Annotated in this window: 50 protein-coding genes and 1 other RNA gene (2 of these 51 cut by a window edge); 27 read left to right on the top strand and 24 right to left on the bottom strand. The window is 44.2% G+C overall.

The genetic code is table 11. The features are described from left to right. Positions 1-410, bottom strand: the 5' portion of a protein-coding gene (locus tag V7R35_RS08925) for a hypothetical protein (RefSeq protein ID WP_334014393.1). Its footprint begins 7 nt before the window's first position; the window shows 410 of its 417 coding nt (coding positions 1-410); its start codon is at positions 408-410; its stop codon lies beyond the left edge, outside the window. Positions 411-564: 154 nt separating this feature from the next. On the opposite strand from V7R35_RS08925, the gene V7R35_RS08920 reads away from it, so the two are divergent. The 12 genes from V7R35_RS08920 (at position 565) to V7R35_RS08865 (ending at position 16,247) form a co-directional block, all read left to right on the top strand. Beyond that, positions 565-2,904 carry a TonB-dependent receptor gene (locus V7R35_RS08920; RefSeq protein ID WP_334014392.1) on the top strand — a complete coding sequence of 780 codons (2,340 nt, stop codon included), beginning with the start codon at positions 565-567 and terminating at the stop codon, positions 2,902-2,904. Positions 2,905-2,922: 18 nt separating this feature from the next. After that, on the top strand, positions 2,923-5,076 hold the full coding sequence (locus tag V7R35_RS08915) for an FAD-dependent oxidoreductase (RefSeq protein WP_334014391.1): 2,154 nt from the start codon (positions 2,923-2,925) through the stop codon (positions 5,074-5,076). Between the two features lie 80 nt (positions 5,077-5,156). Next, entirely contained in the window at positions 5,157-6,317 is a 1,161-nt protein-coding gene (locus V7R35_RS08910; RefSeq protein ID WP_438823458.1) for an ABC transporter substrate-binding protein, read from the top strand. Next, the gene (locus V7R35_RS08905) at positions 6,317-8,107 is read left to right on the top strand and encodes an ABC transporter permease (RefSeq protein ID WP_334014389.1); all 1,791 of its coding nucleotides are present in this window, start codon (positions 6,317-6,319) and stop codon (positions 8,105-8,107) included. The genes V7R35_RS08910 and V7R35_RS08905 overlap by 1 nt, the downstream gene beginning before the upstream one ends. Then, positions 8,097-8,765, top strand: a complete 669-nt coding sequence (locus tag V7R35_RS08900; protein ID WP_334014388.1) for an ATP-binding cassette domain-containing protein — start codon at positions 8,097-8,099, stop codon at positions 8,763-8,765. The genes V7R35_RS08905 and V7R35_RS08900 overlap by 11 nt, the downstream gene beginning before the upstream one ends. Further along, the gene (locus tag V7R35_RS08895) at positions 8,759-9,403 is read left to right on the top strand and encodes a CDP-alcohol phosphatidyltransferase family protein (protein WP_334014387.1); all 645 of its coding nucleotides are present in this window, start codon (positions 8,759-8,761) and stop codon (positions 9,401-9,403) included. The genes V7R35_RS08900 and V7R35_RS08895 overlap by 7 nt, the downstream gene beginning before the upstream one ends. A gap of 4 nt (positions 9,404-9,407) precedes the next feature. Then, a complete protein-coding gene (locus V7R35_RS08890) occupies positions 9,408-10,217 on the top strand; it encodes a sterol desaturase family protein (protein ID WP_334014386.1) in 810 nt (269 codons plus the stop codon). A 93-nt stretch (positions 10,218-10,310) separates the two neighbouring features. Further along, positions 10,311-11,765, top strand: coding sequence for a sensor domain-containing diguanylate cyclase (locus tag V7R35_RS08885; protein WP_334014385.1), 1,455 nt, complete (start codon positions 10,311-10,313; stop codon positions 11,763-11,765). Between the two features lie 162 nt (positions 11,766-11,927). Continuing rightward, positions 11,928-12,593, top strand: coding sequence for a hypothetical protein (locus V7R35_RS08880; protein ID WP_334014384.1), 666 nt, complete (start codon positions 11,928-11,930; stop codon positions 12,591-12,593). 29 nt (positions 12,594-12,622) lie between these two features. Next, positions 12,623-13,438, top strand: coding sequence for a DUF3307 domain-containing protein (locus V7R35_RS08875; protein ID WP_334014383.1), 816 nt, complete (start codon positions 12,623-12,625; stop codon positions 13,436-13,438). A gap of 169 nt (positions 13,439-13,607) precedes the next feature. Beyond that, positions 13,608-14,759 carry a GGDEF domain-containing protein gene (locus tag V7R35_RS08870; RefSeq protein ID WP_334014382.1) on the top strand — a complete coding sequence of 384 codons (1,152 nt, stop codon included), beginning with the start codon at positions 13,608-13,610 and terminating at the stop codon, positions 14,757-14,759. Between the two features lie 255 nt (positions 14,760-15,014). Further along, positions 15,015-16,247, top strand: coding sequence for a hypothetical protein (locus V7R35_RS08865; protein WP_334014381.1), 1,233 nt, complete (start codon positions 15,015-15,017; stop codon positions 16,245-16,247). A gap of 369 nt (positions 16,248-16,616) precedes the next feature. Here V7R35_RS08865 and V7R35_RS08860 read toward each other — a convergent pair whose 3' ends face one another. Beyond that, entirely contained in the window at positions 16,617-18,647 is a 2,031-nt protein-coding gene (locus tag V7R35_RS08860; protein ID WP_334014380.1) for an alkyl/aryl-sulfatase, read from the bottom strand. Between the two features lie 96 nt (positions 18,648-18,743). On the opposite strand from V7R35_RS08860, the gene V7R35_RS08855 reads away from it, so the two are divergent. Next, positions 18,744-19,646, top strand: coding sequence for a LysR substrate-binding domain-containing protein (locus V7R35_RS08855; protein WP_334014379.1), 903 nt, complete (start codon positions 18,744-18,746; stop codon positions 19,644-19,646). Between the two features lie 533 nt (positions 19,647-20,179). On the opposite strand, the gene V7R35_RS08850 is transcribed toward V7R35_RS08855, so the two are convergent. Together V7R35_RS08850 and V7R35_RS08845 are read right to left on the bottom strand one after the other, a co-directional pair. Continuing rightward, positions 20,180-20,548 carry a helix-turn-helix domain-containing protein gene (locus V7R35_RS08850; RefSeq protein WP_008284401.1) on the bottom strand — a complete coding sequence of 123 codons (369 nt, stop codon included), beginning with the start codon at positions 20,546-20,548 and terminating at the stop codon, positions 20,180-20,182. A gap of 32 nt (positions 20,549-20,580) precedes the next feature. Next, positions 20,581-20,883, bottom strand: a complete 303-nt coding sequence (locus V7R35_RS08845; protein WP_008284255.1) for a type II toxin-antitoxin system HigB family toxin — start codon at positions 20,881-20,883, stop codon at positions 20,581-20,583. A gap of 59 nt (positions 20,884-20,942) precedes the next feature. Between V7R35_RS08845 and V7R35_RS08840 the strand changes: the two genes are divergently transcribed. Beyond that, entirely contained in the window at positions 20,943-21,143 is a 201-nt protein-coding gene (locus tag V7R35_RS08840; protein ID WP_156784356.1) for a helix-turn-helix transcriptional regulator, read from the top strand. A gap of 112 nt (positions 21,144-21,255) precedes the next feature. On the opposite strand, the gene ssrA is transcribed toward V7R35_RS08840, so the two are convergent. After that, positions 21,256-21,615: a transfer-messenger RNA gene (gene ssrA, locus V7R35_RS08835) on the bottom strand. Positions 21,616-21,746: 131 nt separating this feature from the next. On the opposite strand from ssrA, the gene V7R35_RS08830 reads away from it, so the two are divergent. Beyond that, entirely contained in the window at positions 21,747-22,991 is a 1,245-nt protein-coding gene (locus V7R35_RS08830; protein WP_334014377.1) for an NADH:flavin oxidoreductase/NADH oxidase family protein, read from the top strand. A 12-nt stretch (positions 22,992-23,003) separates the two neighbouring features. Here V7R35_RS08830 and smpB read toward each other — a convergent pair whose 3' ends face one another. Next, on the bottom strand, positions 23,004-23,483 hold the full coding sequence (gene smpB, locus V7R35_RS08825; RefSeq protein ID WP_012518302.1) for an SsrA-binding protein SmpB: 480 nt from the start codon (positions 23,481-23,483) through the stop codon (positions 23,004-23,006). 200 nt (positions 23,484-23,683) lie between these two features. Between smpB and V7R35_RS08820 the strand changes: the two genes are divergently transcribed. Both V7R35_RS08820 and V7R35_RS08815 read left to right on the top strand, forming a co-directional pair. Next, complete coding sequence (locus V7R35_RS08820) at positions 23,684-24,115, top strand: type II toxin-antitoxin system RatA family toxin (RefSeq protein WP_334014376.1); 432 nt, start codon at positions 23,684-23,686, stop codon at positions 24,113-24,115. After that, positions 24,112-24,459 carry an RnfH family protein gene (locus V7R35_RS08815; protein WP_334014375.1) on the top strand — a complete coding sequence of 116 codons (348 nt, stop codon included), beginning with the start codon at positions 24,112-24,114 and terminating at the stop codon, positions 24,457-24,459. Before V7R35_RS08820 ends, V7R35_RS08815 begins: the two co-directional genes overlap by 4 nt. Before the next feature lie 89 nt (positions 24,460-24,548). On the opposite strand, the gene V7R35_RS08810 is transcribed toward V7R35_RS08815, so the two are convergent. Both V7R35_RS08810 and V7R35_RS08805 read right to left on the bottom strand, forming a co-directional pair. Next, positions 24,549-25,028 (bottom strand): MarR family winged helix-turn-helix transcriptional regulator, encoded by a 480-nt coding sequence (locus V7R35_RS08810; protein ID WP_334014374.1) that lies wholly within the window; start codon positions 25,026-25,028, stop codon positions 24,549-24,551. A gap of 30 nt (positions 25,029-25,058) precedes the next feature. Further along, entirely contained in the window at positions 25,059-27,029 is a 1,971-nt protein-coding gene (locus V7R35_RS08805) for a BCCT family transporter (protein ID WP_334014373.1), read from the bottom strand. A gap of 325 nt (positions 27,030-27,354) precedes the next feature. Here V7R35_RS08805 and V7R35_RS08800 point away from each other — a divergent pair, with 325 nt between their 5' ends. The 3 genes from V7R35_RS08800 (at position 27,355) to V7R35_RS08790 (ending at position 33,202) form a co-directional block, all read left to right on the top strand. Beyond that, entirely contained in the window at positions 27,355-30,057 is a 2,703-nt protein-coding gene (locus V7R35_RS08800; protein ID WP_334014372.1) for a TonB-dependent receptor, read from the top strand. A gap of 160 nt (positions 30,058-30,217) precedes the next feature. Then, on the top strand, positions 30,218-32,191 hold the full coding sequence (locus V7R35_RS08795) for a tetratricopeptide repeat-containing sulfotransferase family protein (RefSeq protein WP_334014371.1): 1,974 nt from the start codon (positions 30,218-30,220) through the stop codon (positions 32,189-32,191). 111 nt (positions 32,192-32,302) lie between these two features. Continuing rightward, entirely contained in the window at positions 32,303-33,202 is a 900-nt protein-coding gene (locus tag V7R35_RS08790; RefSeq protein ID WP_334014370.1) for a hypothetical protein, read from the top strand. 90 nt (positions 33,203-33,292) lie between these two features. Here the strand turns inward: V7R35_RS08790 and ppsR are convergent, their stop codons facing one another. Next, the gene (ppsR, locus tag V7R35_RS08785; RefSeq protein ID WP_334014369.1) at positions 33,293-34,105 is read right to left on the bottom strand and encodes a posphoenolpyruvate synthetase regulatory kinase/phosphorylase PpsR; all 813 of its coding nucleotides are present in this window, start codon (positions 34,103-34,105) and stop codon (positions 33,293-33,295) included. Positions 34,106-34,375: 270 nt separating this feature from the next. Between ppsR and ppsA the strand changes: the two genes are divergently transcribed. Both ppsA and V7R35_RS08775 read left to right on the top strand, forming a co-directional pair. Further along, positions 34,376-36,748 carry a phosphoenolpyruvate synthase gene (gene ppsA, locus V7R35_RS08780; protein ID WP_334014368.1) on the top strand — a complete coding sequence of 791 codons (2,373 nt, stop codon included), beginning with the start codon at positions 34,376-34,378 and terminating at the stop codon, positions 36,746-36,748. 323 nt (positions 36,749-37,071) lie between these two features. Beyond that, the gene (locus tag V7R35_RS08775; RefSeq protein ID WP_334014367.1) at positions 37,072-37,221 is read left to right on the top strand and encodes a hypothetical protein; all 150 of its coding nucleotides are present in this window, start codon (positions 37,072-37,074) and stop codon (positions 37,219-37,221) included. A gap of 55 nt (positions 37,222-37,276) precedes the next feature. On the opposite strand, the gene V7R35_RS08770 is transcribed toward V7R35_RS08775, so the two are convergent. The 3 genes from V7R35_RS08770 to V7R35_RS08760 form a co-directional block, all read right to left on the bottom strand. Beyond that, on the bottom strand, positions 37,277-39,538 hold the full coding sequence (locus V7R35_RS08770) for a molybdopterin cofactor-binding domain-containing protein (protein WP_334014366.1): 2,262 nt from the start codon (positions 39,536-39,538) through the stop codon (positions 37,277-37,279). Continuing rightward, on the bottom strand, positions 39,535-40,041 hold the full coding sequence (locus V7R35_RS08765) for a (2Fe-2S)-binding protein (protein ID WP_334014365.1): 507 nt from the start codon (positions 40,039-40,041) through the stop codon (positions 39,535-39,537). Before V7R35_RS08765 ends, V7R35_RS08770 begins: the two co-directional genes overlap by 4 nt. Positions 40,042-40,473: 432 nt before the next feature. Next, entirely contained in the window at positions 40,474-40,689 is a 216-nt protein-coding gene (locus V7R35_RS08760) for a PGPGW domain-containing protein (protein WP_334014364.1), read from the bottom strand. Between the two features lie 304 nt (positions 40,690-40,993). Between V7R35_RS08760 and V7R35_RS08755 the strand changes: the two genes are divergently transcribed. Beyond that, positions 40,994-41,404: a DUF4826 family protein gene (locus tag V7R35_RS08755; protein WP_334014363.1), complete on the top strand. Its 411-nt coding sequence runs from the start codon at positions 40,994-40,996 to the stop codon at positions 41,402-41,404. Positions 41,405-41,457: 53 nt separating this feature from the next. Here V7R35_RS08755 and V7R35_RS08750 read toward each other — a convergent pair whose 3' ends face one another. From V7R35_RS08750 to V7R35_RS08720, 7 genes are all read right to left on the bottom strand, one after another. After that, the gene (locus V7R35_RS08750; RefSeq protein ID WP_334014362.1) at positions 41,458-41,916 is read right to left on the bottom strand and encodes a GNAT family N-acetyltransferase; all 459 of its coding nucleotides are present in this window, start codon (positions 41,914-41,916) and stop codon (positions 41,458-41,460) included. Between the two features lie 9 nt (positions 41,917-41,925). Next, positions 41,926-43,065 (bottom strand): cupin domain-containing protein, encoded by a 1,140-nt coding sequence (locus V7R35_RS08745; protein ID WP_334014361.1) that lies wholly within the window; start codon positions 43,063-43,065, stop codon positions 41,926-41,928. A 43-nt stretch (positions 43,066-43,108) separates the two neighbouring features. Next, the gene (locus V7R35_RS08740) at positions 43,109-43,840 is read right to left on the bottom strand and encodes an adenylate/guanylate cyclase domain-containing protein (RefSeq protein WP_334014360.1); all 732 of its coding nucleotides are present in this window, start codon (positions 43,838-43,840) and stop codon (positions 43,109-43,111) included. A 74-nt stretch (positions 43,841-43,914) separates the two neighbouring features. Next, the gene (gene purB, locus V7R35_RS08735) at positions 43,915-45,282 is read right to left on the bottom strand and encodes an adenylosuccinate lyase (RefSeq protein WP_334014359.1); all 1,368 of its coding nucleotides are present in this window, start codon (positions 45,280-45,282) and stop codon (positions 43,915-43,917) included. A 13-nt stretch (positions 45,283-45,295) separates the two neighbouring features. Further along, positions 45,296-45,922 (bottom strand): high frequency lysogenization protein HflD, encoded by a 627-nt coding sequence (gene hflD / locus V7R35_RS08730; RefSeq protein WP_334014358.1) that lies wholly within the window; start codon positions 45,920-45,922, stop codon positions 45,296-45,298. Continuing rightward, complete coding sequence (gene mnmA / locus V7R35_RS08725) at positions 45,922-47,031, bottom strand: tRNA 2-thiouridine(34) synthase MnmA (protein ID WP_334014357.1); 1,110 nt, start codon at positions 47,029-47,031, stop codon at positions 45,922-45,924. The genes hflD and mnmA overlap by 1 nt, the downstream gene beginning before the upstream one ends. 324 nt (positions 47,032-47,355) lie before the next feature. Next, positions 47,356-47,898 carry an rRNA large subunit pseudouridine synthase E gene (locus V7R35_RS08720; RefSeq protein WP_334014356.1) on the bottom strand — a complete coding sequence of 181 codons (543 nt, stop codon included), beginning with the start codon at positions 47,896-47,898 and terminating at the stop codon, positions 47,356-47,358. A 485-nt stretch (positions 47,899-48,383) separates the two neighbouring features. Between V7R35_RS08720 and V7R35_RS08715 the strand changes: the two genes are divergently transcribed. Beyond that, positions 48,384-50,603 carry an NADP-dependent isocitrate dehydrogenase gene (locus V7R35_RS08715; protein ID WP_334014355.1) on the top strand — a complete coding sequence of 740 codons (2,220 nt, stop codon included), beginning with the start codon at positions 48,384-48,386 and terminating at the stop codon, positions 50,601-50,603. Between the two features lie 408 nt (positions 50,604-51,011). On the opposite strand, the gene cspD is transcribed toward V7R35_RS08715, so the two are convergent. Continuing rightward, positions 51,012-51,230: a cold shock domain-containing protein CspD gene (cspD, locus tag V7R35_RS08710; RefSeq protein WP_334014354.1), complete on the bottom strand. Its 219-nt coding sequence runs from the start codon at positions 51,228-51,230 to the stop codon at positions 51,012-51,014. A 241-nt stretch (positions 51,231-51,471) separates the two neighbouring features. On the opposite strand from cspD, the gene clpS reads away from it, so the two are divergent. Beyond that, positions 51,472-51,792 (top strand): ATP-dependent Clp protease adapter ClpS, encoded by a 321-nt coding sequence (clpS, locus tag V7R35_RS08705; protein WP_334014353.1) that lies wholly within the window; start codon positions 51,472-51,474, stop codon positions 51,790-51,792. A gap of 24 nt (positions 51,793-51,816) precedes the next feature. Continuing rightward, a complete protein-coding gene (gene clpA, locus V7R35_RS08700; RefSeq protein WP_334014352.1) occupies positions 51,817-54,093 on the top strand; it encodes an ATP-dependent Clp protease ATP-binding subunit ClpA in 2,277 nt (758 codons plus the stop codon). 152 nt (positions 54,094-54,245) lie between these two features. On the opposite strand, the gene infA is transcribed toward clpA, so the two are convergent. The 4 genes from infA to trxB form a co-directional block, all read right to left on the bottom strand. Further along, positions 54,246-54,464 (bottom strand): translation initiation factor IF-1, encoded by a 219-nt coding sequence (gene infA, locus V7R35_RS08695; RefSeq protein ID WP_014949333.1) that lies wholly within the window; start codon positions 54,462-54,464, stop codon positions 54,246-54,248. Positions 54,465-54,539: 75 nt separating this feature from the next. Beyond that, positions 54,540-55,253 carry an arginyltransferase gene (locus V7R35_RS08690; protein ID WP_334014351.1) on the bottom strand — a complete coding sequence of 238 codons (714 nt, stop codon included), beginning with the start codon at positions 55,251-55,253 and terminating at the stop codon, positions 54,540-54,542. After that, positions 55,250-55,996, bottom strand: coding sequence for a leucyl/phenylalanyl-tRNA--protein transferase (aat, locus tag V7R35_RS08685; protein WP_334014350.1), 747 nt, complete (start codon positions 55,994-55,996; stop codon positions 55,250-55,252). Before aat ends, V7R35_RS08690 begins: the two co-directional genes overlap by 4 nt. A 47-nt stretch (positions 55,997-56,043) precedes the next feature. Beyond that, the gene (gene trxB / locus V7R35_RS08680; RefSeq protein ID WP_334014349.1) at positions 56,044-57,003 is read right to left on the bottom strand and encodes a thioredoxin-disulfide reductase; all 960 of its coding nucleotides are present in this window, start codon (positions 57,001-57,003) and stop codon (positions 56,044-56,046) included. Positions 57,004-57,506: 503 nt separating this feature from the next. Here trxB and yfbV point away from each other — a divergent pair. Continuing rightward, a protein-coding gene (gene yfbV / locus V7R35_RS08675) for a terminus macrodomain insulation protein YfbV (protein ID WP_334014348.1) crosses the window boundary here: on the top strand, positions 57,507-57,671 show its start. The gene runs 285 nt beyond the window's last position; the window shows 165 of its 450 coding nt (coding positions 1-165); it begins with the start codon at positions 57,507-57,509; the stop codon falls past the right edge of the window.

The following is a 57,671-nucleotide window of genomic DNA, read 5'->3' as shown; positions in this document are numbered from 1 at the left end:
TTAGAAAGCGTAAAACGCGTATCTGCGTCGCGCAGTAGATACAGTGCGAAGCACGCGCCCCACATTGGCCATGCTGCAAAAAACAGTAAGTTATTAAATGCGTCAATGTACTGTGGGAACGACGATAAAGTAGAACCACCGTGAAGTAAGAAAATAAGGCCATAAGTGTAACGCTTGGCGATACCAGCGACAAAAGCAAGTACCAAGGCCAGTTGGAATGCGCCCATTATATAAACCGCGCTTTCGGCAAGCCCGCCAATACCGTAGAAGTGTTCAAAAATCTTCATACCGTGGGCAGGGTTTACGAATTTATCCATGGTCCAAGCGAACATTACGATAAAAACGGTTACGCGCAGCGAAAGTAGCGCCCAGCTAAGTCGGTTGTTAATGTCTGAAGTTGAGTTTTGCATGTGTACTCCGATGTTGATACATGTGAACCCAATAGAACGGTCGTTCAAAAGAAAAATTTCAAAAAAGTTTTTATTTTTAAAATAATTATGTTCTGAAATTTTTTGGTATGCGTATCGGTCTTGTCGAACAAGAAATAAAAATACGGATCTTTTAATGAAAAAAGTAATTAGCTTAGCCATTAGCACACTCGCCCTTGCAGTCAGCCAAGGAATTGCCGCACAGCAGCTTTCAGAGATAGAAGTGGTAGAGGTGACAGGCAATAAGCAATCTCTTGATACGCTAAACCCAGGCGACAACACGCTAAAAGGCATATTCGGTGAAGGTTTAAGCGCTGCAGAAACGCCACGCGCGGTAACGTCATTGTCGGCCGAAGCCATGCAAGCTCTTAATATTGATGACCTACATGATATCGTGAAAGCAGCGCCTAATGCCTATGCTTCAAGCGGCTTTGGCACGCCAAGTTTGCCAAGCATTCGCGGGCAGTTAGGTGAATTATTCCAAGATGGTGTTCGTCGACAAGCGGGTAATAACGGATTCGGATTACCGCTATCGTTTAACAGTGTAGAACAAGTTGATGTTGTGAAAGGGCCTTCGCCAGTATTATTTGGCAGTACTCAGCGAAATGGTGGTTTTGTAAATCTACAAACAAAAGTAGCGCCTACCACAGACAGTAACGGTCGCGTTACGTTGCGCGCCGGTCGTTGGGACCAGTACTCAGCACAAGTTGATTACGGCACCGCAATTGAGGAAGGCAAAAGCGGTATTCGATTTAGTGCGGAATACTTAGATCATGGAAGTTTTTATGATTTTGCAGAGCGTGACAGCACAAACTTGTTTATTGCTTACCGCTATACACCGTCGACTGCACTAACTTGGGACATAAGCGCCGAGTACTACGACACAGATTACCCAGATAACGCAGGTATCAACCGTCCAACCCAAGATTTGATAGACAACGGTGTTTATATTACCGGACAAGGCGTGCAGCCAAACGGGAGCACTGTTGCTGGCGCTGGCGCTATAATTTCTCCTACTGGGGAAGTTGTTATTCCTCGAAATCGCGTCTTTACCAATCCTGATGACATAAACGGCGCACAAACTACGGTTTTGCGTAGTAATGTTGAATATAAATACGCTGAAAATATTACGCTTCGAAACGTCACTTATTATCAATACCTAGAGCGCGAAGAAATTGCACAAAATAGTTTCGTTGAAATTATTGACGGTGCCGATACGTTTGAAAACCGCACTGAGCTTGATTACAAGTGGAGCGACAAGCAGCTAACTACCGTTGGCCTAGCGCTGCGCTATAACGACGTATTAGGCTACAGCCAATTTACTACAGAAGCTGATAACCCTATTGATTTAACGGGCCCTATTTCAAATCGCGTCATTCCATTAACCGACGCGCAAAAGGCGCGTTTAATAGAACTTCGTCCAGGGGTATTTGTATCACCAGGTGCGCAATACGATATAGATGGTGATGGCGCGGGTGACTTTAATTTATCTGACACCACAGACTCAACTACATGGCAAACAGGGTTGGCTCTTCAGCAACGCTCGAACTGGACTGATAAATTTTCAACCATAGCGGGTGTACGTATAGATTATTACGATGTGGAAGCGCGCGACCCGCTTGCGCCAGAAGGTGTACAGGCAGCGTCAGACACCTACAGCGATACACTAAGCAGCTACCAGCTTAGTGCAGTGTATAAATTAACGTCTGATATCAATTTGTATGCTGCGTATGCTGAAAACGATGCTACATCTAACAGCATGGGCGGAGGCACTGTGTTAGGTGGCGGTAATGAAATTAACCCATTGAACTTTGCCACTGAAAATACCTTGTATGAGCTTGGTGTAAAATACGCGCCAAGCAGCAATTGGTATGCCGAAGCATCGGTATTTGACCAAACACGTAGCTTACGAAACCGCGACGGTAGCAACAGTGGTGTTAAAACACAGGGCGCCGAGCTGCAGCTGTTTTATCAAAACGACGATGTGTGGGTAAATGGTGCGTATAGTTATCTTGATGCACGCTTTGATGATTCAGCCGCGTTCCAAGGTACCTCTCAAGTGGTTGACGCTTTTGACAATAGCCGCCCTGATATTATTGAGGGTACAGGCGTTGGTTCGCCGTCTTTTACTGCATTTGCACCGTCAGATTCACGTGTACAAGGCATTCCACCACAAATTGTATCGATCAATGCAGGGTGGCAAGTAACTGACGATGTTCAAGTGGGCGCAAGTGCACTTTATACCAAGTCGTTCCCGCTTGATTTTCTTCAAACGGTAATGATACGAGACCAGTACACAATTGATTTAAACGCGGATTACTATGTGAATGAAGGCCTGCGCCTACGTTTAGATATCATTAATGTTACTGACCAAGACAACTGGCAGCCGCTTTTCGAAGGTGGTTTCTTTGGTGCAACTTTGGTAATGCCTAATGTACCAAGACATGCGCAAGTAACCATGCAATACGCGTTTTAAAGGCTAGGAGATAACAACATGTTCAAAAAAATAGCGCTTCTGGCAGTAATTGGCGCCGCCATATTTGGCTTTTTTCACTTTGGGTTAAACAGCTATCTTACCCTTGAAGGCATGAAAAGCTCGTTGGATACATTTCAAAGTCAAATAGAGGCAAACCCGTTTGTTAGTTTAGGGGTGTTCTTTGCCACTTATGTTGCAGTAACGGCGCTGTCACTGCCTGGTGCAGCCATTTTAACTTTGGCGGCCGGAGCGCTATTTGGACTTGTTCAAGGTTTAATTATTGTTTCGTTTGCCTCAAGCATTGGGGCAACGCTAGCCTTTTTGGTATCGCGTTTTATTCTGCGCGATACCATACGCAATAAATTTAAAGAAAAGCTTAAAAAGATTGATGAGGGCGTTGAAAAGCAAGGTGCATTTTATCTATTTACCCTGCGCTTGGTGCCGGTATTTCCGTTCTTTTTAATTAACCTGTTGATGGGGCTTACCGCATTAAGGACCTGGACGTTCTACTGGGTTAGTCAGGTGGGCATGTTGGCGGGTACCGCTGTTTATGTAAACGCTGGAACCCAGCTAGCTCAAATCGACAGCTTATCGGGTATTGTTTCACCTAGCCTAATTCTTTCATTTGCGCTGTTAGGTATATTCCCTTGGATTGCCAAAGGCATAGTGGCAGTAGTAAACAGACGTCGTGTGTATAAGGGCTATAAAAAGCCTAAGCGTTTCGATAGAAATTTAGTGGTAATTGGTGCCGGTGCCGGTGGATTGGTAACAAGCTACATAGCCGCGGCAGTAAAAGCAAAGGTGACTTTGGTTGAAGCGAGCGAAATGGGTGGCGACTGCTTAAATTATGGTTGTGTACCAAGCAAGGCAATTATTAAAACCGCCAAAGTTGCAAACCAAATGCGAAACGCAGAAAACTATGGTTTACATGCGGTTGAACCTACTATGTCTTTTAAGAAAGTGATGGCTCGTGTGCACGAAGTAATTGCCGCTATTGCGCCTAACGACAGCGTAGAGCGTTACACCAGTTTGGGCGTGGATGTTGTAAAAGGGTACGCCAAAATTGTTGACCCTTGGACTGTTGAAATTAAGACAGAGTCGGGCGATGTACAAACACTGACTACCAAGAACATTGTGGTTGCTACTGGTGCTGCCCCGTTCGTGCCTGAGTTACCTGGCATAGAAGACAGCGGTTATGTGACGTCAGATACACTGTGGGAAAAGTTTGCCACGTTTGAAGATGCGCCGAAAAAGCTGATAGTGCTTGGCGGCGGTCCAATTGGCTGTGAGTTGGCGCAGGCGTTTTCGCGATTAGGCAGCAGCGTAACACAAGTTGAATTAGCCCCTCGCTTAATGGGCAGGGAAGATGCGGATGTGGCTGAATACGCTGAATCTGTGTTGCGAGACAGCGGTGTAAATGTGATGACATCGCACAAAGCGCTTCGTTTTGAAAAAACACAAGAAGGCCGTGTGCTTATTGTTGAAAAAGAAGGGCAAGAACACGCCATTGCATACGATGAAGTAATTGTAGCGGTAGGAAGAAAGGCACGTTTAAACGGATTTGGTCTTGAAGAGCTTGGTATTCAGTTCGACCGCACTATTGAAACCGATGAGTACTTACAAACGCTTATGCCAAACATCTACGCTGCAGGTGACGTAGTAGGGCCGTATCAATTTACTCATGTTGCTGCACACCAGGCGTGGTACGCTGCGGTTAACGCCTTGTTTGGTACGTTTAAGAAGTTCAAAGTGGACTATCGCGTCATTCCGTGGACTACCTTTATCGACCCTGAAGTAGCACGTGTAGGCTTAAACGAACGTGAGGCTAAAGAACAAGATATCGACGTTGAAGTTACCCGCTATGATTTTGCTGAGCTTGATCGCGCAGTAGCAGAAAGTGCTCGCAAGGGTTTTATTAAAGTACTTACTCCACCAGGCAAAGACACCATTCTAGGCGTTACTGTGGTGTCGGAACATGCGGGCGATTTGCTAGCCGAGTTTGTCATTGCTATGAAGCATGGCTTGGGCTTAAACAAAATCTTAGGCACCATTCACGCTTATCCGACGTGGGCTGAGGGGGCTAAGTACGCAGCAGGAAACTGGAAGCGCGCGAATGCGCCAGAGAAGCTGCTAGAATACGTCGAAAAATTCCACACATGGCGCAGAGGGTAGTGTTGCTGCGCCGCCTTTTAACGTGGAGTATTTGGGCGTTTATTTGCTTAACGGTGAATGCAGAGGTGTTGTCTACGCCTATGCCGTCACAAAATAACGTTTCAAACGTAGATACAACAGTTTCGCCCACCGTGCGCTTTCATGCGTGGGGCGGAAGCGCTCAGGTTAACGGTTATATTCGATGGCTGGCAAAACAGCTGGCACAGAAACACAATATAGCACTGCAGCATGTGAAGCTTGCCGATACGAGCGATGCCGTATCAAGAGTATTAGCTGAAAAAGCGGCCGGCAACAGCAGTGAAGGGTCTGTCGATCTTATTTGGATAAACGGTGAAAACTTCGCCACAATGAAAAAACATGGGCTTTTAACGCCCAATTGGGTAGGCGAGTTACCATCATTTGCGTTAACCAGCCCAAATGAAAACCCCGCAATGACAACCGATTTTGGCGAATCAACCTTAGGTATGGAAGCCCCTTGGGGAAAAGCCTCAATGGTGTTTTACATTCGCCAATCTCACTTTCACCAAGCAGCATTAACGCCCCCATCAAACCTTGAAGAAATTTTAGCATTTACGCAGCAATCACCTGGCCGATTTACTTACCCCACGCCCAGCGATTATTTAGGTATCTCCTTTCTAAAATATGCGCTTCTACAACTTAACCCGCAGCATCGCGATTTGTTTTATCAACCTGTCACTGAGCAAGCGCTATCTAAAACGCTACCGTCTTTATGGGCATTTTTAGATGCATTGCATCCAAATATGTGGCGACAGGGTAAGATGATGGTTAGGCAGGCGTCGCAGTTACAGCGGTTAATGAGCAGCGGTGAGCTATCAATGGCGTTTTCCTTCACGGCTGCCGAAATTCCAAGTGCGGTAGAACGGTTTGACTTACCTACCGACATCAGAACCTATGCTATGAAAGATGGTAGTTTGGCGAATGTGCATTTTATTGGGCTTACTTTTAATTCACCTAATAAGCAGGCTGCCAAGGATGTAGTGAATTTTATGTTGTCTCCACAAGCTCAGGCTGAAAAGCAGAAATTAACGGTGTGGGGGGATGACACCGTACTTGATATGCGCAGATTAAGTGAGGCGCAAAAACGTATGTTCGATGAGCCATTGTCGCATCCCTCTGCGCTAGATAAGTCGGTTGCTGTGCCGCTGCTTGGTGAACCGCATTCAAGCTGGACAGATGCATTGCGTGATGCATGGTATAGCCAGTATGGAGCACGCTACTGATGTTTTCGCAGATTACGGTTTACGCAAGATATGCATTGCTACTATTACTTTTAGTACCGGTAACCGTAGGCGTTATTGGCGTAGTATTTCCTGCTTTGGGGTATTTTCCCGCGCTGGGTGAACATTCATTTTCGTTTCGCATTTTTGTTGAGCTTTTAAATGTACAACACATTGGGCAGATGATTTGGCTCTCGCTGTTCAGCGGTGTTGGCTCAACAATACTGGCGTCATTTATCACATTTTTGCTACTAGCACATTGTTATCAATCATCATTACTTAATAAGGTACAGGCGCTACTAAGCCCTCTGTTAGTGTTGCCTCACGCGGCGGCGGCTATTGCACTTCTATTCGTGCTAAGCCCGTCGGGGTTAGTTGCACGGTTTATCGGAACGATCACAGATAGCGCAATGCCCTCAACAGCGGTAGAGCTATTCCCCTATGATGAATGGGGGCTTAGTGTATTGTTAGTGTTAGTGATTAAAGAAGTCCCCTTTATTCTTCTTATGGCACTAAGTGTTATGGCACAGCCAAACAACAAACAAAAGCTAGAAGGCTATCAACGGGCGGGCACAGCGCTTGGCTACAGTGCTCCAAGCACCTTCTTCAAACTTATTCTGCCGTCAATTTATACCCAAATAAAGTTTCCTATTCTAGCCGTGTTGGTGTTCGCCACCTCTAATGTGGAAATACCGTTACTTATTGGTTTGAACAATCCAAGCACGCTTTCTGTGGCCATTTTGCATTGGTTTAATCATGTCGACCTCTCAATGCGTTTACTTGGCTCGGCGGCATCCATTTTACAGGGTGTAGTGTGCGTGCTTGCTATCGTGGTTTTTTTTACTGTAGAGAGAATGATTTCGTGGTGGGGGCGCAGACAGCTTTCAACAGGTCGTCGTAATTTCTTCAACCGCACTGTTGCGTTGTTAGGAACGTGTACGGTTGGCATATATGCGTTTTTAATTGCAGGGGTTGTGTATACGGTAGTTTCTTATTCACTTGCTGAGCATTGGGTGTTTCCTCGCTTGTTTCCAGAAGCGCTAACGCTGCTGCACTGGAAAACCGCATTTAGTGCAATTGGCCAGCCTTTGCTTAACACTTTATTACTCGGACTAGCGACAAGCGTTTCATCAGTGGTGCTGGTTTTACTAACGCTTGAAAGTGAAGTGCTCGTGCCAGCAACGCGAAAAGCGGCTGCGTTATTTTCATTTTCACTGTTCTTACCGCTGTTGGTACCAGGTGTTGCTTTTTTGTATGGGTTGGTATGGTTTCAGCAACTCTTATCAGTGCACTCGTTGGGGTTTCACACCTATATAGCGCATATGGTGTATGTATTGCCTTACGTATACCTGTCGCTTGCGGTGTCCTATCAGCGTTTCGATAATCGCTATGTAATGGTGGCACAAAGCTTAGGAAAGTCACCGTTTCAGGTGTTTTGGTATGTGAAACTGCCTGCGCTACTAAATTCTGTACTGGTGGCCTGGGCACTTGGGTTAGCAATTAGCTTTAGTCAATACTTACCAACCATGTTGGCGTCTGGCGGGGCAATTCCAACGGTTACAACAGAAGCAGTGGCTTCAGTTTCGGGCTCTAGTGTTCGGCTAACTGCAGTTTATGCGGTTATTCAAGCATTAATGCCTTTGTTGGGGTTTGTAATTGCTTGGACACTACCTAAGTTAATTACACTTAACCGAGAGCGTAGGCGAACACATAATCGTAGAAGTAAGCGAATAAGCAGTCATATGAGTAGAAAAGAACGCTTAGAAAAAAAGGTAGTACATCATGGCCGTTGATACTGGCGCGAAAGAACAACGAATCCTGAGCCTACAACACCTGCAAGTAGAAAAAGAGGGTAAGCCTTTGGTTAAGGTAAGCACTCAAGTACAAGGGCAAAGTGTATTAACTATTATGGGCCCAAGCGGGTGTGGTAAGACAACGTTGCTTAACGCTATATCTGGTCAGTTAGCTGCGCCTTTTACGTTTACAGGTGATATCAGCATTAACGGGCGCTCTGTTACTGCACTTGAACCTTACAAGCGAAATATTGGCATTATGTTCCAAGATGCATTGTTGTTTGAACATATGTCGGTAAAGGAAAATATTGCCTTTGCGATGCCGCCAAAGTTATACAGTACAAAGCAAGCGCAATCACAGGCTATCGACACAATGTTGCAGGAAGTGTCGCTAGAGGGCTTTGGTGACAGAGGTATTGAGGCGTTGTCTGGAGGGCAGCAGGCGAGGGTGTCACTGCTTCGTACATTGGCCGCAGAGCCTGATGTCGTGTTGCTTGATGAGCCGTTCAGCAAATTGGATGCGTCGCTTCGATCGCAAATTCGTACGTGGACGTTCGAGCAAATAAAACAAAGAAATATACCCGCGGTACTGGTGACGCATGATATTGAAGACGCCAACGCCGCAGGTGGTGAAATAATAGAGTTGATGCCATGCTAGACGCCAAAGTAACCCCATTTATAAAGCCATTACTGCTACCTTTTATAAAAGTGTTGAGCAGGGCAGGCATAACACCAAATCAAGTAACGGTATTTGGTTTTTTGATAGGGATAACGGCAGTTCCCTTTATTATTCTTAATTGGTGGAGCGCCGCGCTAGGTTGCATTATTGCCAACAGAATTTGTGATGGAATAGACGGAGAGTTGGCGCGATTTCAACAAAACAGCAGCAGTGCAGGTGGCTTTTTAGATATCTGCCTAGATTTTTTGTTCTATGCGTCTATTCCGTTGGCATTTGGAATCGCAAATCCTCATGAATGGGGGGCACCCGCACTGGTGTTATTGGCCACATTTATTGGAACAGGCAGTAGTTTTCTAGCGTTTGCTATTTCAGCTGAGCGCTATCAAATAGACCGACCACAATTTGCCCATAAAAGTTTTTACTATATGCAGGGGCTTACAGAAGGGAGTGAAACCATTTTAGTGTTTCTCGCGTTTTGTATTTGGCCAGCGAATTTCCCTATTATTGCGTACGTATTTGCAGCTGCTTGCGCTATTACAATAGCAACCCGAGTTGTGGGAGGCTTCAATACACTGAAGCATGTTGAGAGTTTGCAGAAAACCAAAGGTGATGAGTAACACAATGGATAACGCTTCAGCTCTTCGATTAACCATATTTTTAAGCGTATTCGCTGTTATGGCGTTGCTTGAGGCTTACAAGCCTGCGCGAAAAGCTGTGTTGAACCGAAAACAGCGCTGGGTGGGTAATTTGTCTATGGTAGTAATTGGTGCCGTGGTGGCTCGTTTACTTCTTCCTGCAACACTTCTGGGTGTATCAAGCTGGGCGGCGAGCGAAGGTTTCGGCCTGTTCAACAGTATTGGTAGTGCATTACCGTTTGCGCTAGTGGTCATTCTTTGTGTTTTAATTCAGGACGTAGTGATCTATTGGCAACACAGATTGTTTCATACCGTTCCTATATTGTGGCGCGTTCATAAAATGCATCATGCTGACAGCCATGTTGATACCACTACAGGGCTTCGATTTCATCCAATAGAAATTGCGCTTAGCCTGTGTATAAAAGCTGCCGTAGTAGTGCTTTTGGGGGTGCCGGCGTTAGCTATTGTTATTTTCGAAGTTGCACTTAATGCGTTTTCTTTATTTAACCACGCCAACATTCGATTACCGAAGAAGTGGGACAAGCGCGTAAGCACTATCTTGGTCACACAGCGTCTGCATCGTATTCATCACAGTCAGGCGAAACAGTACTCGAATACGAATTACGGTTTTAGCGTAACGTGGTGGGATAAACTCTTTAACAGTTTTACATCTCAGTCGCGTGTCGATGATGCAACCTTTGAGATTGGGCAGAAAGACATACCTGCTGAAAAAGAGAATGCCGGTGTTTTAGCTTTGCTTAAACAGCCTTTTAACCACAAACCTGAAGGCCAATAAGTAAATTAAGGTACGGGATGAGCTGTGCAGTTAAATTTGTCAGTAGCATTAACGCTGCTACGCTTAGAAAGAGCGCATAGTAAAGGAGCTGTTTTGGAAACGTTAGACGTACCTTCGGTGTTAAGGCAATTACCCGTCAATTTACTGTTTAAAAAATGTGGTGAGGATCGCATTTATTCCAGCGATGGCTTTCAGCAGTTTTTTGGTGCCAATGCGTCGTCACGGTTAGATGATAGCAGTATTGCGTTTTACGACCCTATTTCCAAAGCCCCTTTAGAAGCCGACGCCAACCCCTTTGTTTTGGGAGAGACAGGTGGTGCACTGTGTTTATGGGTGAGACTAAAAACCAACTTGTTTACCTTTAACTGTTTAGTTGAAAGCAAAGTTGTAAATCTAGAAGACGGTAACTGGATAGTGCTGTATGTGCGCAATAACGCGGACGAACTATCTGGTGGTTCTAATCTATCGTCGGTAGGAAAGCATTTGTCTTTTCACCAGTTACTGACTAATTGCTCTTCTAAGTTAATTAATGCCAGTGAATGCGAAGTTAAGACTATTATCGACCAAACCCTAGCTGCTTTTGGCGAATTCGGTAATATCGATCGGTGTTATATGTTTGAGTTTTCAAACGATCGTACTTTTATGACAAATACTCATGAATGGGTTGCAGCTGGTGTAACGCCCTATATAAGTGAACTACAAAATATGCCCACAAGCGATATGCCATACTTTATGGACCATATTCAAGAGGGCATGTTTAAAGTAGATGATGTAAGTAAAATACCTGATTGCGCTGCGGCTGAACGCGAAGAATTTATGAGAGAACACATTTGCTCGATACTTTGCGTGCGAATAATGGTGGGCGGCACTCTATATGGCTTCGTGGGATGCGATATAATAGGAAGTCCATACAAATGGCAGTCTTATGACGTTGAGTATTTAGAGAGAATTGGCGAAATACTGGGTAATACCTTACAGAATTTAGTCAATAGAAAGGCCATTGCCAACATGCAAGACGCCTTGCTTGATGCAAACAAACGTCTGGAACATTTGGCTAATATCGACGGCTTAACGGAAATTCCTAACCGGCGCGTTTTCGATACAACGCTTTCAAAGCAAATTGAGCTTAGTAGAGCGAAGTCTACACCTTTGGCATTATTGCTTGTCGATGCAGACGCCTTCAAATTGTACAACGACAATTACGGCCATGTAGCTGGGGACGACGCTTTAAAACAAATAGCTAAAAGTTTATCAAATAGCTGCATTGGTAAAGATGATCTTGCAGCACGCTACGGCGGTGAAGAGTTTGCGGTTATTCTTCCTGGCGTATCGAAAGACGAGGTACATAAAATAGCGACTCGAATTTTACGAAACATCCGTCGCCTTGGCATTTTTCATGAATATTCAGCACATCAAAGTGTGCTTACCGTAAGTATAGGAATGGCCTGCTTATTAGATGGCAAAGATAGCCCAACGCAATTAGTTCAGCGCGCAGACGAGGCGTTGTATAGAGCAAAAAGTGCCGGAAAAAATTGCGCTCATTTTTAGTTTCATTAAAAACTGCCTTAGCATTTCATCTCATCTCAAGTATCTAATTGTGATTGAATTTAGTCACATTTTTAATTGTGATTAAATTTGGTGTTATTCTGATTTGTGTGTATATTCTTGTAATATGAATTGGGAAATTAACGCAGATGAATGCGAGCGCCAATGACCAAAACAGCTTTGAATACATACAATAAACAGTCTGCTGCGGTATTGACTGGCGATATCGTTAATTCGCAAGGTTTGTCTGACAGCGAGTTTAGTAGCGTTATACAGTTACTTAAGACAGAGCTTGTGCAATATGCCTCTAAATACGATGGCCATTTCGACCTCTTTCGCGGCGATGCATTTCAGTTTGTCACAAACCACGCCCACTTTATTATGAATATTTTAGTTGGCCTTCGCTTAGCGCTTAAAGCACATTCGCCTAGTGTAGATATTCGAGTAAGTGCTGCAGTAGGGGATGTATCTTATAGAAATACAGAAGTTAAAACGGGTACGGGGCAAGCATTTGTATTATCTGGTCGCGCCTTAGATGAGTTAAAGTCACAGCACATCGCTTTTACATGCTCTAGTCCGTCGCTTATGCGCAGTACTAGTCTTCTTACACAATTTGCAGACAACCACTTATCCGGGCTTACACAAACACAATCTGAAACCGTACTTGCCTATTTAATGTGTGAAGAAAAAAACCATGATAATGTGGCTGTATTATTGGGAAAAAATCGAAGCAACGTAACGCGTATCTTAAATGCAAGTCGCTATAAACTGATTGCCGACTATCTGCATTTTATGGAGCAAGAGATAAACGCCTCGGTGCAAGAAATGTAAGTTGTAGTTAACATTGTTTAGGGAAGGGCATGCAGGAAATAGTATTTGATAATACGGTACTTCTTACAGGTTTATTACTTGTACATCTGATAGCCGATTTCTATCTTCAGCCTTTTTCGTGGGTAGAAAGTAGAAATACAAAACATGCGGTATCACCTTACCTTTATATACATTCACTGCTGCACGGGCTGTTAGCGGCAGTTGTAACCCTATTGTTAGGCGATGAAATTAGCGTAGTTAACACTTTTTATATCAGCGTTTCCATTGCACTCACCCATTTTATTATCGATTTAATTAAGTCTTACAGTAAACCCAGCACTACCTCATTTTTAATTGATCAGTTGGCGCATGTACTGGTTATATTTATTGCCTTCCTTTCGGTTACTAAGCAGTGGGGAGAATCAGTGGCATTGTTAAAAGCACTTAACAGTAGCCAATTAGCAGTTTTGTTAGCGTACTTAGCAGTGCTTAAACCAAGTTCGATTATTATTAAGCAACTGTTGTCTCCCTGGACTGATGAAGTTATGTCTAAGCCTGCTAAACGACACAATATAAAAGATACGTTATCGCTTAATTTAGAAGCACAACAAACTTTAGCCTTGGCAGGCCAGCGCATTGGCTACCTTGAACGTACGTTAATGCTCACGTTTGTTCTACTTAATCAATTTTCAGCCATTGGCTTTTTAATCGCAGCAAAGTCGATATTTCGTTTTGGCGATCTGACCAAGCATCAAGATAGAAAATTAACCGAGTATGTATTGCTGGGAACATTTACTAGCGTTGCCATTACGCTAGTCATTGGACTAGCTTGCGCCTATATCCTGGATGTAATGCCTGTGAAATAGCGCGTTAACGCTGCACATGTAATGGTAAAGGATCACGCTTTTCGTTATTCAGGGAGTATATGTGAACACACTGAATGTCTATCTTGCATACCTTTATTTTTTGTATCTTCACGCATTAGTCATCGATGTGTGACATACTGCCGCTTCATTTTTTTGTGACGGATCACCTGTGACTACAATTATGATGTTATTGGTGTTTGCATCGCTTGGTGTAAACATCGCAGTGGGTATTTATTTTCTCGTGCTTGCAAAGCGCGATATATCAACGCCAGTATTTATCTTGTGGGCGTTTTCTTGTTTTACTTACTGCTTAGGTTTAGTGGTAAACGTTGCAGGCGCATTACCAGGTTCACCACAGGTTTGCTATTTCCTTGCTAGCTGCTTATTACTGGCAGGTTTCTACCGCTTGGAAGACAAAAAGCCAAGTACGAATGTTGCGCGTGTGCTAAACCAAAGGGTTGCTTGGTGTACCACTGGCGTAGCGGCTATCGCCGTTTCTGCGTTTTTTACGCCTTATTATCAGGCATTAGCAAGCGGTGCTATCGCGGTTGTCTTTGGGCTTTGTTTTTTATCCTTTAGCGTGCACAAACAAGGTTCTCTTACCGGCATTCGTCAGTTCTTTCGCGCTATTTTAATTACGCACGCACTGGTAATGGTTTGTCAGTCAATTATGCTGGGCTACAGCGAATGGGCTGGTCTTAACTCTGCAGTGCAGACTTGGACAGCATTAAGCATTGCAGCCCACATTGCACTTTGTATTATTACTTCAGTATTGTTGCCTTTTATATTGGTGTACCAGCAAAGACAAAAATGGCAGACATTGGCCAATGTTGATGAATTAACCGGAGTCTACGGAAGACGGGCTTTCATTGGAAAGATTAACGAGTTGCTGTCTGATCAAGGTAGGGACAACTGCTCGCTAATGGTTATTGATATAGATCATTTTAAAACCATCAATGATAAATACGGACATCCAACAGGCGACCGTGTGTTAAATACCATCGCATCAGAGCTGAATAAAACACTTAGTGATAGTCATATTATTGGAAGGCTAGGTGGAGAAGAATTCGCTATATTTGTGTCTGGTGAGTCGAAACTACAAACCTTTCAGCTAGCCGATACGCTACGGCGAAAAGTAGAAACGCTGTCGATAAAAGACGGTAAGGACGAAATATCGGTAACCATAAGTATAGGTATGACGTTCTCAAACTCTGTAGAAGACACTTGGCACTCACTATTTAATACCGCTGATACTGAGCTTTACAACGCGAAAGCGCGAGGAAGAAATCAAATATCTCCACGGTTTCAAGTGGTGGCATGATGGTTGTGCAAGGCAAGCTCCAACTTAAAGTTCTATACACTATTTTTTAGTTTTCATTCCCTGTGCTGAATATTAGTTATCTATTATCTATTTGATATAAGTGCTTGTATATAATTAGTAATTTCCTTTAATATTAACGCGACCAAGGAGGGTTGTTGTTTCAATGTTACGTTCTAATGGAGTACGTCTACGTTTTAAGTCTCCCTTCTTTGCTCAAAAAAACACAAAAATTCAGATAAAAAAGAGAAAAGAACAATGAGAGCAAAACGTATTCTCCCATCACTTTTAGCTGTTTCAATGCTCAGCGCGTGTGGTAGCACCCCTCCACCTACGCCTGAAGAACAAGCGTTCGCAAATCAAATGCGTCAAGCTCTACTTTCCAAGATGCAAGGTATGACTTTACCTGCGGCACAAGCGCAGCAGCAGCCGCAAACACCGGTTGTTCCTGAGAGCTTTATTACAGAAAATGAGTTGATGGCGCAAAAGCAAAATGTTGATGCTACAGGTGGCTCTGCAATTTTTTACCGTGAAAAAGACGGTATTATGATTAATGGGCAGATGTTTAACGACTTCGAGGGGCAGGTAGCTAATTTCGGTGGAAACCGTTTTTCAGGAGAATTTACCTACGCAGTACAGAACTTCGATGGTTCATTTACTTTAAAATATTACAGAGCTGGTTCTGCAGAAGCACCAATTAAGATTGCTAAAGTGCTAAAAAGAAACGGTAAATTCGAAGTGAAAACAGTAACAGGAAAAACGATCCCTGGCGATACCGTAATTCCAACGTCAGACGGATTTATTGTTGGGCGACCTGGCTCTGCGTTTAGGTACACGATTGGAAGTGACCACGTTAAGTCGATTTCTTTGCTTGATAATTACCACATTGCTAAATATCAAAATGGCGATGCAGCATCTACTGGCTTCATATTATTAGAGAAGAATGCCAGAAATAAAAACGATAAAGTAGGCGGCCTTTTTGATTCGTTCAAAGAACTTGGCAACACCTTCGGTTTAAATAAAGTCGACGATTATGTATTAGTAAGTCTGAAAGGTGACTCTATAGTTCCAATGGACGTTAGCTTAGGTGGAAAAGACGTTGCAGAGCACTCTGGTTGCAGAAAAAAGAGCGCCTTGGTCAATGAATGTGATAACGTCGAATTCAAAGAAGCGCTTTATACAAAGATAGGTCTACCAAACTACAGCCATTACTATTGGTCAATAAACTGGGTGCAAACTCAATCTGGCCCTCTTGCTATCTACCGTACTTCTACGAAAGTTAAAATTGTTGATATAAACAATAACAAAGTCCACACCGCTTTTTCGCGGGCTTTAGGAGTAAACCAATTTGCTGTTGTTGAGAATGCTGACGGAACGACAGCACTTGAAGCACAGTTGGGTTTTAGTAAGGAGAGAATTGAAGATATCGAAGCGTTTATACTAGAAAACAAAACTGATATCGAACCTATTCAGACTTTACAAACATCTTAATGTTTGTGGAAAGAGGTATGTGAGATGGTCCGCTTTTGCGGATAAAAACAAAAAAGGCTTGCCAAATGGTAAGCCTTTTGAATTTGGTGGCGGGACGGGACGCCGGTTTGGTTCCCGCAATAGGAACTGAATTAGTCCCTCAATTGCTTTAGTAAGCCAATGCGGATCTATGCTTACGCAGGAGCTTCGGAACTCTGTTTGTCATTAGCTAGCAGGAACTTGGTTGACGATTGGCTTTGCGTTGTAGCTTCTCCATTTTGTTAACCAATCGCCTGATAGCGAAGTTTTCGCTTTATGAATATGTGCTGCAGCATGGCGCTTTTCAGTAATTTCCTATCAAGGTATATAGAACTAATAGCTTTGCAAGCGCTACGGAGTCACGATATTGAACGTGCCGGCAGGTTTATCCAGCATCCCCACAAAACTCAGCAAATCCAATGAGCTACCCTCTACGCTCAATTCATCACCCAACAGTAAATCTTTGAGACTGGCTTGGCCCACTGCGATATCGACAAAAAGGGTGAAGGTCAAATTCAAGGTGGCGTCCGCTGCCACTGGTGCCGCGATTTGCTTATGATGCATGACGGAATTTTTCACCGAGATCAAATGCGTTTCGTTAATGTCGGTAAAGTTCAGCAGAATGGTGAGTGCTTCGCCCTCAGCTTCGTCCGCATTCAGGCGCACGCTCATACTCGCGAGGAACTCTTCGACAGGCGTTGCCTTGAGTATTTCCTTCATCGAGACGGGCGAGATAATGCCTTTTTCGGGTGAGCCATGCCTCAATTCATAGGCGGCGCTCAAGTAAACATCTCGCCAAGGGCCTGATTCGGCCTGATAGCCCAACTGGTCATAAACCTTGGCCAGCAGCGCTCTGGCATCGGCGTTGTCTGGCGCGGCGAATACGGCCTGATTAAGTAGTTCTGCTAGCCAGCGGTATCGCTCTGTACCGGCTTCTGCATCGGCATTCGAGGCCTCTTCAAACTGTTTTTGTGCTTTTTCGACCACTGAGGATATACCACCCATCATGTCCACATAGTGACTTGCAGACACCGATTCAGGCAAGGGGTGTAGTTTGGCCGGGTTGCCGGTATACCAACCCATATAGAACTGGTACACCGCTTTTGCATTATGTTGCACGGTGCCGTAATAACCCTGGTTGTGGAAGTCCTGATTCAGCGCGTCCGGCAGTTTTATCTGACTGGCAATTTCATTGGGCGTATAACCCTGGTTCATCATACGCACCGTTTGATCATGGATATACTTGTAGGTGTCGCGCTGAACTTCCAGGAAGTTATTGATGTTGTCTTTACCCCACAGTGGCCAATGGTGGCTTGCGAAATACGTTTCTGCGTCCGCAAATTTTACCCTGGCCTCTTCGATGTAGCTTGTCCACAATCGCGCGTCACGTACCTTTGCACCTCGAAGTGTATAGAGGTTGTGCATGTTCCGGCTCACCAATTCGGCACCACAGAATGCTTTGTGCTCAGGCAAGTAGAAAGTGAATTCGGAGGGGGCCTCGGAACCGGATACAATCTGAAACTCGAATGGCACCCCGTCAATGACAAAGTTCAGGTTGTCGTGCGTGACGATTTCAGTCGGTTGTTTAAACGTGAAGCTGCCCGCGACAGGCAGCTTGCCCAGACCGGTGTCAACATGCCCACGGATGTCATTGGATAGACGCTTGCCGTACATGAACTCAGCACGACGTCCCATGGCGATGCCGGCAATAATATTTTCACTCGTCGCTTCTTCGACGAAACCTTCGGGTGCGATGATTCTCAGGTTGGCTTTTTCGTCCGCAGACAAATGCTCAAGAATACCGTCAACCCCGCCGAAATGATCGATATGAGAGTGGGTAAACAAAATGGCCTTAACGGGCTTCTTGCCTAGATGCGTTTGCGCCAGTTTGAACGAAGCGCTTGCCGGTTCTCTGGCGGTGAGCGGGTCTACCAATATCCAACCGGTGTCACCTTCAATAATGCTCATGTTTGACAGATCCGTTCCCCGAATCTGGTAGATCCCCTTCGAAACTTCGAATAAACCATGGATGTTGTTCAGTGCCGCCTGGCGCCACAAGCTCGGATTGACGGACGCGGGTGCATTGGTGCCGTCTGCGTCCACAAAGGAGAAATCATCTGGCCGGAACAGAAGATTGCCATCCCGGTCGCGTAATTCCAGGTTGTCTAGTTTGGCAATAAAACCTTTACGCGCGTGAGTAAAATCGCTCGTATTGGCGAAGGGGCGCTCGCTGAGAATCTTCTGGTTTGCTTTAGCAGTGGCCGCGGTTGGCGCGGTGTGGCCGTTCTGATTGGCACCTTCTTCCAAGGGAATATGCTCGGAACATCCTGCGGACAGTCCGATTAGGCAGGTCGCAATGATTGCGGATTTTATACTCTTCATATTTCATTAGCCTTGATGGAGTGGACAAAAAGATTGCAAGGAGTTTAAAGTGCCAAGTAAAATTTATCCAATCAATAAAATATATATAAGATATTTATGAAGCTGAATTTAAAGTCGGTTGATCTGAACCTGTTTCCCGTGTTTGAGGCCATCATGGAGCAGGGCAGTTTGAGCATGGCCGCGAGCCATCTGGGGATGAGTCAGCCCGCAGCAAGCGCGGCACTGAAACGACTTCGGCTGACCATAAAGGATGAGTTGTTTGTGCGTACGCGGCGGGGACTGGAGCCGACTGCTCGTGCGCTGGAGTTGTATCCCGTCGTTCATCACTTACTTGAATCATTGCGCGGCGAAATGGAACGCGCGAATCAATTTGATCCCTTGTTTTGCGAACGTATTTTCAAAGTAGCAGGAGGCGACTATTTTGACATGGTTTTTATGGGACGACTGATGAACATGCTGAGGGAAAGCGCGCCAAAGGTGCAAGTTGAATCGGTTATACATGGGTTTCAGGAATCTCTTAATCTGATACAACGTGGAAAACTGGACTTATGTTTGCACTACGATAAAGAAATCGCTCACGAGTTGCCGACGCTCAAACTATTTGAAGAAAGTATGTCTGTTCTAATGGCCGCGGATCATCCTTATGCCGATAAGCAGTTGAGTCTGACGGACTATATCGCCTTGGAACATGTGGTGCTGCCAAAACTTTCTGGAAATGCGAATCAGCTTGATGTGATTCTCGGTGGTTTCAACGAAAACCGTTGCGTTCGTGCTCGTGTCAGTTCGGTATCTTCGATGGTAATGGCGATTAAACAGTCTTACTTGATTGGTACGATACCAACGCGTATGGCAAGTATCTTGTGTGAAGGGTATGATCTGGTGTTCAAACCTTTTCCGAAGGAAGCACCACCAATTCCAATTTACCTGTCGTGGGCGCCCTTCTCGGATAAAGACTCGGTTCACCGATGGTTTCGGAATATGATCGCGAGCTTGGAGTAGTTGTAGTACGGTGTTGAGATAGTGATTCCTTAGGGCTGTTTGGTTTGAGGTTCATTTGTCGATGTCCGTTCCAAGCGGTTGATCAGGAAGGACTCGCAGCAACTCTCTAACGCAGCAGAAATATTTCAGATATATTATTGTGGGATTCTAATGACTTGAAACTGGACGGCCAAGTCAGCTACAGGCGAGAAGATGTGTTGGAATATGAGGCCAGTTGCTTGAGAAGGAGTGCGTTTGAAGCAGTTTGATGAATAGTTAGTACGCAATTATCCGCATCAGCCCTAATTTCCTGATAGTAAAGTTGGGGGGCAATAAAAAGCCCTAATGGCTGTTGAGGGCTCATTAGGGCTATTTACAAGATGGTGGTGCCGTGGGACGCCGGTTTGGTTCCCATAATAGCAACTGAATTATACCCTCAATTACTTTAGTAAGCTAATGCGGATTTATGCTTACGCAGGAGCTTTGGAACCCTGTTTGTCAGAAGCTAGCAGAAACTCGGTTGACAATTGGCTGTGCTTTGAAATCCATCAGCCTTAAGCATGCGCTTGCGGTGCTTTGATCAAGGATTCAGCAGGAATGCCTAAACCTTCATGCAGCTTCCAGATCATTTTTAGCGTGAGCGAGCGTTTATGATTGAGAATCTCATAGACCCGGTTGCTTTTACCAATCATTGGCTCGAGATCTTTCACTGTTAGACCTTTACGCTCCATCTCAAACTTGATGGCTTCAACAGGATCAGGCAGATCCATAGGGAAATGCTTTGCCTCATAAGCTTCGATAAGCGTGACCATGACATCCAGCTTTTCACCTTCGGGTGTGTCAGGGCCAGCCATCATCAGGCTTTCAATTTCTTTTAATGCCGCTCGGTAGTCGGCATCAGTTTTAATCGGTTTGATGTCCATTGTAATTCCTCTCGTTTCTACCTTTGGGGCAATTAAATAGTTTGTACGTCAATTCTATCGTATTGCGCATGGGTACCGATGAACCGGATATAGACCACGCGATAGGCATAGTTGATCCACACGACCAAACGGTACTTGTTCCCCGCAATATTGAAAACCACTCGCCCATCTTTGAGGATACTGGCATTTCTGAAATCCTGCTTAACATCGGCAGGAGCGCTCCAGTCAGCCGCTAAGGCATGTCGATACCAAGCAAGCGTAGGCTCTTTTGCATCCATGTACTCTGGGTTTTCTTCCCAGAAAGTTTTCAGTGTCGATAGGGCAATGATTCTCATAGAGTTAATAATAGTCCCAAAATGGGACTTGTTCAACTAAAATATACAGGAGAATCAATATGAATGAATATCAAGCACTTATGACGCAAAGAGAGCTATGTAATCGTTGGCAGGTAAGCGAGGCGACACTGGAGCGATGGCGATCTGAGGGTATTGGTCCAATTTACGTGAAACTGGGCGGCCAAGTCAGGTACAGGCGAGAAGATGTGCTGGAGTATGAGGCCAGTTGCTTGAGAAGGAGTACTTTTGAAGCCGTTTGAGGGTGAGCTAGTACGCAAATATCCGTATCAGCCCTAACTTCCTGATAGTAAAGTTGCGGGTTAATAAAAAGCCCTAATGGCTGGTGAGGGCTCATTAGGGCTATTTACAAGATGGTGGAGCTGGCGGGATTTGAACCCGCGTCCAGAAAATGTCTACCTTTGGTACTACATGCTTAGTTTGTCATTTATTTAACTGCTTGGAACTCCGACAAACAGGATTTCCTTGCAGCTGGCCTAATACTGTTTCGCGGTTCACCCTTAGACAAGGTTCCCTCGCTATCCTACTTGGATGACCTTCCGAATCCCCGCTAGCAGGAAGAGACTAGGGTGGAAGGGCCTATGCCGGTTATTAAGCGGCTAGTGCGTATGTTTCGTCGTTTGCGACTATTTAAATGCGGCTTTTTTAAGAGGCCAACCGCTCCTCTGCATGCACCTCCGGCTTCCTAGATCCTGTCGAATCCTAATCAGCCCCGAGATTGAAGCCGGATTATAACATAACTGCAAGCACGTTAAACGTTTCTTTTATAATTTGCTTTCAAAAGATGCATTTATGGACAATAACCATTAAAGTACGCAGGCGTTAATAAAAGGCTTGTAGTGTAAATGTCTTCAGATTCTGTTTTGTATTCCCCGTATACCTTGCCATGTGGCGTAACAGTGCGTAACCGCGTAGTTAAAGCTGCCATGGAAGAGAATATGTCTAGTTTGGGCAATGTGCCTGGCGAGGCGTTATTCTCTTTGTATAGGTACTGGGCACATGGCAGTTTGGGCATGATTATCACTGGTAATGTAATGGTAGACAAAGAGGCCATGACCGGACCAGGTGGTGTGGCGTTAGATAAAAACACCGACCTTGCGCCCTTTATTAAATGGGCAAAGATCATGAAGTCGAATGGTGCGCTTGCAATCATGCAAATTAATCACCCTGGACGACAAGTGTTTAAAGCCATGCAAAGTAAGGCTATAGCGCCTTCCGCGGTGCCTATTGATATGGGCAAACACTCTAAATTGTTCGCACAGCCGCGTGAAATGACCTGCCAAGATATTCATCATGTTTGTAAGCGTTTTCTTGAAACTGCAAAGCAAGCTGAAAATGCAGGTTTCGACGGCATAGAAATTCACGCTGCGCATGGATATTTACTTACTCAATTTTTATCGCCTCTAACCAACCAGCGCCAAGACGAGTGGGGTGGGTCGATAATTAATCGCGCACGCCTTCTTATAAATATCGTTAGTCAAATTCGTGCGGTTTGCGCCAATAATTTTATTGTAATGGTAAAGCTAAATTCGGCTGATTTTCAGAAAAACGGATTTTCTTTTGAAGATACGTGCGAAGTGGTGAACAGGCTAGAGGCGCTTGGCGTTGATGTTATCGAGTTATCGGGCGGTAGTTACGAAGCGCCGGCTATGCAAGGCCAAACGAAAGACAATACCACGCTTGCTAGCGAAGCGTATTTTCTAGAATTCGCTAAAGTGCTAGAGAGCAAAACAGACATACCGCTTATGACAACAGGCGGTATCAAGCGTGCTGAAATTGCCGAGCGAGTAATTCAACAGGGATGTGCGCTTGTAGGGTTAGCCAGTGCGCTGGCAATCACTCCAGACTTAGTAAAGAAATGGCAAAAGCAGTGGTCGTATTCAGGCTCTATTCCACATTGCCGTTGGCGTGATAAGTCGTTAGCCAGTTTGGCGAATATGTCAATGGTCCGAAGGCAATTGCGCCGTCTTGGCAATAATTTAACAACGCTTCGCGACCCATCGCCGTTATGGAGCCTTGTATTAGACACGCTCCATCGCAGAAAAATGACTAAGCGTGACGTTGGGTCAATAAACACTAAGCGCCCATAAAAAAACACAGCGTTAAACGCTGTGTTTCATCATTCTCTCTTTCTGGCGCTGCCAGTCTTTATCTTTTAGCGTATCGCGCTTGTCGTGTGCATGTTTACCTTTAGCAAGGTGAATTTCCAATTTCACCCAGCACTTTTTCCAATACATGGACGTGGCAACAATAGAGTAACCTTGGCGGTCACGCGCACCCATCAAACGGTCAATTTCGCGCTTTTTAAGCAATAGCTTTCTAGCGCGCTCTGGCGCTGCTACAACATGGGTAGACGCCTGGTTTAGCGGGCTTATTCTGCAGCCAACCAAATAGGCTTCTGCATTTTGAATAATAATGTACGCATCGGTAATGTTCACTTTACCGGCACGAATACTTTTAATTTCCCACCCCTGAAGCTCTAAACCTGCTTCGAATTTATCTTCTAAGAAATAATCATGACGCGCTTTTTTGTTCTGCGCGATATTTCCCGAGGTGTTTTTGTTGGCTTTATTCTTTTTCATGGCCGCTATTATACTGATTGTGTGAGGAAATGTCTTTATGCGTGTAGCACAAAAATCACTAGTGTGCTTTTAGCTAACATAACGCGTTGTGTATTCATAATGTGGGGTTATTAAGAGTAAAACCGAATACCAGATCAGTAAATTTTCTGTGTTACAATGCTCGACATAGTATTTTTCACCCTGGAATTATAGCGTAATAAATGCCTAGTATTCATAGAAGCGCACTTGTGGCTCACAGTGCAGAAGCCATGTTTAACTTAGTGAATGATGTTGCTTCATACCCAGAATTTTTGCCCGGCTGCACAGACAGCAAAATACTAGATGAATCGGCCGAAAGTATGAAGGCGTCGTTACTAGTCTCAAAGGCAGGCATTAAGCAGTGGTTTACTACCCACAACAAGCTTGTTACTGGCCAGCGCATTGACATGCAATTGGTTGATGGTCCATTTCGCTCATTATCTGGAGGTTGGACATTCTCAGCCTTGTCAGAGGATGCATGCAAAATAGAGCTAAATTTGGAATTTGAATTTACCAATAAGCTTGCTGAAATGGCTTTTGGTAAGGTCTTTAATAGTTTAGCAAGTAGTATGGTGGCAGCGTTTACCGACCGCGCAAGGAGCGTATACGCATGAGTAGCAAGCTTATTAATATTGAAGTTGCCTATGCGTTGCCCACTAAGCAAACCATTGTAGATGTGGCATTGAAAGAAGGTACAACAGTACAACAGGCCATTGAAGCGTCTAATATTCTTGAACAGTTTCCAGATATCGATTTAAAAGCTACGAAAGTGGGTGTGTGGAGTCGTGTGGTAAAACTAAACGACACGTTAATTGATGGTGATAGAATAGAAATTTATCGCCCGCTTATTGCCGATCCAAAAGAAATTCGCAAACGCCGTGCTGAAAAAGCAAAGGAAGAAGGGCGTGCTGACAAAGTAACAGGCGGAAAGCCTAATCCGCTTAAAGCGAAATCATAAAAAAGGCCACGTTAACGTGGCCTTTTTCAATTCTGTAGTTCGATAATGACGCTTTGTGTCACGGTTTCTTAAACACGCTTACATCTTTATTAAACCGACTTGTCGGATATGCTACCAAGTTCCAGAAATGGTGATGCATCAATATCTTCGGCATCCATCATACTAGCGATACGTTGAACCGTGGCCACCATCTGGCTTTGTTCCCATTCTTTAAGTTGAGAAAAGCGCTCTACAAAATGTTCTTGTAGTGGGCGAGGCGCATCAGCAACGGCTTCTTTGCCTTTTTCAGTAAGGAAAACGCCCACTTTACGTTTATCTTGCGTGCTTCGAATACGTGTTGCCAAGTCTCTTGATTCCAAACGATCAAGAATATTGGTAATGGTAGCTGGGCTAAGATTAATATTCTCTGCAATTTCGCGCACCATAATACCTGGGCGTTCTTCGATGTTTTGCATTACTAAAAGCTGCGGACCCGTAAGGCCCACGTGTTTACTTAACTGCTTGCTGCGTAGGTCTACCGCGCGTATCACACGTCGTAGTGCTACTAATAATTCTTCTTCTTTTCGCATGTTATTTCCAACAAATGCGTAGCGTTAATGCTACTTAAGCAAATGAATAAAATGTTGGTGTTTGTGATAGTGGTCTATCACGTCGTTTATCACCGATATTTTAGACCAACCCATAATATCATAATTCTGACCACCTTCACTGAGGTGTACTTCGGCGCGATAGTACGTTGCCTTTTCGTTCTCGTCTAGAGTTTGTGTTTCACAAGGGCCAAATTCAGGCTGCTCTGTTGGCACAGCATACACCGCGTAAATAAAGTCAGGGTCGTTGCCCATACTTACAGTTAGCACCAACGCGTCGTTACTGTCATTTACCGAAACAGAGAACTGTTGTAACTCGAACTCGTTACCTACTTCTCTAAGCGCAGGAGCAACGACCTTCGTCATATATCGCTTTACTGCTTTTTCGTCGGGAAAGGTGACGATGTTCTCTAATCGTTCTTTCCAGTTTTTGTCAGCATCGGTGTGTTGAGGCGTACCGGCAAGCACTTGAAGACTTTCTCGCTTAAATGCTTCAACACGCAGCGCCTTAAGTAACCCCGAGATCGCGATTAATAGTACAATGGCAAAGGGTAAGGCTGCTGCTATGGTCATGGTTTGTAACGCACCAAGTCCACCAGCATATAGCAGCACAGAGCTTACAACGCCTACCCCTACGGCCCAATATACACGTTGCCACAGCGGAGTATCGTTCTTTCCATGTGAGCAAAGCATATCTACAACCATTGCACCCGAGTCGCAAGATGTGACAAAAAACACAACCACCATAAGGACGGCAATAAAACTCAAAACAGAAGAGAAGGGGAATTGCTCTAAAAATATAAAGAGCGCTACTGCTGTATCTTCATTTACCATAGTCGCTAACGCTTGTTGACCTTGAGTAACGACTTGATCAATAGCGCTGTTACCAAACACCGTCATCCAAAACAAAGTGAAGGCACTGGGTATCAGCAATACTCCAAGTAGGAATTCACGAATGGTACGACCGTATGAAATGCGCGCGATAAAGATACCAACGAACGGCGCCCATGCTAACCACCAGCCCCAATAGAAAATAGTCCAACCACCAATCCAATCTGTTTTCTCGTAAGCAAAAAGGTTAAAGGTATTGCGCACAATGTCAGACAGGTAAGCGCCTGTGTTCTGCATAAACGCTTGCAGAAGAAAAACCGTAGGGCCGAGTACAAGCACAATTAAAAGTAGCAAAACCGCTAAAATCATATTGGTTTCTGATAAACGACGTATTCCCTTCTCAAGACCTGTTGTAACCGACACCACCGCAAGGCCTACAACACAGGCCATAATAATAATTTGAACGGTAGTGTTTGAGGGTAAATCAAAAAGGTAATTAAACCCGGCGTTGACCTGCGCAGCGCCTAGCCCCAGCGATGTTGAGACACCAAATACGGTGCTGGTAACGGCAAAGATATCAACAACATGACCTAGCCATCCATATATTCTGTCACCAATTAACGGATAGAGTGCCGAGCGCAATGTGAGTGGAAGGTTATGTCTGTAAGAGAAGTACGCGAGTATAAGTGCGACTATGGCGTATATTCCCCATGCATGAACGCCCCAATGAAAAAACGTTGTTTTCATTGCTTCTCGTACGGCATCTATGCTGCCTGCCTCGGCCGTTGGCGGTGCAAGATAGTGCATTAAGGGTTCTGCAACACCAAAAAACATAAGCCCAATGCCCATACCAGCAGCAAATAGCATACTAAGCCACGTAGTAAACGAAAATTCAGGTGCTGCGTGATCTGGCCCTAGCTTTATCTCTCCATAACGAGATACACCTAAAAAAATGACAAACAAAACAATAATTGCCACTGTGAGCACGTAAAACCAGCTACCGTTTGTCACAATTGTGCTTTGAAGCTGCTTAAACAAACTGTCGGCAAGCTGCGGCGCGCTAACTGCAAAAATCAGCAAAAGCAGTATTAATGCAGACGATGTATAAAACACTGGTGCGTTAAGTGGTGATGAATTTTGTTTCTCAATCACGCAGTAGTAATCCTTAAGCCATCTTTAGAATAGTAATTTATACGCACAAATATACAGCAAGGCGCATTAATTATAAATATCAGATGAAATGATTAGATTAGTATTTAAAGATTGCGTAATAGTTGGTTGTTTATTGTTCTTAAAATTCTGTTTTGTATTGTTAATGTGTTATTTTATTTGGCTAAAACAAGACAAAAGTATAATTATTAACCGTTTGAGTAGAAATTATTTTGTGATGGTGTATCGTTATATATGATCTTTTCGATATATGTTCGAAGTAAACATAATCCGAAGAAAAAAAACCTTATCAAGGAAACACACAACCATGCGAAAAACACAGCTTAGTTGTGCCATTGTCGCTGCATTGGCATCTACTTCACTGGCTGCGCAGGAATCAGAAGCGCCAGCTAAACTCGAAACTATAGAAGTAACCGCAACTAAACGCACAGAATCTATACAAGACGTGCCAGTTGCTGTTTCAGCACTAAACGGTAAAGCGTTAGAAAATCTAGGTATCGATAACTTCCAAGATTACGTAGAGTTTCTTCCTAACGTCGTATTCCAAGGTACAGGCCCAGGTCAAAACGAAATCTATATCCGCGGTGCTGCTACTACGCAGTCAAATATCATGCTGTCTTCCGTTCAGGCATTGCAGCCATCAGTAGCGTTCTATTTAGACGAGATGCCAGTGTCTATGGCAGGTCGTAACCTTGACGTTTACGCTACTGACGTTCAGCGTGTAGAAGTGTTGCCCGGACCTCAAGGGACCTTATTTGGTGCAAGCTCTCAGGCAGGTACCATTCGCTTAATTACGAATAAACCGCAGCATGATGTGTTCTCAGCCGGTTTTGATACCAATATCGCGTTTACTAAAGACGGTGAAATGAGTAACGCGGTAGAAGCGTACTTCAATATGCCGCTAAGCGATAACCTAGCAGTTCGCGTGGCAGCTTATAACGATAAGCAAGGTGGCTGGATAGACAACGTTAGAAATGTGCCGGGTGAGGGGGGCTACATTGGAAGCGCGGTAGTTATCGACCGTATCTCTGGCGGCCCGCTAGCTGATCCAGTTGGAATGGATGCAAATCGCATTACAAATCCAAATATTAGTTCGAAATCTGAAGCGGCAGTGGTTTCGCCACAAAATGACGCACTGGTTGAAGAAGATTTTAATGATGCAACCTACACAGGTGCGCGTTTCGGATTGTCTTACATCATCAATGAAGATTGGGATTTACTTGTTCAACATACGCAGCAAACCCTAGATACTGAAGGTGTATTTGCATACGACCCAACCATTGATGGCGAAACATCGGCGTTGCGTTTCCAGCCTGACGAGAACAAAGATGAATTTGGTTTAACAACGTGGACACTTGAAGGTCGTTTAGAAAAGCTAGACGTAGTTTACACTGGTGGCTATTTAGACCGTGAAATTGATACCTTGGCCGATTACACCGGCTACACAAACGGCGGTTTGTTTTCTGCGTACTATGTGTGTAACCACTATGATACGCCGGACAACGCTGCAGATGAGCGTTGTTTAGACCCAACCAAATTCTACAAAGAGGACACGTCTTCTACGCGTACAACTCACGAATTACGCTTCAACACTACCATGGATACACCATGGCGCATTACTGCTGGTCTTTTCTACGACGAGCAGGAAGTAGCCACCGTGGGCCAGTTTAAAATTGCTAACACCGAAATGAGTACGTTCGGTTTTGATAACCTTCAACGTACGCTTGTGGGTAATGAAGGCATTAATAGCGATGGCGGTCCTTTCCCATCAGAAGTGAGCTTCATTAATGATATTACGCACACGATTGAGCAAATTGCTGTGTTCGGTCAGTTAGAGTACGACATTACTGACACTATCACTGCAAGCATTGGTGCTCGTTGGTACGAAATTGACGATATTTATGTGGGCTCAACATCAACGGTAGATGTAACTCGCCGTATCAGAGCGTTTGGCACGTTAGATCCTGACGAACTTGCAGCCGTTGGCTTAGACCCTGTTGCAGTGAATGCGGCAATCGACAGTGGTCAGCTAGAGGTTGACCTACTTGATGATAATGGCGTATTAACGGTAGACGACACTATCTTCAAATACTCCATTGACTGGAAAGTAAATGACGATGTGTTGTTGTTTGCGAATTACTCAGAAGGTTTCCGTCCACCTGTAACAAACCGCGTAGGCGGTGGCTTGGCAACAAACCAGTCTGGCAAGTTTGAAAACTTCCGAATTCCAGTTTATTCAACTACCGATACATTGGATAACTACGAGTTGGGCCTTAAAGGTGATTTCTTTGATGGGCAGTTCCGCGTCAATGCAACGGCTTACTATTCAGAAATTGAAGAGCTGCAAACGTCGCGCTTCGACCCTACAAATATCTCATTTTTGGTATTTACCGACAACGTAGGTGATGCCGAGATTAAGGGTATCGACGCTGATATGACGTGGCTTGCAACCGATGACTTAGTCATTAACGCTGCATTTAGTATCTTAGACACTGAGCTAACACGTATTAATGAAGAGCTTGAAGGCATTGCGGCAGGGGTTGGTTCTGAACTACCTTATAGCGCGAAATTTTCAGGCAACATTAATGCGCGATACTTCTTCGAATTAGAGGGCGATAAGCGTGGCTATGTTAACGGATCTGTTTCTTATACCGGTGACCGCTTTGCAGGCATGATCATGGATGCTTACGTAATGGAAGATGCTACTGCATTGGTTTACGGGCGTACCTCGGGTCTTAAAATTGAAGAAGAAGCATCAGTTTACGAAGGCGTAACGTATACCGATTCAAACGGTGAAGTGTTTAGAGGTGGCAGATACGTACAAGAGTCTTATGTACTTGCAAACCTTGCTGTTGGTGTAACCAACGATGTGTGGAAAGCTGAGCTATATATTGATAATGTATTCGACGAGCGCGCTACATTAAACATTGACACGCAGCAATTTACACCAAAAGTGGTAACTAACAGACCACGTACTATTGGCTTGCGCTTCTCGTACGATTACTACTAAGTTGCCTAACTGCTTAGCGCTAGCGAATTTAACGCAGGCATAGCCTAAGTAAGGTGTGACAGTAAAACAATGAAGTAATAAATTAAAACGGCGAACTCATCGAGTTTGCCGTTTTTTTTGCACTTTGACTATCTATTAAAATAATCTAGAACAACGCTAAATGAATTTGAATCAACAAGAACAGCTTCAATCCATTAAAAAGCTGCTTATGCAGTCTCAGCATCAGGCAGTTATAGTGGAAACTACGCAATTACTTGAAAAGGCAGGCCAAGGTAACAGTACGTTGTCTGCAGATGTACAAAAAGAGTTGTTGTATCTAAAGGCGGTAGCATGTCGACTTTTACAAAATTTTACCGCCGCCACTGAAGTGTTGAACCACCTTTTGCAGCTTTTCCCTGATTATGCTCGAGCTTATCAAGAGTTGGGATATTGTTACTTAAATACAAATAAGCAAAAAGCAGCACACAGCTTCTATCAGGCTACGCGGTTCAATCCGGCGCTATTGTCCGCATGGCTGCAGCTAGAAAAAGTGTATAAAACTGATAAGCAGCACCAAGCGTTGGCACTTTGCCAACAACAGATTGCCTTCCTGCAAAGTTTACCCAAGCCGCTTTTAGGCGCAACAGACCTAATGCACGAGGGGCAACTGCACAAAGCTGAGCAAATATGTAGGCGTTTTCTAATCGAGAATAAACATCATCCAGAAGCCATGATGCTTCTAGCTGAAATCGGGGTTCAGCTAAAAGTATACAGCGACGCTGAGTTCTTATTAGAAAGTTGTTGTGAGCTTTACCCTGACAATGACAGAGCAAGTGCTGCCTACCAAAGTTTATTGTCAAAACTAGGCAAATTTCCTGATGCGGCGGCAGTGGCAGAGCGCCGGTTAGCTCAATCGCCCGACAGTTTCACCGTGAAAGTAGGTCTTGCTCATGCATTAGTTGGTGTGGGAGATATTGATAAAGCGGTTGATATTTATCGGAAACTGCTTGAAGACAATAAAGACAGACCAGCGGTTTGGGTTGCACTTGGGCACGCACTCAAAGCTAAAGGCGATACCGCTGAAGCTGTTGCAAGCTATGAACGAGCAACCCAGTTCGCAGCAGACTTGGGTGATGCTTATTGGAGTTTGGCAAATACCAAAACATACAAATTCGACAGTGTGTGGTTATCACGCATGCAAGATGAAGTAACTAAACCGGAAACAAAGCTAGAAGACAAAATACATCTACATTTTGCGTTAGGCAAAGGGTTTGAAGATAGCGGCGAATATGAGTACGCGTTTTCTCACTATGAACAAGGCAATGCGTTAAAAAAGCGTACACTTCAATTTGACATAGCGCGCACAGAGGCTGCGCTTGAAGCACAACAAAAAGCGTTCTCTGAAAGTGATTTTAATCCTGAGGCAGGCTATTCATCGCCAGATCCTATTTTTATTGTTGGACTACCTCGGGCAGGCTCAACGCTGTTAGAGCAAATCTTAGCGTCGCACTCGAAGGTAGACGGTACCATGGAGCTTCACGATATCCTGGGTATTGCTTCATCGTTAAGTCACCAGAACACACCATATCCGTTCAACGTAAATGCGTTAGCGGATGATGCCTTATCAACCCTGGGCCAACGTTATATAGAGCAAACAAAGGCTTACAGAAAAGGTGCGCCATTTTTCATAGATAAAATGCCAAATAATTTTATTCACGTTGGTCTAATTAAAAAAATATTACCCAATGCAAAAATTATTGATGCAAGACGACATCCTATGGATTGTTGCTTTAGTGGCTACAAGCAGCTTTTTGGTGAGGGTCAAGAGTTTAGCTATGGGCTAGATGATATTGGCCGTTATTACAAAGCTTACGAAAAACTAATGGCTCATTGGCACAGCGTATTGCCCGGCCAAGTTTTAACCGTGCAGCACGAAGATGTGCTTAATGACTTGGAAGGTCAAGTGAAACGCATTCTTGCTTTCTGCAAACTTGAGTTTGAAGAAGCGTGTTTACAATTCCATAAAACAAAGCGGGTAATTAAAACACCCAGCTCAGAGCAAGTAAGACAGCCCATTTATAAGACGGGTATGCAACAGTGGAAACCATTCGAAGAAAATTTAGATGCGCTAAAAACTGCACTTGGGCATAATTAATAATCGGTTTAGTATTTAAAAAGAAATACGCGTAAATCATGCATAGCCTGAAAGCTAAATATAAGCGTATACTTAACTGTTGTTCGAAGTGCCAAATAAAGAAGGATGTTCGTGTACAAGGTTAAAAAGCAATGGGTAAGCTTGGTGTTTATTTGCTTTTCGTCGGCCGCCTTGGCTGATGATATCAAAGATATTTGTAACCTTGACCCTCTAACTTGTTTATCTGAGACAGTGCATCGGCAGCAATCACATCAAGCGGGTTCTCTTGAGTGGTGGGCGCTAGAAGAACTGCGATTAGAGTCATTATTTGAACTACAAAAAAATGATGAGCTTTATGCAGCAGTAAGGCCATGGGTCGGAAATGCCTCTGTCCCTGTTGAATACGAGCCTGTGATACAGTTGTTCTTAGGAAAATGGCTCAGAGCCAGCGAAAGAGCCGACGAGTCGAAAGTGGCATTGAATAAGGCCTTGTCGGGCTTTCAACAACAGTACGCTGCAATGCCTTCTCAACAAAGTGGCATTCGTGTCTTAAATCTATTGGTGGTTTTAGATAAGTTTGACGAAGCTTCGGCTTTTGCAAATGAACTTGAGCAAGAGAACTTCGATGCTCCAATATTTTATCGTGAAATGTTTGCCGAACTTGGACATGTTGCGCATCGCCGCAATGCGTTAGCGCTTCACATTGAATATCGCCTAAAGTCTCTGCTGTGGGCTAAAAAGGTGCCTGATTTGCAACAGCAAGCAATAGCCCACGGTAATTATGGCGTTGCGCTTCGAGAAAGTCAGAAATTCATCATGGCTGAATCGGCGTTTTTAGACGGTTTAGTGTGTGCAGAGCAAGCGAAAGATGTTGCGCAGGTGAATACTATTCGTTTAAGAATTGCTGAAGTGGCTAAGCTTCAAAATAATACTGCTAAGTCTAAGCAATGGTTAAATAAAGTAGTACTTAGTGAATTACCTGCAGTGCAAATTCGATATTACAGGCAGCTAGCTGACGAGTTAGTACTGTAAACGATAAATAAACTAAGCAATCACCATTAAAGGATTGGCCTATCTGAGAGACAGGCCAATCAAACTACGCTAAAAATATTGTCCGCAAAACTAATACTTTCTTCTTTTCAGCCCGGTCTCGGCTAGTATCTTTGCTGATATTTCTTCAATTGAATACTTGGTACTGTTTAAAAAAGGTATCTTTTCTTTGCGGTACAAATTCTCAACCTCGCGAAGCTCCATACGACACTGCGGAAGCGAAGCATACTTACTGTTTGCTCGTCTTTCTGAGCGAATTTGATGGAGACGGTCTGCAGCGATAGTGAGACCGAAAAGTTTGTGCTTGAATCGGCGCAGTGCAGGAGGCAGCTTCAACATGTCGCCCATATCTTCCTCGGTAAAAGGATAATTAGCCGCTTTAATACCGTATTGTAATGCCAGGTATAGGCTTGTTGGCGTTTTACCAGAGCGAGAAACACCGGTAAGTATAATATCGGCCTCGTCATAGTCTTTAAGGTTTGAGCCATCGTCATTTGCAAGCGCGTAATTCACTGCCTCAATTCGAATATCATAAGTTGTTTCATGAATGCTGTGCGTGCGATGTTTTTCAGGTTTAGAGGGCACACCAAGCACTTTTTCTAACGGTGCAACAAATTGATCGAGGAAATTGTAATTTATACCCACTGATTTCGAGATGATTTTGCGAATATCTACATTCACAATTGTATAAAAAACGAGCGGCCTTTCTCCTGTGTCTTGGAAACTTTCAGAAATTTGCTCTAAAACTCTGTGAGCTTGTTCCTCAGTTTCAACAAAAGGAATGGTGTTGTGATTGAAAGAAACGGGGAAAAGTGAAAGTAGGGCGTGGCCAAACACCTCTGCTGTAATGGCTGTACCATCTGAAATATAAAAAGCTGTCCGCACAACATATCCTTAACATTGTTGTAATTTAATTACAAAAGTAATTAAGAGTTTACATTCTGATTTCCCCCATTCTAAGATGATTTTGTCGAAAAGCTATACGGTTCTTGTGATTGTCAGCAATTAGCTATGCTTAGCTGTCAAACGTAATGGACAACGCTGAAAGGTAATTTTGCCTTTAACGACACAATTTTTTAGTAGTTTCAGAATACAAAAACGCAATTTGAAACTAACCTCATACCCTACACAAGAAAAAAGCTGGAGGCTTGGGCTGTGCAAGAATACGTACTGTGGTATCAAGAACTGGGCATGCATGATGTGGGTCGCGTAGGCGGCAAAAATGCATCATTAGGCGAGATGATTTCAAACCTGGCAAATGCCGGCGTACAGGTGCCAGGCGGCTTTGCAACTACCGCCGAAGCGTTTAACGAGTTTTTAGAGCAAAGTGGCCTAGAAGCGCGAATCCACGAAGTATTAGATTCTTTAGACGTAGATGACGTAAACGCGTTAACTGAAGCAGGCAAAAACATACGCCAATGGATCATCGATACGCCATTCCAGCCTCAATTAGAAGATGCTATTAAAGACGCATTCGTGAAACTACAAGGTGACGCTGGCGAAGAAGCGTCGTTTGCAGTTCGCTCATCGGCGACAGCAGAAGACATGCCTGATGCCTCATTTGCAGGACAACAAGAAACGTTTCTTAACGTGAAAGGCTACGACGCGGTGCTTGTCGCTATTAAACATGTGTTCGCGTCATTGTTTAACGACCGCGCTATTTCTTATCGCGTACACCAAGGTTACGACCACAAAGGCGTAGCACTTTCTGCTGGTATTCAACGCATGGTTCGAAGCGACATTGCATCTTCAGGTGTAATGTTTACCATCGATACCGAATCTGGTTTTGAAGACGTTGTGTTTATCACAAGTTCTTACGGTCTCGGTGAAATGGTAGTACAAGGTGCGGTAAACCCCGACGAGTTTTACGTTCACAAGCCAACACTAGATAAAGGCCTTCCTGCTATCGTTCGCCGTAACTTAGGTAGCAAGCTTACTAAGATGATTTACTCTGACGATGAATCACACGGCAAGCAGGTGTCAATTGTTGATATTGACGCGCAAGACAGCAAAACATTCTCGCTTTCAGACGATGAAGTGCAAGAGTTAGCGAAGCAGGCTCAAATTATTGAAAACCACTACAAGCGTCCTATGGACATTGAGTGGGCAAAAGACGGTGCAGACGGCAAGCTGTATATTGTGCAGGCGCGCCCTGAAACAGTACGCAGCCGTGAAGACTCTCAAAGTATTGAACGTTTCCAATTAAAAGGTCAGAGCAACATTATTGTTGAAGGTCGTGCAATTGGGCACAAAATTGGCGCTGGTGTAGCAAAGGTGCTTGAGTCTATTGAAGAGATGGACAAAATCCAAGCTGGCGATGTGTTGGTTACCGACATGACCGACCCAGACTGGGAACCGATTATGAAAAAGGCATCTGCGATTGTAACCAATCGTGGTGGCCGTACATGTCACGCGGCTATAATTGCTCGTGAACTCGGTATTCCTGCGGTAGTAGGCTGTGGTAACGCAACGGATACTATTAACACTGGCGACAAAATTACGGTTTCATGTGCTGAAGGCGACACCGGTTACATTTACGGTGACGAACTTGAGTTCGACGTTGTAACATCTCGCATCGATTCAATGCCTGATTTACCGCTTAAGGTGATGATGAACGTGGGTAACCCAGATCGCGCGTTCGACTTTGCGCGTTTGCCAAACGCAGGTGTTGGCCTGGCTCGTCTAGAGTTCATTATCAACCGCATGATTGGTGTGCACCCTAAAGCGTTGCTTAATTTCGATAGTCAACCTGAAGAGTTGAAAGAAGAAATTAGCGATATGATTGCAGGTTACGCATCGCCTACCGAGTACTACATTGAAAAATTAGTAGAAGGTATTTCTACTATTGGCGCTGCATTCTCACCAGAGAAGGTAATTGTTCGTATGTCTGACTTTAAGTCGAACGAATACTTCAACCTTGTTGGTGGCTACCAGTACGAGCCAGATGAAGAAAACCCAATGTTGGGTTTCCGTGGTGCAAGCCGTTATATTTCTGAAGACTTCCGCGATTGTTTCGCACTTGAGTGTGAAGCCATTAAGCGTGTTCGTAACAAGATGGGCTTAACCAACGTTGAAATCATGATCCCATTTGTACGCACACTTGAAGAAGGCCGCAAGGTCATTGAACTGCTGGAAGAGCAGGGACTTAAGAAAGGCGAGAATGGCCTTCGCATTATCATGATGTGCGAGCTACCTTCAAATGCGCTTCTAGCTGATCAGTTCTTAGACATTTTTGATGGATTCTCTATTGGTTCAAACGACCTTACACAGCTTACATTAGGTTTAGACAGAGACAGTGGCTTAATCGCGCATTTGTTTGACGAACGTGATGAAGCAGTAAAAGCATTACTTTCTTTGGCTATTCAAGCTGCGAAGAAGCGCGGCAAATACGCAGGTATTTGTGGACAAGGTCCATCTGACCATGAAGATTTTGCAGCATGGTTGGTAGCCGAAGGTATTGACTCAGTTTCACTTAACCCAGATACCGTGGTTGAAACTTGGTTATACCTTGCTGAGAAGCACGGCTAACACGTTTTACCAATTACGCTACTTAAAAAAGGGGCCTTCTAAGGTCCCTTTTTCATTTTATTTGAAATAAAATTACGTTTCCCTCCTTGTGATCTTAGTCCGCTTCTTTTCTGTTTTTATTTTGTGATTGCTATATTTCTATTGGGCTTCAAGGGGTATGGCCCAAATAATAAACACTCTTTATACTAATTATTAGATGACTTTCCGTTGTCAAAAATGTAATATTACAGGTGTGGTTACAGTTTTGGTTTTTGCCACTTTGTAGCCGTGAAAAGAGAAGAATTTAATACCATCCATAACAAACTAGCAGCGTGGTTAAAGATATGGCACATACAGAAAGCAATGGTTTAGTAAACCCAACTGATGAATATCAAGTTCAACAGCGCACAGTAGCCGAGCAGCTAGCTGATGCACAGAAAGAAATTGATGAGCTTAAAATGCAGTTGTTATGGTTAGAGCGCGCTTACGAATAACAGCGCTTGAAAGCGGTATAATTGAAAAGGGCTAGCACGTGCTAGCCCTTTTTCGTTATGCCTTCAGCTGAGAGCCAATAGGCAGCTGTCTTATGCGTTTTCCACACGCCGCGAATATTGCGTTACATAAAGCTGGTGCATAAACCGGGGTTGCAGGCTCACCAACACCTGCGGGAGGTGCATCGCTCTGTACTACTTCAACTTCAATATCTAGCGGTGAGTCACTCATGCGTGGAACACGATAGTTGTGGAAGTTACTTTGCTGAACTCTTCCTTTATCAAAGGTGATCCCTTCGCTGATGGCTGTGGTGATGCCATACACAGAGCCGCCTTGAGTTTGGTTTTTCACTGTATCAATATTTACTACCGTACCTGCGTCAATGGCAACCCAAGACTTTATAACTTTCAGATCGCCAGCATCCGACACTTCAACTTCTACTACCGTAGCTACATAGGTTAAGAAGCTCCTGTGTGCTGCAATGCCCAATCCACGGCCTTTTGGAACTGTGCGTCCCCAGCCCGCCATATCAGCCGCTTTTTCAATAACATGGCGTAAACGACTGGTGTCCAGAGGGTAAACCGCTTTGTCGCCCCAGTAGTTCATGTACTCAGCATCTTGCTTGGTAACGTCAATTATTCGGTCAGGACCAATGGCTTCTAGCAGGTAATCTTTACTGTCTTTTCCTGCCTTATGGGCGGCTTCATTAATAAAAGACTGCACGGCAAATGCGTGAAAGATATTTGAAACCGAACGCATCCAGCCTATACGAGCTTTTGCCGGCGCTTCGCCTCGCTCTAGTTTCATATTAGGCGTTAAAATAGGGTTGTCTGTAAAGCCTAAGTCTAATTCAAAGCTAAAGGGTGCATTGGCGCCTTCCTGAAAGGTTGATGCAATGGGCGAAAACGCCGTTCTATGGAGATAGGCATCAATTTTACCGTCATCGTCCAGCGCTGCCTCAACATGCTGTGCTGAAACAGCGTGGTAGAAGCCATGCTGGATGTCGTCTTCTCGTGTCCATTGAACGCGTATGGCTTTTCCTGTTTTCATGGATAAATAGGCAGCTTCGGCAGAGAAGTCTGGCTTCGATTTACGACCAAAGGCGCCGCCGAGCATAGTTACATGCACGTTAATCTTCTCTTTTTCCATGCCAACCATTGCACCTACCGTTTCCATATCGGCTTGTGGGTTTTGCGTTGCTGCCCATACATCTACATGGTCTTTATAATACATCGCGGTGGCACACGGAGGCTCCATAGGCGCTTGAGTAAGGTGCGGCATATAGTAGTCTGCAATTAACTTATCGCTGGCAGATGCCAATACGCTCATGGCATCACCTTTTTCACGCACATGGGCTTGAGGGGCGTTTACGGTGTTTAGCAATGACGCTTTGAATGCATCTGAGTTGTAATCAGCATTCGCACCGTTGTTCCATTGCACGTTAAGTGCTTTGCGGCCTTGCCATGCTGACCATGTGTTTTTTGCAATTACCGCTACACCACCTTTGGGTTGGAACTGCGGTGCACCTTTAGGAGCCGGAATTTCGATAACGTCCACTACACCTGGCATCGCTTTTACGGTATCTGCATCAAACGATTTCACTGTGCCGCCCACCACTGGAGGTCGCTCAATTATTGCGACAAGCGCGCTAGGCTCTCTTACGTCGGCGGCAAAGGTGGCTTTACCCGTAACGATGTCGTTCAGGTCGATGTGCGCCATACCGGTGTTTATATATCGCCATTCTTGACGGCTTTTAAGTGTTAGTTTTTCTGGTTCTGGTGGCGTAATGTTTAATGCATCATCAATTAAGTCTTTATAGGCAATAACTTTGCCTGATGTATGGGTAACTTGATGTTGCTCTGCTACACAGGTACTAGGTTCAACACCCCAGCGGTTCGCGGCTGCGTGTTGCATCATATAGCGCACGCTGGCACCCATCTCGCGTAGGCGTTGCATGTTAAACCGAATACTGCGCGACCCATCGGTATTTTGGTCGCCGTATTTAGGGTCGCCTTTGCCTTGGATAACGATAATGTTATCCCACTTGGCTTCCATTTCGTCTGCAACTATTTGCGCTATGGCAGTACGAATTTGCTGTCCCATTTCTGAGCGATGACATGTAATTTCAACCATGCCATCAGGACGTAATGCAATAAATAAATTCGCACGTTTGGCGTCTTCTGCAGGTTTTGCAAGTACACCCGCCATTGCGCGCGGTGCACCGCCCACGAAGTAAGTGCCTAGAACAAGTGCGCCAGCCGCAGCTGTAGACTTTAAAAAGCTTCGACGGTTCATGTCGAAATAAGTATTCTTGCTCATGCTTCTTCTCCCATCGTTTTAGGGTTGAAGATATTCACGCCTGCTGATGCGGCCATCGATTGTGATGCACTTTTAATGGCTTTGTGTATTCGGGGGTAGGTACCACAACGACAAATATTGCCCGACATGTTCTTTACAATTTCATCATCAGTTGGCGTTGGGTTGGTCGCCAGCAAACTCGCTGCTTGCATAATTTGCCCACATTGACAGAATCCACATTGAGGCACTTTATGTTCTACCCACGCCTGCTGAACTGGGTGGCTGCCGTCTTCACTAAGCCCTTCAATGGTTGTGATTTTTCTATTTGCAACAGCGGAAACAGGCAGAACACATGAACGCTGAGCCATGCCGTCTATGTGCACTGTGCAGGCGCCGCATTGTGCCATGCCGCACCCAAACTTTGGCCCTGTTAAATTAAGTTCGTCGCGCAGATACCACAGTACTGGCGTTGACGGATCGCCTTCAAATTCATGTTTCTTGCCGTTAACGGTAAACGTAATCATGGTCTTGTCTCCATATGTAAACCGCACCTATGCTCTACCCAAGCCTACGTTAAACAACGAAGAACATAGCGAAGCGATTACATTGCCTGATTGATAGTACTTTTTTCGGAAGGGCTATATTGATTTTATTGTTAGCCATACTTTTTCTACGGTAACACGCTGGTGCAACTAAGGTATAGACTTTAGATTAAGCGCTTGGCTGATGCGACAAAATGGCCCAGATTTTAGTGAGAAAACACATTGAATAAAAAGAAAGAGAGAAAGAGAGTAAACAAGCAAACGGGCGTATGGGAGAAACAGCAAGCGGTAGAGTTAAGTAAAAATCGACCGCAGGTGTAAGCAGAAAAGGTGAGTGGAAAGCGACTTTATTGATTGGGTATAAAAACAAGGTGTAAAAAGGCGCTTTGGTTTAAGCAGACGAAGATAGCCTGCTTATCTTAGCTTTCTTTGGAGCAAAAATTTGTCTAGTTTACGCGCACCTAAGGTCATCGAACGTTGACTGTGCTTAAGCCAACCGCGCGCTCTAGGCCAATCGTAGCTAAGCATTACCAATCCGCCTATCACCAACAAGATAGAGCCGGGCAGCAATGTAAGAACAATGCCGCTAATGAAAAGTAGCGCACCTAATGTCAGTCTTAAAATTTTCATTTTTCATTCTCTCTTAGCTTCGCCCTAACAAACACGGCAGGCCTTTGCTTAATTAATAATGATGCAAACTTGCCAGATTGCCAATGACTAAAATGTAAATGTTTGTCTATTTCGCGGGTAAATTCGGCGTTACCTATCTAATTTGAGCAAAATATCAGCGTTCAATAAGAGTAAACGAGGGATATAGCGGTTTGATATGGAAAGCGCGCTCGAAATACAGTACAACATGAAGATGTGTTTTGGAATCGCATGTATAAAAAGTCACTGCGACCAAGCGAGCCTGAATAAGTAGAAGAGAGAAAAAATGGCAGACCAACAGCAACCAATAACAGAAGAGCAGCGCGCGGAGTGGGTGCGAGCACAGTTCCAAAAAGCAAATAAACATTTAGCCGAAAACGGGGTTCTTTTCGATACCGTTATCACCGAAGAAAGCCGTTATCTGATGCCTTATCTTGCGGTATGGAAAGTGCGTGCAATGGACGGAAAACTGTTTTGGGTTATTAGTGGCGACCTGCCAACAGATTTTACATCAGTAGAGAATGCGTCAGACGCAAAAACAGTGTTAAGACACTTTGCGATGACATGGCAGCTAAAAGCCGAAAACTTGAAAAACGCTGAAGGCGCAGACGAGAAGCAAACCGAGTTTGCTGAATTACTGGAAAACCGTGCAGAAAGCCTATTCACAATGCAAAACGCAGCGCAGCTTTGGAGTTAAATTCTCGCACCATTAAGTGTTTTAGGCATACTTAATGGTGCCAGTAATAATAATTAGTGAAGTTGAGTGACGTCGGGCAATGGAAAGCGTTCTGCTGGACAAGCTAAACGTTGTCGTGGGACACCTGCGTCCATAAATACCTGCCCGTCGGGTTTAAAACCAATAGATTGGTGATAAGAAACGCTCTCTAGATTACACACAACCTTAACCATAGGTACGTGCTTTTCAATTGCCGCGTCGATTAAAGCGGCAAATAAAGCCCGATAAACATCGAGGGTTCGATGACAACGCTTTACCGCTATACGGCCAAGCTCGCCTTGTTGTGTTAAACGTCCGGTAGCAATGGGCTCATCATTATCTGAGACAATAAGTACGTGACTTGCCGATGAGTCTTCGCTATCAAACTCACTCGTCTCAGGCACTCGCCACTCCAACACAAATACGTGTTCCCTCAATGCTTTCAGTCGATGTTTATCCTTCTCCCATTCGACGTTTTCAATCTTAAACGCCATGACGCCTTGCTACCCCTCATACCATTCCCAATAACCATTATTTAAAAGTGTAGTTAAGGTTTCTAAAAATGTAAAAGAAGGGGCATCTTGACAACATGTTGCGTTTAAAACATTGCCAGAGGCTAATGCTTCAAACCATTCACTGTCAGTTTTTGCGAAGTTAAATTGTGTTCCGTTTACAAACATTGCTCTTGGAAGCCCGTGTTTTCCTTCAGTAATTAAAGCACGGACGCCGGGTGCAGGCGCAAAGCTTATGCCTGCAGCAAACTCGTTAGAAACTTGTTGCAGCGTTACTTCAGTGTCGAGTGGATATTCAGGAATGCCCTGCTCACTCATTGCCTCTAAAAGGGCAAGAGTAAAACCATCACTGTTAATTGCGTTTATAAGCTGTAATTTAAGCGCAGCTACATCGTTTTGTGATACAAGATATGGCGCGCGTTGAGGTGCTCGCTTAGGATCAGAATAGCGGTTCTGTGCCTCACCTCTGTCTAACATCATCGCTAAGCTTTCAGCAAGCTGTAAGTTATCAGGTGCGCGATAGCCAACAGAGTAGGTAAGGCTATCCTCTATTGTTTCTCCATCATGGGGCCAACCTGGCGGCACATACACTACGTCTCCAGGCTCTACCACAACATCTATTATGGGCTCGAAACCTTCAATTTGGCGAAGTTTAGGGTGGGGCAGTATTTCTGCGTAATTATCGGGTTTACCCACACGCCAACGACGTTTTCCTTTGCCTTGAACGAGAAATACATCGTATTGATCGATATGTGCGCCAACGCCAGCCCCTTGGGTTGCATAACTTACCATCAAATCATCAAGTCGCCAGTGCGGTATGAAATTAAATGGTGTCATAATGGGCGCAACATCCTGTATATACTTATCAACACCTTGTACTAGCAGTGTCCATTGGCCCTTGCAAGCTTGGTCGAAGTCTTCAATAGGCCCCTGTGCTACATCCCATTGTCCCTTTGTATTACTCACAATACGTGAATCAACTTCCGCTTCTTGCGCAAGACCAGCAAGGTCATTTTCATCAACGGGATCAACGTAGTTTGGAAAAAAGCGCTTTATAACAACGGGCTTTTGTTGCCAATACTCAGATAAGAAAGTGTCTCTATCAAAGTGTTCTAGATACAGGTTATTCATAAATGTCATCAGTTTGTGATAAGTCTTCAATTACGCGGCATTATCAGTGAAAGGGGCGTGGTTTTCCACCTTGTACACGTGCAATTGATGCAAGAGACGAAAAAGGAGGGCTTAATTTTTTGTTGAATGCCCTTAGCTTTGTATCAGTAGGCGTTGATGCGGCATCAACCACCACCTTGGCATCTAAGTCTCCACTTTTTGTATTAAAAGTATGGTTGCTACACTCATCCTTGCAAGCTTTCGGCAAATTATTAAACGCAGTCGTACACATGGCAGTACTACCTGGTAATGTGTATTGTTCTAGCATGGCTGCTTTGTTTATCGTCTTGCCCCAAATATCACCGTGTTGTAAATGGGGAGCTGCGTTGCTTAAGAATGCATTTCCCTGTGCAATTCCAATGCGTAGTCTAATGTCTGAAGTACTCTGTTTCGCTATTTCATTAGCAACAATATGCGCACGATGGGCGAAGCTGAAGGCCGACGTTGCTTTTCCATAATTGTCGCGAAAGGGGGAAGTGGCGGTATCGTAATTGTGGCTTACCAAAACGATTTGATCGCCGTTCGTTTTAAGAGTGTATAAACCGAAGTAAACCGCCGAAGCCTGTAACCGTTTGAATAGGTTAAATGTATTGGCATAAGCAGCATACTCGCCTAAGGCTTTTATTAACGCCTGCGAGTTGGTTATGTCGATAAAGATAACCACAACGTCGCGTATTTTTATTAACCTCGGACACGTTTGAAGTGTGAATCTATTGCTTAACAAGCGAAAAGTCATGACCTCGTTCCTTGAGCACAAAAAAACGCGGTCTAATTGACCGCGCTTTTCAGTATATGAGCTTTTGGCGTGTATTATAACTGGTCAACAAGCCTGATTGCATCACCAATATAAGTGGCTGGTGTAAGTGCTTTAAGCTCTGTTTTCGCGCTTTCAGGCATGTCTAGGTTATCGATAAATTCTGCAATAACCTGTGCATTTACTTTTTTGCCTCGCGTCAGCTCTTTTAGCTTTTCATATGGTTTTTCAATTCCATAGCGGCGCATTACCGTTTGAATTGGCTCGGCAAGAAGTTCCCAGTTGTTGTCTAACTCATCAGCTAGGCTTTTCTCGTTTACTTCTAACTTGCTAATGCCTTTAAGCGTTGCTTGATAAGCGATAACTGCATAGCCTACACCTACGCCTAAGTTACGAAGCACGGTCGAGTCGGTTAAATCACGCTGCCAGCGTGAAATAGGAAGTTTTGCTGCTAGGTGGTCAAAAATGGCATTCGCTAATCCTAAATTACCTTCTGAGTTTTCGAAGTCGATAGGGTTCACTTTATGTGGCATGGTTGAAGAGCCAATTTCGCCTGCAACGGTTTTTTGCTTGAAATGACCAAGTGCAATATAACCCCAAACATCGCGGTCGAAGTCGATAAGGATGGTGTTAAATCGAGCGATTGCGTCAAACATTTCCGCAATATAGTCATGAGGCTCTATTTGCGTAGTGAATGGGTTCCACGTTAAGCCTAGTGATGTAACAAAGCTCTCTGAAACAGCGTGCCAATCAATATCTTTATATGCTGAAAGGTGAGCATTGTAATTGCCCACAGCACCGTTAATTTTACCTAGTAGTTCTACGTTGGCAATTTGGCTACGCTGACGCTTTAAGCGAATGGCAACGTTTGCCATTTCTTTGCCCATTGTAGTAGGTGATGCCGGCTGGCCGTGAGTACGTGCCATCATAGGAACGTTTTGATAGCGTTTTGCAAGCTCAACTAGTGCATCAATAAGCTTGTCGCAATAAGGAAGAATAACCGTTTCACGTGCTTCGTTAAGCATTAGGCCGTGAGAAAGGTTGTTGATATCTTCTGATGTACAAGCAAAGTGAATAAACTCGTTAACCGCTGAAAGTTCGCTGTTATCAGCAACCTTCTCTTTAAGGAAGTATTCAACCGCTTTTACATCGTGGTTTGTGGTGCGCTCAATTTCTTTGATACGCATTGCATCGTCAACACTGAACTCAGCTACAATTTTATCTAACAATGCGTTTGAGGAGTCTGAGAAGGCTGGAACTTCTTTAATTTGTGGGTTTGTAGACAGCATCTGTAACCAACGTACTTCTACTTCTACACGGTATTTTAGTAAGCCGTATTCGCTAAAAATGCTGCGTAATTCTACGCTTTTACCGGCATAACGACCATCGACAGGGGAAATTGCAGTTAACTGACTCAGTTCCACCTTGAGCTCCTCACTAGTTTATTAATCGTAGTGCTTTAACAGCACTGTTAAGAATGTGTTTGCGTTTAAATAAAATATATCTTCTTTTTCCACCCATTTGACGCCACATTACCGCAGCGCGAACGCCAGCAAGCAGGATAGCCCTTACTTTGTGCTGAGTTGCAGGTTGGCTTAAATAGTCGGGGTTACCGGCTACTTGAATTCTAGGTGCAAGCGGGCTGATGATGTCGCTGTAAATACTAGCTAAAGACGACACAATTTGCGGGCTTTGAAAATCGATGTGAGCAAGCTGTCGCTGAACATGAGAGATGCGCTCTGCCAGCTCTTGCATGGCTTTGGGCTTTTTAGCTAGTTTTCTTTCAAGCCCAAGTATGCTTGCTACGTAGCGGGTAAGTTCAGTGTCTTTTGTTGCTTGTTTGTCTGACAGCTGAGTTGCAAGCGTGGTGTAGCCAAGTTTAAGGTTACTTAGCTTACCAAAAACTTGCTGCGGCGTATCGGCGTCTGTTACCAAAATGCTCGACAAACTAGCCTCTAGGGCCTCTTCGTCTGTACTGCCTCGTCGCGCAAGCTGCTGCACTAAAGCAGCAGCCTGACATACACCCGCTAACGCGAGATTGTTTTCAATATCTGTGTCTAACATTAACGAATATAACTCTCAATAATACCGCCGCCAAGGCATACTTCATCTATATAGAACACGGCAGATTGACCAGGCGTAACGGCTTTTTGAGGCTCGTCAAACAACACTTCGATAGTGTCGTTGTCCATTGGTGTGATGGTGCATGGGATATCGGCTTGACGATAACGAGTTTTAACCACAGCACGTTTAGGCTCTGTGATAGTTTCTCTGTCTACCCAGTGCAGCTGTTTAGCTATAAGCCCTTTAGAATAGAGTCTTGGGTGATCTGCGCCTTGACCAACAATAAGCACGTTTCGCGCTACGTCTTTGTCAACCACGTACCATGGATCATCGCCATACTTTGCAAGGCCACCGATGTGTAAGCCTTTACGTTGGCCTAATGTGTGATACATCAACCCTTCGTGTTGTCCAATTTCTTCGCCTTCAGCGGTTTCAATAACACCGGGCTGTGCAGGCAAATAACGCGCTAGAAAGTCTTTAAACTTACGCTCGCCAATAAAGCAAATACCAGTTGAATCTTTTTTGTCGTGCGTAATTAGTCCTTGTTCTTCAGCAATTTTGCGAACCAGCGGTTTTTCAATATCTCCAACCGGGAACAGTGTTTTTGCAACGTGCTCTTCACCAAGGGTATACAGGAAATAGCTTTGGTCTTTGTTGTTATCAAGACCACGTAGCATTTGCCACTTGCCGTCTACTTCACGACGCTGCACGTAATGACCTGTGGCGATGTAGTCGGCGCCTAAGTCTTCAGCGGCAAACTCAAGGAACGCTTTAAACTTAATTTCTTTGTTGCACATAATATCTGGGTTTGGCGTGCGGCCCGCTTTGTATTCCTCTAAGAAATACTCAAAAACGTTGTCCCAGTATTCTGCGGCGAAATTAATGGTGTGAAGTTCTATACCCAGCTTATCAGCCACAGCTTGAGCATCTTTCAAGTCTTCTGCAGCGGCGCAGTATTCGTCGTTGTCATCTTCTTCCCAGTTCTTCATGAAAAGACCTTCAACCTGGTATCCCTGCTGTTGTAGCAGATAGGCCGAAACGGACGAGTCAACCCCGCCAGACATACCAACGATCACTTTTTTGCTTGCATTAGATTCAATATCACTCACTACGTATTGCACACTCAATTAATGTTTAAGGATTGAAGAAAGTAAGGGCCTAAAAACGTTTTTCAAGCAGCTATTCTCAAGCTGTTATTTTTAATCATCTAAAAGCACCACACCTAACCCGAATTAAAAAGTTGCCGTTAAGTGTTTGTGCGTCTAGTTTTGCAATGCAATCGAACGTTTTACTACTGCTGCGAGAGCGAAAGCTAAAATGATGCTGCTTCATCGATGCATTAGTTAAGCGTAAACGGGCCCGCTTTTTGAGGTCGCGAATTTTACCAGATAATACGTGTTAATTCACATGTTATCTGGCATAAAATATACTCACTAAAATACAACGTATTGACCGTTTTCAATCCCGTCTATTGTCCAGTTACCCACTCGGTAGCGTATGAGTCGTAATGTAGGGTAGCCTACGTGTGCTGTCATGCGGCGAACTTGACGGTTTTTTCCTTCAGTTATAGTAATCGATAGCCAACTGGTGGGAATAGACTGTCTGAATCGAACGGGGGGCGTTCGTTCCCAAACTTGTGGTGGGTCCATGCGCTTCACTTTAGCGGGTTGTGTTAACCCATCTTTTAAATCAACCCCTTTGCGTAATGCATCGATAGCGGCATCGTCGGGTATGCCTTCTACTTGTACCCAGTAGGTCTTACTGGTTTTAGCTTTTGGATTGGCAAGTTTGTGCTGTAACTTACCATCATTGGTTAATACCAATAGGCCTTCTGAATCTCTATCGAGTCTTCCTGCCGCGTAAACCTCTGGAATATCGATATAGTCTTTCAAGGTTTCACGCCCGTCGGCGTCAGTAAACTGCGAGAGAACTTGAAACGGTTTATTGAATAAAACCACTTTGGTTTCAGAGGACATGGTATTTCCGTGTTAAATAGGTTGAGGACATCATTATGGTATCACGTTGCATATTCTCTGTTGAGCCAAGGGTTATCCGTTAGTTTTTACATGAAGTTTGTCGACAAAATCGGTGATCTCATATGTTAAGACAATGGTATGACTTGTAACTAAAACTTTCGACCCTATACTATTCAACGCAGCCAACAATTATAGGTTGTGCATTCGTGCGTTTGTTGTGCAGTTATCGGTAGGGAAGCCTTTTAAATACTTGGTATCACCAACACTTAAGAAGGCTAAAAGGCGATAGAAAGGAGCGCAGCAAGGTATGAGGACGATAATAGCAAGATACATAATGTAGCGTAAAAATAATGCGCTTATCGTTAGTAACAAGCAAAAATTTCGTATCGCAATGACTTTGGGCGCATTACGCCAGTAATGCGGGTTGTTGCGACCCAATGGACTAAAAAAACGGCAGCACGCTGTCGACAAAATTGAGGTATATAATGACCAAGTCTAAGATCATTTACACGAAGACTGATGAAGCGCCAATGCTGGCGACGTATTCTTTCCTTCCTATTATTCAGAAGTTTGCATCTGCAGCTGATATCGACATTGAACTAAGCGATATTTCACTAGCAGCTCGAGTACTTGCAAACTTCCCTGAATTTTTAACCGAAGAGCAAAGAGTACCTGACGCCCTTGCTGAATTGGGTGAAATGACGCAAGACCCAAATGCCAACATCATCAAGCTTCCAAATATCAGTGCCTCAATTCCACAGCTTCGTGCAACCATTAAAGAATTAAATGATAAGGGCTTTAATGTTCCTGCATTCCCTGATTCACCAAAAACTGCCGAAGATGAAGAAATTCGTGAGCGTTACGGTAAAGTACTAGGTAGCGCAGTAAACCCGGTTTTACGTGAAGGTAACTCTGACCGTCGTGCACCAACAGCTGTTAAAAACTACGCACGCAAACACCCGCATTCAATGGGTGAGTGGTCCCAAGCATCTCGTTCACACGTAGCGCACATGCGCGGTGGCGATTTCTACTCTGGTGAGAAATCAGTAACGGTTGAAAAAGACGGTCACGTAAGCATCGAATTTACGGGTAAAGATGGAATCAAGAAAACCCTTAAACCGCGTGTAGATTTACTAGCTGGCGAAGTTATCGACGGCATGTTCATGAGTAAAAAGGCGCTATGTGAGTTCTTCGAAGAGCAAATTGAAGATGCGAAGAACACCGGCGTTCTATTCTCATTACACGTAAAAGCGACCATGATGAAGGTGTCTCATCCAATCGTATTCGGTCACTGTGTAAAAGTATTCTACAAAGACCTATTCAACAAATGGGGTGACCTGTTTGAAGAGTTAGGTGTTAACCCTAACAATGGTCTTGGTAGCGTTTACGACAAAATTGCAAGCCTACCTGAAAGCCAGCGCTCAGAAATTCAAAAAGACATCAATGCATGTTATGCCGACCGCCCACCAATGGCGATGGTAAACTCTGACAAAGGTATCTCGAACCTTCACGTACCAAGTGACGTAATTGTTGATGCATCTATGCCAGCTATGATCCGTAACTCAGGTCAAATGTGGGGACCAGATGGAAAGGCGCACGACACCAAAGCAGTTATCCCTGAAAGTACGTATGCAACTATTTACCAGGAAGTTATCAACTTCTGTAAAACGCATGGTGCATTCGACCCGACAACGATGGGTACGGTACCTAACGTTGGCTTAATGGCACAAAAAGCAGAAGAGTATGGTTCACATGACAAAACGTTTGAGCTAGAAGCAGACGGTACAGTGTCGATTGTTGACCAAGATGGCAATGTTCTTATCTCTCACGATGTTGAAGAAGGTGATATCTGGCGTATGTGTCAGGTGAAAGATGCACCTATTCAAGATTGGGTTAAGCTAGCGGTAACGCGTTCACGTCAATCTGGAATGCCTGCGGTATTCTGGCTAGATGACGAACGTGCTCACGATGCACAACTGATCAAAAAAGTTGAAAAGTACCTTCAGGATCACGACACCAATGGTCTAGACATTCAAATTATGTCTCCTGTACGAGCTATTCGTTACAGCATGGAACGTGCGATTCGCGGTCTAGATACCATCTCAGTAACCGGTAACGTACTTCGTGACTACTTAACTGACTTGTTCCCAATCCTAGAGCTTGGCACCAGTGCGAAAATGCTATCAATTGTTCCGTTGATGGCTGGTGGCGGCCTTTATGAAACGGGCGCGGGCGGCAGTGCACCTAAGCACGTGCAACAGTTCGTTGAAGAAGGTCACTTGCGTTGGGACTCACTCGGTGAATTCCTGGCACTAGCTGTATCGCTAGAAGATGTTGCTATTAAGCACAGCAATTCTAAAGCAAAAGTTATTGCTACAGCACTTGATAAAGCGACAGAAAAACTACTAAACAACGGTAAGTCTCCGCTTCGTAAAGCAGGTCAGTTAGACAACCGTGGTAGCCATGTTTACCTAGGCCTATACTGGGCTGAAGAAGTAGCGAACCAGACGGAAGATGCAGATCTAGCTGCGCAATTTAAGCCAGTGTATGAAGAGTTATCTGCAAAAATCGATGACATCTTGGCTGAGATTGATGCAACGCAGGGCAGCGCACAAGAAATTGGCGGTTACTACTACCCAGACGAAGACAAGCTTTTCGCAACTATGTCTCCAAGTGCAACGCTTAAAGCAATTCTTAATGCTTAATTAAGTTGCCGTTGCGCACTAGTTGATAGTGTTAATAATTAAAAACCCAACACCATGTGTTGGGTTTTTTTTGTGCATTTATACCTGCGTAATCGATGCGATTACGTGATGTAAGCTTAAACAAATGGCCATATTAAACATTTATAATAACTAACTGAGTAACGCAATGAATGTACGATGGATTATCAGTATTTGAGAGACTTACACAGGTAACTTCTTTTCGAGATAAAAGAGGTATACTGCTTCTGATTGGTTTATTGACCGTTGCGATTTTTGATAGAGGTTACGAACTAGAATGTATTAGATAACCATGGTGAGCATTTACCGTCATGCGCACTTTTTCCGGCCTGAACTTAGTAAGCCAAAAACAAAAAAGCCCGACTAATGTCAGGCCTTTAGAATTCTTTCTTAACGCTCTGGCTCTTCTTTAAAGCCTATATTTTCCGCGTGAAGACCTTTAGGGCCCTCTTGAACCTCGAATGTTACTTCTTGGCCTGCTTTCAATGAGCGATAACCTTCCATTTGTATCGTAGAGTAGTGGGCAAAAATGTCTTCACCACCGTCCTCAGGAACGATGAACCCAAAACCCTTCGCGTTGTTAAACCATTTAACTTTGCCGATCGCCATACTTCAACTTCCTCTTAGTCCTTGAACTCGCACGTTTATGCCCCCATTATAGATCCGGAAGCACAGTGGTATGAGTATTGATTCAGTGTTGATACAGTATTTAAAAGTATTGAAACAGAGTAACACTCAATCCCACTATCAAAATGTAGATTTTTTAACCACATTATGTCAAGGGCAAATGTGAATAAATTTATTCGAAAGTTTGTGCACATAAATGCCATTAAACCACTATTATTAAGTTATGAGTAAAGACAACACCATTAGTATCGATAAGGAAAAACAGAAAGACGCGCAGCGACAGAAGCCGCAGCCGCCTCCCATGTACAAAGTGTTGTTGAATAATGACGACTACACGCCGATGGATTTTGTCATTGAGGTACTCATGCAGTTTTTCAATATGGACGCTGAGAAAGCCAACCAACTTATGCTAACCGTTCATTATCAGGGTAAAGCCGTGTGTGGCATTTTCACTGCTGAGATAGCAGAGACGAAAGTAATGCAGGTAAATCAGTACGCACGCAAGCATCAGCATCCGTTGATGTGCACGATGGAACAGGCATAAGGTATTTTGTAGAGGGCGAGCAATATGTTAAACAAAGAATTAGAACAAACGCTGAATAGCGCGTTTGTATTTGCCAGAGAGCACCGTCATGAGTTTATGACGGTAGAGCACTTGTTGTTGGCATTGCTCGACAACTCAGCAGCTCGAGAAGCTCTGAAAGCATGTGGCGCTGATATCGAGTCGATTAAAAGCGAGCTCCTATCTTTTGTAAAAGACACAACGCCACTTATTCTAGAAGACCAGTTAACCGACCGCGAGACGCAGCCTACCTTGGGCTTTCAACGTGTGTTACAGCGCGCAGTGTTTCATGTTCAATCGTCGGGGAAAGATGAAGTAACGGGTGCTAACGTTCTTGTCGCGATTTTCAGCGAACAAGAGTCTCAAGCCGTTTACATTCTTAAAAAGTCAGATGTAACGCGCCTTGACGTGGTGAACTTCATTAGCCATGGCGTAAGCAAAGCTGATGACGACGAACCAGTGAATCCAGAAGCCGGTGATGAGGCCGAGGGCAGTGAAGAGGGCGGTTCTGCATTAAGTAAATACGCTACCGATTTAAACCGCCATGCCAAAGACGGCAAAATAGACCCACTTATTGGTCGCGATTCAGAAGTAGAACGCACTATTCAAATCTTATGTCGTAGAAGAAAGAACAATCCTCTGTTAGTTGGTGAAGCGGGTGTTGGTAAAACAGCCATAGCCGAAGGTCTCGCTTATCGTATTGTTAACGACGATGTGCCAGATGTTATTGCCGAAAGCACGGTTTATTCTCTTGATTTAGGTGGCCTTCTAGCGGGTACTAAATATCGTGGCGATTTTGAAAAGCGTTTAAAAGCTATTCTGAAAGAACTTGGCAAAGACAAAAATGCTATTCTGTTTATTGATGAAATTCATACTATTATTGGTGCCGGCGCTGCATCGGGTGGTGTTATGGATGCATCTAACCTGCTCAAGCCTAAACTATCTAGTGGTGAATTGCGTTGTATTGGTTCAACTACCTACCAGGAATACCAAGGTATTTTTGAAAAGGATCGCGCTCTGGCACGCCGCTTCCAGAAAGTGGACGTTACTGAGCCTAGCGTAAGCGATACGACTAAGATTCTAATGGGTCTGAAAAGCCGTTATGAAGAGCACCACAATGTGCGCTTTACGCAAAAAGCTATTCAAGCAGCGGCTGAATTGTCTTCAAAGTACATAAACGAGCGACATCTGCCTGATAAGGCCATCGACGTGATGGATGAAGCCGGTGCAAGCCAGCGCTTGTTGCCACCGTCAAAGCGTAAAAAGACGATTGGTGTCGGCGATATCGAACAAATAATTGCTAAGATGGCACGCATTCCAGAGAAGTCGGTATCAGCGTCTGATAAAGAGGTGCTGAAGAACTTGGGTCGTAACCTTAAGATGGTGGTGTTTGGCCAGGATCAGGCCATAGAGACGCTTAACGACGCTATTTTACTCTCACGCTCGGGCTTAGGTGCTGAAACGAAGCCAATTGGTAGTTTCTTGTTTGCCGGTCCGACAGGTGTTGGTAAGACAGAGGTTACACAGCAGCTAGCAAAAATTATGGGTGTAGAGCTTGTGCGTTTTGACATGTCGGAATACATGGAGCGTCATGCTGTAAGCCGTTTAATTGGTGCCCCTCCCGGTTATGTTGGCTTTGACCAAGGCGGTCTACTTACTGACGCCGTCATTAAGAACCCTTACTCAGTAGTACTTCTTGATGAGATCGAAAAAGCGCACAGCGATATTTACAACATTCTGCTACAGGTAATGGATCACGGTACGCTTACCGACAACAATGGCCGTAAGGTTGATTTTAGAAACGTTGTGTTGGTAATGACGACCAACGCTGGTGTTCAGGAAACGGTGCGTAAGTCGATTGGCTTTAAGCAGCAAGACCATAGCCACGATGCGATGTCTGAAATCAATAAAGTGTTTACACCTGAATTCAGAAACCGCCTAGACGGAATTATCTGGTTCAATCACCTAGATTCAGAAATTATTCTGCAGGTGGTTGATAAGTTTATTATCGAACTTCAAGCTCAGCTTGACCAAAAAGGCGTTTCACTTGAGGTGACAAGCGACGCCCGAGCATACCTTGCTGAAAAAGGCTATGACAAGTCAATGGGCGCTCGTCCAATGGCACGCCTTATTAAAGATGAGCTTAAGAAAGAGCTGGCAAACGAGCTGTTGTTTGGAGAGCTTTCAAAAGGCGGTAATGTGAAAGTGGACTGCGTAGACGACAAACTAACGTTTTCGTTTACTGGTGTAGATGCCACATCAGAAGAGGCTGAACCAAGCTAAGGCTGAAAAAGTTATTATACGTTTAGCAAAAGAAGGTCAGTGAAAACTGGCCTTTTTTATTGCTTCTAAAAACTAAGTTCTATTTATCTTAGATACAAAAAAGCCCGATAGTCATCGGGCTTTTTACAATGCGTTACCGCTTCAATGGCACATTATCTGGCGCGGTATACGATACGACCTTTAGTCAAATCGTAAGGCGTCATCTCAACGGTGACCTTATCGCCAGTAAGAATTCGGATATAGTTCTTACGCATTTTACCAGAGATGTGTGCAGTCACTACGTGACCGTTTTCTAGTTCAACGCGGAACATAGTATTAGGTAGCGTGTCTAGCACAGTACCTTCCATTTCAATACAATCTTCTTTTGCCATGTAAAGCAGTTACCTCAGTAATTCAAAATTTTTGCCGCGCAGACCTTACCCAATCTTGGGTTCAGTGTAAAGCAATTAAGTGGGTTTTTTAGTAAATAGACGCCATTCGTTGTCGCTGAACTGTTCGAAGGGTAAAAACTTGTGCTTATATGACATCTTTTGACAACCTTGAACATAATATCCCAAATACACAAAGCGATGGCCAAGTGTTTTAGCCTTCTGTATTTGCATAAGTATCATCCAGGTGCCTAGTGATGCAGACGCATAGTCTGGATCGAAAAATGTGTAAAGCGCAGAGAGTGCACCTTGAGATTCGTTAGCATCAACGATGTCTGTCACGGCTACCGCGATTAGCTTATCACCGTCATAGGCCTCTAAAAAGTGTGTGGTCATCCACTCGCATCGAACGAAGCTATCAAACTGTGTTTTAGACGGTGGATACATACTGCCATCCGCATGCCGTTCACTGATATAGCGTTCGTAAAGTGGGTAATAAAAGGCGTTAGGCTCATCAACAAGGCGCACGCTAAATGCGCTGTTTGCATTTAAAATGCGCTTCTGACTGCGAGATGGGCGGAAGTCGTCAACCGGAATTCGTACCGATTGGCACGCATTACAGTTAGGGCAATGGGGTCGATAAATTTGCTCGCCGCTGCGTCTGAAGCCTGCCTGAATTAACTGAGAATATCGCCATGCTTGGAAGTCGCTACTTTCAGCATATACAAGTAACTGTTCTTGCTCATCAGGCAAATAGCTACAGGTAAAAGACTGCGTAATTCCAAACTTCATGGTGTTACAACCTTGGCTTGCCAACGTTCAATATATTCATCAGAGAGTTCACCTTTATCGTTCAAAGTGTGGTTGTTTATACGCAATTTTTCAATAAAAGTGTTTCTTGAAATTGCTTTTGCACCCAAAGATTCGAGGTGATCCGTTGGCAACTGGCAGTCGATAAATGCCATGTTGTGAGACTTCATGTGTTGCACAAGCGACAGCATTGCTAATTTCGATGTGTTACTTTTAACGTGAAACATAGACTCACCACAAAAAATATTGCCTATGCCCACACCATATAAACCACCCACTAGCATATCGTCTTCCCACACCTCGACAGAGTGGGCAAGACCAAGTCCATGCAGCTGTGTGTAGGCCATCATCATATCGTCGGTTATCCATGTCTCAGTTGACATGTCATTACCGTCTGTACGTTTTCTCGGTATAGAAGAACAAGCGTCGATAACGCGTTCGAACGCATGATTGAGCGTTACTTTGTATTTTTGTTGTCTAGCAAGCTTTTTAAGGCTTTTCGAGACGATAAAGTCGTCTAATTCGATAATGGCGCGTGGGTCCGGCGACCACCATAACAACGGCTCGTCATCGCTAAACCATGGGAAAATACCTTGTGAATAGGCTGAAAATAACCTAGCGGGGCTTAGGTCAGCACCGAAAGCGAGCAGTCCGTTGGGCTCGGATAACGCAGTATGTACAGGAGGGAAGGGCGCGCCTTCTTCAATATAATGTAAAGCAATCATAATAAAAAAGGCCCTTGGTTAAGGGCCTTATCATTTTAAAGCTAATGCTATTTAGACGCTAAACCGTCAAGGAATTTTTCAGCATCAAGTGCAGCCATACAGCCAGTTCCTGCTGATGTAATTGCCTGACGATAAATATGATCGCTTACGTCACCTGCTGCAAAAACACCTTCTACGCTGGTTTGTGTGGCGTTACCATTTGTACCACTGTTAACAGTGATGTAGCCGTCTTTCATTTCAAGCTGACCGTCGAAAATGTCGGTATTTGGCTTATGGCCTATAGCAATGAATAGACCCATTACATCAAGCTCTTCCGTTGCTTCGCTTTCAGTGTCTTTAATGCGGATCTTAGTAACGCCCATGTCGTCACCCAGCACTTCGTCTAGCGTGCGGTTCAAGTGCAGTACAACGTTTCCGTTCTCTGCCTTATCACGTAAACGCTGCTCTAGAATCTTTTCGCTACGGAAGGTGTCGCGTCTGTGAATTACATGCACTTCTGAAGCGATGTTTGATAGATAAAGCGCTTCCTCAACAGCCGTGTTACCACCACCAACAACCGCAACTTTTTGGTTGCGATAGAAGAAACCATCACACGTTGCACATGCCGATACACCTTTACCCATGAATGCCTGTTCAGACTCCATACCAAGGTATTTTGCAGACGCGCCCGTTGCGATAATAAGCGCATCACAAGTGTATGTGCCGCTGTCGCCATAAAGCGTGAATGGGCGTTTGCTAAAATCTGTTTTATTGATGTGGTCAAAGATGATTTCAGTATCAAATTTTTCAGCATGCTTCTGCATACGTACCATTAAATCTGGGCCAGTAAGACCTTCTGGATCACCCGGCCAGTTTTCTACTTCTGTAGTGGTAGTAAGCTGTCCGCCTTGTTGAATCCCAGTAAGAAGTACAGGTTCCAAATTAGCGCGTGCTGCATAAACTGCCGCTGAGTAGCCAGCAGGGCCTGAACCTAAAATAAGTAGACGGACGTGTCTGCTTTCTGCCATTTTCGTCTCCAAGTATTGACCCACTTATGGGCATATGTTCTTTCTATAATACGCTAGATGAGGGCATCACGTTATATTTCAACCTCAATGCTAGTCTGCATTTTATTGTTCTAATTTTGAAGGCCGTATGATGCCTTCAATGAGGTCAAAAGTCACTTAAAGAGTGAACGTTCTTATGCGTTATTGTTCTAAATTTATGTAGCTGAAAGTGTCTTTATGATTGAGTGTAATTGAGATTGCACGTTGCTTATTAAAGTTTTTCCACATTAAGCAGTTGCGGTGTGTCAACCGTATTTTATGGGGAACACAGCTTGTATTAGTTTAAAACCGTATTACAATTTCGAGAATAAGCAGCAACGAGTTAACGTTATTCTCGTTTGGGTCTTAAACTCTAGAATAAACGCGGTTAAAGCTGCCAGTGAGTTAACTAAAGGCCTGATAAGCAGAAAGCTCAACAGCGAAGAATACAAGCTCCGAGTTGTGTTGTTTTGAGGAGAAAAGCCATGTCGCAATCAGTGATGGCAATGTTAAAAGACGGTCAGCAGTACATGAAAACATGGCCTATGAGAAAAGAGCTGTACGCCTTTTTTCCTGAGTGTCGCGTTGTGGCTGCAACCAAATTTGCAATAAAAACCATGCCTCCTGTGGCGCTGGTTTCTTGTGCTTTG

It is taken from the genome of Alteromonas sp. S167 (assembly GCF_036864375.1).
Taxonomy (GTDB): Bacteria; Pseudomonadota; Gammaproteobacteria; order Enterobacterales; family Alteromonadaceae; genus Alteromonas.
The sequence above is the reverse complement of the archived record's forward strand: the minus strand, read 5'-3'. Positions and strand labels throughout refer to the sequence as shown.

Excerpts from the sequence above, each read along its gene's own strand:
- V7R35_RS08920 (WP_334014392.1), top strand. The coding sequence starts at position 565 with ATGAAAAAAGTAATTAGCTTAGCCATTAGCACACTCGCCCTTGCAGTC.
- V7R35_RS08915 (WP_334014391.1), top strand. The coding sequence starts at position 2,923 with ATGTTCAAAAAAATAGCGCTTCTGGCAGTAATTGGCGCCGCCATATTT.
- V7R35_RS08910 (WP_438823458.1), top strand. The coding sequence starts at position 5,157 with ATGCCGTCACAAAATAACGTTTCAAACGTAGATACAACAGTTTCGCCC.
- V7R35_RS08905 (WP_334014389.1), top strand. The coding sequence starts at position 6,317 with ATGTTTTCGCAGATTACGGTTTACGCAAGATATGCATTGCTACTATTA.
- V7R35_RS08900 (WP_334014388.1), top strand. The coding sequence starts at position 8,097 with ATGGCCGTTGATACTGGCGCGAAAGAACAACGAATCCTGAGCCTACAA.
- V7R35_RS08895 (WP_334014387.1), top strand. The coding sequence starts at position 8,759 with ATGCTAGACGCCAAAGTAACCCCATTTATAAAGCCATTACTGCTACCT.
- V7R35_RS08890 (WP_334014386.1), top strand. The coding sequence starts at position 9,408 with ATGGATAACGCTTCAGCTCTTCGATTAACCATATTTTTAAGCGTATTC.
- V7R35_RS08880 (WP_334014384.1), top strand. The coding sequence starts at position 11,928 with ATGACCAAAACAGCTTTGAATACATACAATAAACAGTCTGCTGCGGTA.
- V7R35_RS08875 (WP_334014383.1), top strand. The coding sequence starts at position 12,623 with ATGCAGGAAATAGTATTTGATAATACGGTACTTCTTACAGGTTTATTA.
- V7R35_RS08865 (WP_334014381.1), top strand. The coding sequence starts at position 15,015 with ATGAGAGCAAAACGTATTCTCCCATCACTTTTAGCTGTTTCAATGCTC.
- V7R35_RS08860 (WP_334014380.1), bottom strand. The coding sequence starts at position 18,647 with ATGAAGAGTATAAAATCCGCAATCATTGCGACCTGCCTAATCGGACTG.
- V7R35_RS08855 (WP_334014379.1), top strand. The coding sequence starts at position 18,744 with ATGAAGCTGAATTTAAAGTCGGTTGATCTGAACCTGTTTCCCGTGTTT.
- V7R35_RS08850 (WP_008284401.1), bottom strand. The coding sequence starts at position 20,548 with ATGGACATCAAACCGATTAAAACTGATGCCGACTACCGAGCGGCATTA.
- V7R35_RS08845 (WP_008284255.1), bottom strand. The coding sequence starts at position 20,883 with ATGAGAATCATTGCCCTATCGACACTGAAAACTTTCTGGGAAGAAAAC.
- V7R35_RS08840 (WP_156784356.1), top strand. The coding sequence starts at position 20,943 with ATGAATGAATATCAAGCACTTATGACGCAAAGAGAGCTATGTAATCGT.
- V7R35_RS08830 (WP_334014377.1), top strand. The coding sequence starts at position 21,747 with ATGTCTTCAGATTCTGTTTTGTATTCCCCGTATACCTTGCCATGTGGC.
- smpB (WP_012518302.1), bottom strand. The coding sequence starts at position 23,483 with ATGAAAAAGAATAAAGCCAACAAAAACACCTCGGGAAATATCGCGCAG.
- V7R35_RS08820 (WP_334014376.1), top strand. The coding sequence starts at position 23,684 with ATGCCTAGTATTCATAGAAGCGCACTTGTGGCTCACAGTGCAGAAGCC.
- V7R35_RS08815 (WP_334014375.1), top strand. The coding sequence starts at position 24,112 with ATGAGTAGCAAGCTTATTAATATTGAAGTTGCCTATGCGTTGCCCACT.
- V7R35_RS08810 (WP_334014374.1), bottom strand. The coding sequence starts at position 25,028 with ATGCGAAAAGAAGAAGAATTATTAGTAGCACTACGACGTGTGATACGC.
- V7R35_RS08800 (WP_334014372.1), top strand. The coding sequence starts at position 27,355 with ATGCGAAAAACACAGCTTAGTTGTGCCATTGTCGCTGCATTGGCATCT.
- V7R35_RS08795 (WP_334014371.1), top strand. The coding sequence starts at position 30,218 with ATGAATTTGAATCAACAAGAACAGCTTCAATCCATTAAAAAGCTGCTT.
- V7R35_RS08775 (WP_334014367.1), top strand. The coding sequence starts at position 37,072 with ATGGCACATACAGAAAGCAATGGTTTAGTAAACCCAACTGATGAATAT.
- V7R35_RS08770 (WP_334014366.1), bottom strand. The coding sequence starts at position 39,538 with ATGAGCAAGAATACTTATTTCGACATGAACCGTCGAAGCTTTTTAAAG.
- V7R35_RS08765 (WP_334014365.1), bottom strand. The coding sequence starts at position 40,041 with ATGATTACGTTTACCGTTAACGGCAAGAAACATGAATTTGAAGGCGAT.
- V7R35_RS08760 (WP_334014364.1), bottom strand. The coding sequence starts at position 40,689 with ATGAAAATTTTAAGACTGACATTAGGTGCGCTACTTTTCATTAGCGGC.
- V7R35_RS08755 (WP_334014363.1), top strand. The coding sequence starts at position 40,994 with ATGGCAGACCAACAGCAACCAATAACAGAAGAGCAGCGCGCGGAGTGG.
- V7R35_RS08750 (WP_334014362.1), bottom strand. The coding sequence starts at position 41,916 with ATGGCGTTTAAGATTGAAAACGTCGAATGGGAGAAGGATAAACATCGA.
- V7R35_RS08745 (WP_334014361.1), bottom strand. The coding sequence starts at position 43,065 with ATGAATAACCTGTATCTAGAACACTTTGATAGAGACACTTTCTTATCT.
- V7R35_RS08740 (WP_334014360.1), bottom strand. The coding sequence starts at position 43,840 with ATGACTTTTCGCTTGTTAAGCAATAGATTCACACTTCAAACGTGTCCG.
- hflD (WP_334014358.1), bottom strand. The coding sequence starts at position 45,922 with ATGTTAGACACAGATATTGAAAACAATCTCGCGTTAGCGGGTGTATGT.
- V7R35_RS08720 (WP_334014356.1), bottom strand. The coding sequence starts at position 47,898 with ATGTCCTCTGAAACCAAAGTGGTTTTATTCAATAAACCGTTTCAAGTT.
- V7R35_RS08715 (WP_334014355.1), top strand. The coding sequence starts at position 48,384 with ATGACCAAGTCTAAGATCATTTACACGAAGACTGATGAAGCGCCAATG.
- cspD (WP_334014354.1), bottom strand. The coding sequence starts at position 51,230 with ATGGCGATCGGCAAAGTTAAATGGTTTAACAACGCGAAGGGTTTTGGG.
- clpS (WP_334014353.1), top strand. The coding sequence starts at position 51,472 with ATGAGTAAAGACAACACCATTAGTATCGATAAGGAAAAACAGAAAGAC.
- clpA (WP_334014352.1), top strand. The coding sequence starts at position 51,817 with ATGTTAAACAAAGAATTAGAACAAACGCTGAATAGCGCGTTTGTATTT.
- infA (WP_014949333.1), bottom strand. The coding sequence starts at position 54,464 with ATGGCAAAAGAAGATTGTATTGAAATGGAAGGTACTGTGCTAGACACG.
- V7R35_RS08690 (WP_334014351.1), bottom strand. The coding sequence starts at position 55,253 with ATGAAGTTTGGAATTACGCAGTCTTTTACCTGTAGCTATTTGCCTGAT.
- aat (WP_334014350.1), bottom strand. The coding sequence starts at position 55,996 with ATGATTGCTTTACATTATATTGAAGAAGGCGCGCCCTTCCCTCCTGTA.
- trxB (WP_334014349.1), bottom strand. The coding sequence starts at position 57,003 with ATGGCAGAAAGCAGACACGTCCGTCTACTTATTTTAGGTTCAGGCCCT.